The 57,671-nt window shown below is 35.7% G+C and carries 13 protein-coding genes and 1 pseudogene (2 of these 14 cut by a window edge); 11 read left to right on the forward strand and 3 right to left on the reverse strand.

Features of this window, described 5'->3' with window-relative positions:
* The 6 genes from AC3IS6_RS10630 to AC3IS6_RS10655 form a co-directional block, all read left to right on the forward strand.
* Positions 1–1,001, forward strand: partial view of a hypothetical protein gene (locus tag AC3IS6_RS10630; protein WP_489164844.1) — the 3' portion only. It extends 307 nt beyond the left edge of the window; the window shows 1,001 of its 1,308 coding nt (coding positions 308–1,308); its start codon lies beyond the left edge, outside the window; it ends in the stop codon at positions 999–1,001.
* Positions 1,002–1,065: 64 nt separating this feature from the next.
* On the forward strand, positions 1,066–1,929 hold the full coding sequence (locus AC3IS6_RS10635) for a T9SS type A sorting domain-containing protein (protein ID WP_489164846.1): 864 nt from the start codon (positions 1,066–1,068) through the stop codon (positions 1,927–1,929).
* A 58-nt stretch (positions 1,930–1,987) separates the two neighbouring features.
* Positions 1,988–2,776, forward strand: coding sequence for a hypothetical protein (locus AC3IS6_RS10640; protein ID WP_489164848.1), 789 nt, complete (start codon positions 1,988–1,990; stop codon positions 2,774–2,776).
* Between the two features lie 56 nt (positions 2,777–2,832).
* A complete protein-coding gene (locus AC3IS6_RS10645) occupies positions 2,833–4,188 on the forward strand; it encodes a S41 family peptidase (protein ID WP_489164850.1) in 1,356 nt (451 codons plus the stop codon).
* 36 nt (positions 4,189–4,224) lie between these two features.
* A complete protein-coding gene (locus tag AC3IS6_RS10650) occupies positions 4,225–4,500 on the forward strand; it encodes a hypothetical protein (protein WP_489164852.1) in 276 nt (91 codons plus the stop codon).
* A gap of 460 nt (positions 4,501–4,960) precedes the next feature.
* Positions 4,961–5,194 carry a hypothetical protein gene (locus tag AC3IS6_RS10655; RefSeq protein WP_489164854.1) on the forward strand — a complete coding sequence of 78 codons (234 nt, stop codon included), beginning with the start codon at positions 4,961–4,963 and terminating at the stop codon, positions 5,192–5,194.
* A 148-nt stretch (positions 5,195–5,342) separates the two neighbouring features.
* On the opposite strand, the gene AC3IS6_RS10660 is transcribed toward AC3IS6_RS10655, so the two are convergent.
* The 3 genes and pseudogenes from AC3IS6_RS10660 to AC3IS6_RS10670 form a co-directional block, all read right to left on the reverse strand.
* A complete protein-coding gene (locus AC3IS6_RS10660) occupies positions 5,343–6,086 on the reverse strand; it encodes a thioesterase II family protein (RefSeq protein ID WP_489164855.1) in 744 nt (247 codons plus the stop codon).
* A gap of 181 nt (positions 6,087–6,267) precedes the next feature.
* Positions 6,268–6,590 (reverse strand): annotated as a pseudogene (locus AC3IS6_RS10665) (transposase family protein); the annotation flags it as partial.
* On the reverse strand, positions 6,591–7,292 hold the full coding sequence (locus tag AC3IS6_RS10670) for a 4'-phosphopantetheinyl transferase family protein (RefSeq protein ID WP_489164856.1): 702 nt from the start codon (positions 7,290–7,292) through the stop codon (positions 6,591–6,593). It lies immediately after the preceding pseudogene.
* Between the two features lie 572 nt (positions 7,293–7,864).
* Between AC3IS6_RS10670 and AC3IS6_RS10675 the strand changes: the two genes are divergently transcribed.
* From AC3IS6_RS10675 to AC3IS6_RS10695, 5 genes are all read left to right on the forward strand, one after another.
* Positions 7,865–9,553 (forward strand): cyclic peptide export ABC transporter, encoded by a 1,689-nt coding sequence (locus AC3IS6_RS10675; RefSeq protein WP_489164858.1) that lies wholly within the window; start codon positions 7,865–7,867, stop codon positions 9,551–9,553.
* A gap of 132 nt (positions 9,554–9,685) precedes the next feature.
* The gene (locus AC3IS6_RS10680) at positions 9,686–11,137 is read left to right on the forward strand and encodes an aspartate aminotransferase family protein (protein WP_489164859.1); all 1,452 of its coding nucleotides are present in this window, start codon (positions 9,686–9,688) and stop codon (positions 11,135–11,137) included.
* Between the two features lie 17 nt (positions 11,138–11,154).
* The gene (locus AC3IS6_RS10685) at positions 11,155–30,171 is read left to right on the forward strand and encodes a non-ribosomal peptide synthetase (protein WP_489164860.1); all 19,017 of its coding nucleotides are present in this window, start codon (positions 11,155–11,157) and stop codon (positions 30,169–30,171) included.
* 15 nt (positions 30,172–30,186) lie between these two features.
* On the forward strand, positions 30,187–49,428 hold the full coding sequence (locus tag AC3IS6_RS10690; RefSeq protein WP_489164861.1) for a non-ribosomal peptide synthase/polyketide synthase: 19,242 nt from the start codon (positions 30,187–30,189) through the stop codon (positions 49,426–49,428).
* Positions 49,429–49,440: 12 nt separating this feature from the next.
* Positions 49,441–57,671: the 5' portion of a non-ribosomal peptide synthase/polyketide synthase gene (locus AC3IS6_RS10695; RefSeq protein ID WP_489164862.1), read on the forward strand. It continues 7,783 nt past the right edge of the window; the window shows 8,231 of its 16,014 coding nt (coding positions 1–8,231); its start codon is at positions 49,441–49,443; its stop codon lies beyond the right edge, outside the window.

Consider the following 57,671-nt stretch of genomic DNA (forward strand, 5'->3'; position numbering starts at 1 on the left):
AAACAGGTAAGATAGATGCTCAGGGAACTGAAACAGCGCCAATTATTTTTACAAGTTACAATTTATTAGATGGCAACGCAGCAACAGGAGCTACTCCGGGAGATTTTGCAGGAGTAGTTATTTTAGGTGATGCTCAGGTAAATAACGGTTCAGTTACTAACATAATCGAAGGATTAGGAGATCAGCCAACTGTTTCTGATTTTTATTATGGAGGTTCAAACAATGCTCATAACGGTGGAATCTTAAATTATGTTCGTATCGAATTTGCAGGACGTATTTTAGATGCTGCAAGTGGAGTTGAAATCAACGGATTAACTTTAGGTGGTGTAGGTTCTGGTACTGTGATCGATCACATTCAGGTATCTTACGGAAGAGACGATTCATTTGAATTTTTTGGAGGAACTGTAAATGCAGGACATTTAGTATCTTTTGCACCAGACGATGATAATTTTGACTTTGATCTTGGTTATACAGGAACAATCACAAAAGCTATTGCAATTGCGGATAGTAATTCTACACATAGTTTAAGCGGAGGAAATCCGGATTCTAATGGTATTGAGTTAGATAACAATGCTACAGGAACAGTTACAGCATTGATCACACGTCCGATAATCAACCAATTATCAATTATTGGTGTAAGCTCAACTACAGTAGCTGATTTATACGAAAATGCTATTCACGTGCGCAGAGCAGGTAACATAAGCCTTACTGATGTTACCGTTACAGGATACAACAGAGGAGTTAATTTTGAGTCTCCTTCATTGCCAGGTGGTTCAACTTACTCTAAAGTTTCTATTCACGGTTTTGATAATGTAGCATTACCTGTAGGAACAACTTTTACAGGAATTGGTACTGCAATTTCTACGGTGAACCCGGCTACAAAATGGGCCTTAACACAACCATTCTTTAATGATGGAGCGTTAAACCTTGGAGGAGCTACAGGAGCATTTAAAACAGAAGCTGCCTGGACTAATACATGGACTAAGTTTACAAATTTTTAATATCGGTTAATTAAAATTTTACATGGGCAGAATATTTCTGCCCATGTTTTTAATACATAAAAAAATGAAAAAAACTATACTTTTATTTATACTTGCTTTTATTTCTGCAGTTTCATCAGCACAGGTTACGGTTTGGGAAGATAATTTTGATGATGCAGATTTAGCTGGCTGGACATTATTGGACAGGGATGAAGATGGAATAAACTGGATTGCCAGAAAAAATATAAACCTTGATGAAAGCGGAAGCGCGATAGTAGATGGAGAACACAGTATTTTAGGAAATTACCTAATGAATCTGGATGATTTAAGCACAGTAGTTCGTTTAGTTGAGAACTGGGCTATTACACCAGCAATAAATTTATCACAACATTCCGGCAAAAAATTACAGCTTGTTCTAAATGCACAAACTAGTATTTATGATACTAATCAGGATCTGTTAGTATACGGATCGACTTCAAAAGATCCTGATACATTTACACTTTTGAGTACCGTTAAATTACAAAGACAAACAGAACTTGAAGCAGAATTTAAGGACTACAGTGTCGATATTTCTCAATTTGCCGGCGAAGCGGCAGTATACTTAGCAGTATCAAATGTAGCAGACGAAAATCTGAATTTCATAGGCTTTGAAATAGATAAAGTTTCAATTGTAGCAGGAGGAAATTTAGGAATAGGGGATCATATATTGGATAAAAACCGTTCGTTTCTTGTAGAAAACCCTGTTAAAGAAAATTTAGAATTGCAATTGGCAGAACAATTTAAAGACAATAAAACTGCATTGAAAATTTATAATGCAGCAGGCAATCTGGTTAGGGAAGTAAATTTTAATAATCAAAATATTTCTGTAGCCGATTTACCTCAGGGATTCTATTTTCTGTTAGTAACCAACGATACAAATTCGCAAACAATAAAATTTATTAAAAAGTAAAAAAGGGCAGTAGGTTTTATTCCTGTATTAAAATTACTGCCTTACTAAAAAATAGTATATGAAAAATAAGATTGCAAAAGCATTTTTTCTTTCTGTTGTACTCGCACTTTTAGGCGCCTGTGCTAATGATGAACTAACACCTTATTACGATCAGAGAAAAAGAGAAATTGGTAAAATCGTTATACACGGTTATAACGCTTTAAGCGATTCCATTCAAATGACCGTAAATGGTAAATTGATTGAGATAGGAAAGGAAAAAAACAATACAGCTTTCGTAAAAAAAATAGAAAAAGAGCATGATTTTGTTTTTTTCAATGATGAGGTAAAAACGTTGGTAATCACCAATAAAAAGACAAGCCAGATCTTGGGAACTTACTTTTTTACAAACGAGACTCCTGTAAGTTCTCTATATTTCTACGCTAAAGAAAATTTATGGATAGATGATGTTTCATTTTTAAAACCAGGCATATTAAGCCAAACCGGTTATGCGGGTTTTAAGTTTATATTTCCATCACTAAATAAATATTCAGGTAGTACCTATAAAGGCGCTTTGGATGGTATTATTACAAAAAGCAATGGTCAGGTTTTAGGGATTGTAAAAAATATCAGCAAAGATACACCAAGTGATTTTATCGAATTTCCATTCAGTACGCCGGCAGCCATAAAAATGGAACTTGTAAAACATGGTACAAAGGAATCTTATATCACAGGTCAAAAAGTTATTGTAACGATGACCATGACAAACAATAAATCAAAACTAATTATTCTTGAAGAAGAACAAGATGTAAATGGTAAGTTCTCCGGTGTGGGAGGCGTCATCAATTTAGCCGATTTCTTTACTTTTTAAGGATCGAACGGGCTGGATTTAAGAGTCAATATTTTTTTGGAATTAAAAATTAAAAAATGAAATACTTATATTATAGTAGAATATTTATTTTTCTTTTACTTTCTTTTTTAATCCTTTCCTGTGAAAGTGATGATGCACCAATAATTTACAATAAAGATTCTAATGAATATGTAAATGAATGGATGTACCTTCAAATGAAAAAGTATTATCGTTGGAGTACAACAATGCCGGCTGAGGGTAATTTATCCTTAAATCCTAAGGAGTATTTTAAAAAATTATTGCAAAAAGAGGATGCCTATTCTTATGCCATTCATCCTGCATTGCCCGACACTGCACCACAAAGTCTTAGACGGAGCTTTGGGTTTGATGTGTCTTTTGTCGAATTTGGAGGAAAATATTATGGCGTAATATTATATACATTGGCAGGTTCTCCCGCCAAAAACAATGGTTTGCAAAGGGGGCAGCTGATCACTAAAATCGATGGAACAGTTTTGAACGCAGGAAACTACGAGCAATTGTATAAAAATATGGTAAGTGCAGCAAAGTTAAATCTGGAGATGATTTCATTTTCTTCGAAATCCGGTTTTTCCAATCCAAAAGAAATTTCAGTATTGCAGGGATTTAGTTTTTCCCAGCCAATTCCATATCAAATTATTTCAGATAAAAATGCTAAGATTGGCTATATTGAAATTCCACATTTTGATGTCGGTCAGGCGCAGCAATTTTTACAAATCTTTCAGGAATTAAAAAACAAATCGATTACTGAACTTGTATTGGATTTAAGATATAATGGAGGAGGGGATATTGCATCTGCAACCGCGCTAAGTATTATCCTGGCTCCAAATATTAAAGCAACTGACCTTTTTATTAAGTTTGAAGGAAATGCTAACGGGGGGAATGTCGATCAATCATTTGAGCAAGCCTTAAAAAGTAATGAAGCAAAAATAAGTTTTGATGCTTTGCGCGGTGTTCATCTGTCAATAAACAGAGTACATATATTGTGTGGAAGCCGCACCGCATCTGCATCAGAGCTTATAATCAATAATCTTAAACCTTACATGAATGTAATTGCTTTGGGCGGGAAAACTTTTGGGAAAGATGTGGCAGGATTTCCAATAGAAGACGATCGAATTCCCGGAAGTAAAGGCTGGGTACTATATCCGTCTATTTATAAGCTGTTTAATTCCAGACATGAAGGTGGTTATTCTAAAGGAATAGATCCCAATATTTATACAGATGAACTTCAGGAATTAGAAGTTTTTCCTTTAGGGAATCGTTCAGAAATTCTGTTAAGTACAGCATTGAGAAGCATCTCAGGAAATACCGGTAAAATGAAAGCTACAGAATTACGATTATTGACGCTGTCTAAAGTCTATGCAGATTCGGATCCATTATTACGTTTTAACCCTTAATATTTTTTTAATTTTTAGTCAAATAGTAATGTTATTATGCAAGGAATAAATTCTAAAGAGCATCGGATCTTGCTGACAGCTTTTCATAAATTCGAACATCTTTCTACTGTTTATAAAAATAAAATTGAAGAGGCTGAAGATGCCAGAACGCGAAAAGCTATGGAAGAACTGGATGCTCTATATGATAAATTTCAGTTATTGTATACTGAGCTTGAAAAATGCACTAAAGCTTATGAGATTAAGAAAAAATCTACAAGAAGTATTCTTAATAGAAGCGTCCGGAAATTGATTCCCATTGCAGAAAAAAAATAAGAATTTCTCAAGTTAAATCATATTGTATTAGGGCAGAAAGGGCAACATAAGTAGTAAGAATATAAAAAAAAACCTTAGTTAAATCTGAGAAAAAAAGCCATTAAACTCTGATGTCTATAGGCTTTTGATTTTTAAAGCTTCTTTTTAAATTTCTACTGGCTTTGATCTAAAAGGAATTATCCCTTTCATTTTGCATCGTTGAGCTTATCATTTTGATAGGTATTAGCAAGTTAAAAAACAAATATAAGTTTATAACTTATTGGTTTTTAGTTTTTTATTTTGTGTTAAGTTGTTTTGGTACATCAATTGCATTTAAAGGGAAAATCAAAACAACCATTGTATTCCATAGGAAATCAATTCTTATTAACTATTATTTTATGCTCATTTTGGGAAGTAAACACAAAGGCAAAAAAACAAAAAAACAAAAAAACAAAACAACAAAACAACAAAAAATCAGTTATTGACACCGTTTAATTATGAAATAAAGAGAGACTTTACTCATGGGTTAGATTTGATAAAGATAAACGGAGAAGTATCATATGGATTTTCAGGAGGCATATCAACAGCTTTTAGAAAATTCACCAACAAAAAACTGACAATAATTCTTTTGGCAAACGGAATGTTTATTCCCACAGACAAGTTAAATGAAATAAATGAAGTAGTAAATAACGTTGCAAGTATTGCATTTGAATAATTAAAGTAGGGGAGGAAACAATTCGGATATATTTCTTAAAAGAATCTATCTTAGTTTTGAGACAGATTCTTTTAAGAAATATATTAGGTTATCATTATCTTAACTAAGTAAAATGAATAATAAAACTATTTAAAGATAATAAATTTAATTAAGCATAAGTAGATCCAATAGTAACAGCAGTTCGAGATATTTTTTTTGCAATTGCTTCAGCATGTTTAAAAATAAAAAAATGATCTCCCTCTAACAATTCAAACGTGCAAGGAAGTGACGTTTCATTCTGCCATGCTTTCATATCAGTTAATGATGTTTTTTCTTCACCTATTCCAATTTCATCTTTGCCCATGCAAACATGGATAGGAATTGAAAATGGCTTTTCCATGGCTAAAAATTCATAATCTTCAATAGCTTTAAAATCAGATTTCATTATCGGATAATATAGTTCCAAAAGTTCCTTGCATTGAAGTATTTCTTGTGGCAAACCACCTATTTTTTCAACTTCTTTCCAGAAAATAGTTTCAGGTAATAATGATTTTTTAGTGTCAAATCGACTAAAACCTGGAGCTCCCCTTCCTGTAAAAAAAAGAGATGTAGGTTGTTTTAGTTTTTTCTCAATAATTTTCTTTGTAAGCTCATATCCTAACAATGTCCCCATACTATGGCCATATATTACATAATTACTATTTTCGATAAGAGGAATGATTTGATTCAATAAGTCGTCAACTAATTCATTAACTGTAACTAAAAGATCTTCCCTGAATCGGTTTCCACGGCCTGGAGATTCTAATGTAACCCAATTTAAATTCTTTGGAACGTATTTCTCTATACTATTAAAACTGTATCTGTTACCTCCAGCAAAAGGAAGTGCGATAATTTTATTTCTATTGTCATTCATAATTTTTAGGTTCGAAATTTATTAAAATGAAACTTCAGATTTTATCATTTTACTTTTTCAAAATATAGTAAAAAAGATAAATTTAGATTGTATAAATTATAAGAATTAACCCATTGGGTGTACTTAAATAGTTTTGATTCTTAATATTGTTTATTGATCTGTCAAATATAAATTTATTGACTTATTGAACCAATGTTGATGTTGTAATTTTGGCCAAAATTCAGGTGCTAAAACTTTGAAAAGTTTGGATAATTTCTTCTGATTAGAAATTGATTGAACAAATGAGAAAATAGTGTTTCAATTCTTTTTCGTGATTTTCTAAAACTATAAACGTATAGTTTATAGTTTTTTATTAATCCTTTTTTGAATTTCTAAGGATATCCTAATGCTCTGAAATAATTATAATTGAATTGATTATGACAATTAGCCTTTGTCGCCAAGCAAAATGTAGGCAGACATTTGATGTTTAATGTTTTTTAAAAAATGTATCTCATGAACTTTTGCTTATGTAATATAATTTTTTATTATATTAACCTCCTTTTGCGCTACTTTAATTTCCTTAAGTCCAGAGGTAAAATCAGCTTCGAAAAAACTAAATGCTGGATTTTTTGCAGTAGTAGCAAGATACGCACATATATTTTCATGAAGAATTAATTCTGTTAAATACCATGTATTTTTATCGTAAATTACTTGATTATTGATTATCTCGATATCTAAAAAAGGAATAGATAAGCCTTTTCCTTCCGCCTTCATTACACTTTCTCTCATGGTCCAAAATCTATAGAATGCTATCTTTGGATTTGAAGAACTTACAATTTTTTGCCATTGTTTATCTGACATAATATTTTTATAATCAGTAAAATCAATATTTTTAATTGACTCAATATCAATGCCAAGCTTCATTTTTTGAGCAATAGCACAAACAACAAATTTACCAGAATGAGAGATAGTAAAATCTATCTCATCATTCAAAAAAGGTTTCCCGTATTCATTGTATTTAATGTTAGACACCATATTTTTTTTTAGACCAATTTTATCTAGTGATTCCATAAGTAGGAGTCTTCCCAGTAAGAATGCATGCTGATCTTGCCATCTGCGGTAATTCATGCATTTTTTTTTAATGTCTAATGGTAAATATTGGAATAGACTAGACCAACTATTCGATGATAGTGGTAAATCAAATTGACTATAAAAGACTTGTATCAAAAAAAAGCTTTTTAAACATTAGGCAAATCAAATAGCCATGATGTTTTTTGTTAAAAAATAGTTTGCGAATGTCTACAAATAAAGTATTAAATCCTAAATATTTTTGTAAAAGAACCATTTTATTTTTATTGGAACAAATTGTTTTAGATATTTTTTTTATATGTAAAAACCGATAATTTGTGATACAATTACAAGACTATTTTAAAGCATTTTATAATGTTTGAAAACAAAATGCAATAGTTGGTCAAGTTGATTTGTTAGTTAAGTCGGTAGATGATTAAATCCCAGCTAATATAGTTTTGTTTGTTTAAATCGTTGGTGGGGATACTTTTATGGTAAAAGAAGGAACTAGTGTATAGAAAAAGTCAATATTTATCAATGTTAAATAATTAAAAGTATTCCTTTTTTACGGTTTCCCGTAAGGAAAAGATTGTTTAAAAGTATACATTCGTTGCATCTTTGAGATAATATTATGAATCAATGTTTAAATCGGTATAATTTCCGAATTCTACCTTGTTTTATGATACCTTAAAATAATAAGCCCTAAATCTAATTTATTTAAATTTCTAAAGTTGGAAAAAATAACTTTTCTTAAAGTATTAAAATTAAAATTGAATGTAGCATTACCATTGCTGGGATTGTTTGCAGTAATTAATGGTTTGTGGAGCAGTAGCTTACTGATGTTGGTTAGTAATAAAGTAGCAGGTACACCATTACCTTTTTTTAGTGATTATGACTGGTTTATTTACTTAGTTTTAGTTATAACCTCTTTCGTACTTACCTATTATTTTAAAAGATATATGATAAAGGTAACGTTGAATTTTGGTAAAGAAATGACACTTCAGATTATTAATAAACTTCGATTATCAAATTATGAGGCTTATTTACGTATTGGAGAGGCAAGAGTTAGAACAGCAATGTCAGATATAGGAAGATTGGAATCATTACCAGAAGTTTTTATTGTTTTTTTTAATGCGTTGATAATGATCATCGCTGGTATAGGTTATATGTTTTGGCTTTATCCAAAAGGAGCAGTAATGATTATAATTCTAATAATAGTATTAGCCTTTATTTATGTATATCGAAATGAAGCTATTCAAAAAAGTATGAATAAAGAAAGAGATCTTGATGATAGCTTTATGGAAAATTACAATGATTTTTTACATGGCTTCAATAAGATCAAGATGAGTACTAAAAGAAGTGATTCTATTTTTTTTAATCACATTGTCAAAAACCGTGAGAGTGCCATAAAATTAAGTATTAAGGCTGAGCTGTCAGCATTTGGCAATGATTTAATAGGGCAATACTCTTTTTACATTATAATTGGCGCGATACTTTTTGTATTGCCTTTAATTTTTAAACTTGATCAAATTGTTATTTCGGGTTTTATGGTTGCTTTATTATTTTTAATGGGGCCAATAACGATTTTTATAAATCTCATGAAAAATGTTATAGCTTATAAAATTGCATTTGAAAGAGTTAATCAGTTCAATGAAATTGTTGCAGGTAATTTGAAAGATTCTGATTCTTTACAGAAATCGATAGCTACTAATTCTTTACCGGAGTTTAAAGACCTTTACATTAATAATATGAGTTATTACCATGTTGATGATAAAGAGTCAATTAGTTTTGAGTTAAAACCAATCAATTTAAAAATTACGAGAGGAGAAGTTATTTTTATTTCTGGAGGTAACGGCAGTGGAAAAAGTACTTTTATTAATTTATTATCAGGGCTTTATCTTCCTAAATCGGGTGAGATAATTTATAATGATGTAATTATTGACAAGGAAAACAGATCGGATTATAGAGACATGATATCTTGTATTTTTTCTGATGACTATCTGTTTTCAGAGAATTATGATGATTTTAATTTACTTCCTTCAAATGATGATTTAAGCAAACTTTTAGAAAGAATGAAACTTAATGGAATCATTCGACAGGACGTAGCTAATAACAGAATATTTCAAAGTTTATCCAGCGGGCAAAAGAAAAGATTAGCCTTAATATATTCTATATTGGAAGACAAAGATATTTTTATTTTTGATGAGTGGGCTGCAGAGCAAGATCCCGATTTCAGAAAATATTTTTACGAAAGTATAATTCCTGAATTAAAAAGTAAAGGAAAAACGGTAATTGCAATAACTCATGATGACGCCTACTATAAATTTTGTGATCGATTGATAAAATTTAATTATGGAAAGATGTTAGATACAGAAACTAGTTTCAATCCGTCAGTTCTGGTATCAGAAAACATAAAGTAATATTCCCTTTAAACATTACTTGAGAATGTATTTTTTATATTCTATTTAATATAAGATTTATGTTTTTTAAAACTCAAAGATTAACCCTTAATTATTTACAATTTAAAATTAGTTCAATAGCCCTTAAAGTTAATGAATTCAATTTTTAATGCTTTTAAATTAGTAACTAAAAAAACTATTCAATATATGGAATCGCTTAAAAAGTATCATTTGTCACAAGGTGCAAAAATTGTTTCATCTTCGTTACCTGGAGATAAATCAAAAGTTTTATTAGAATTACAGAAGAATATTGAAGGTAGTGTTGTCTCATATCCAAAGAAAATGCCTATTGCTTTAAAACGTGCAAAAGGTAGTATTGTAGAAGATGTTGATGGAAATCAATTTATTGATTTTTTTGGAGGTTGTGGAGTTCTAAATGTAGGACATAGTAATGATTTTGTATTAGAATATGTTAAGGAACAACAAGAGGAGTTGATTCATGCGTTGGATTTTCCTACCGAAAATAAAATTTTCTTAATTCAAAAAATATTAAATAGTCTGCCAGCAGAAATAAGGGAAGATTATAAAGTTAGTTTTGGAGGACCGACTGGTTCAGATGCAGTGGAAGCTGCAATAAAGCTGGCAAAAATTAAAACAGGACGTGATGGTATTATTGCTTTTTCTGGAGGATATCATGGAATGACTTCAGGGGCATTGGCAGTTACATCTGATACTTTTTTTCGAAAAAAAATAAGCTCTCTGATTCCGAATGTACATTTTGTTCCTTATAGTTATTGCTACAGATGCCCTTTTAGTAAAAATAGTAATAATTGTGATTATGATTGTGCAACACATTTTGAATGGATATTAGAAAACGGACATTCAGGGGTAACTCTTCCAGCGGCAATTATATTAGAACCAATACAAGGAGAAGGAGGAAATATTGTCCCTAGGTCCGGATTTTTAGAGCGTATAGTTAAAATAGCCAATAAGTATGGTGTTATTGTCATTTTTGATGAAATTCAAAGTGGTTTTTACAGAACAGGAAGTTTTCTGGAATTCATGAATACAAAAGCAATTCCTGATATTATAACATTTTCTAAAGGTTTTGGAGGAATTGGATTTCCAATTTCAGGGTTAATATATAAAAGAGAAATTGAAGCATGGGAGACAGCAGAGCACATAGGTACATTTAGAGGTAATCAGGTAAGTATAGCTGCTGCTAGAGGAGCATTTGATTTTATTGAAAAATATGAAATAGAAGAATATTCGAAAGTAATTGGGGCTTATCTAAAAAAGCAATTAAATAGTTTGGCATTGGATAATTCATTTATAGGAGAAGTTCGTGGAAGAGGTATGATGATAGGTGTCGAGTTTGTAAAAGATAAAGTCACTAAAGAACCTTTTTCAGAATATCTTGTAAAATTCAGAAATGAATGTTTTAAAAGAGGGTTATTGTTCGAAGTAGGTGGCCATTATAATAATGTACTTAGACTAGTTCCTCCATTAATTACGACTCATGATATAGTTGATGCAGCAATAATAATAATGAAGGATGCTTTTGTTGTTTGTAATAATGAATATCTAAAACAAACCCTGGTTTAATTCCAATAAATATTAAAATGAATATAAAATCAAAACTACATATAGCCCAGCAGGAAGTTTATTATGGGCAGTTGATGGATCCAAAAAATCCATTATACAATATTGGAGGTTATACGATCTTTAAGGGATCTTTCAATACCTCGCAGTTTAAGCATGTAATAGAAGGACTATCTAAGGTTTTTGATGTTTTTAATATTAGGTTTGATTTTACAGAAAATGAACCGTCATTTTATTTAAAGGATTTTCAAGAAAAAGTTACGATTGATGAATTGGATTTTTCGTCAGAAATTGAGCCGAGAGTAGCAGCTAAAGAATGGATGCAAGCTCAGTTCAATATTGCTTTTGATTTAAATCAGGAAAAATTATATATTTATACACTAATAAAAATAGCAGAAGATGAGTTTTGGTGGTTTGTTTGTTTTCATCACTTAATAACTGATGGATTTGGTTTTGCTGTAAAAGTAAATTATGTAATAGGTGAATATGAAAATTTAATAAGGGGAGGTGAAAAATCTGAAGTTGTGTATCCATCTTATTTGGATGCTACAAAAAAAAGTTTTGATTATCTTCTATCTGAGCAATATCACAAAGATGTAATTTATTGGAATGAAAAATATAGTTCAATCCCTAATTCTTTACTAAACAATAAAAGGCAAAAAAAAGAATTAGGCGGTAATAGGATCTCAATTCTTATTTCGAAGGAAGATCGAGAATTATTTAATCGTTTATCCCTAGACACAAAGGCAAATATTTCTCAATTTACAATTGCGGCATTACTATTATATTTAGGAAAAACAACAGATAAGGAAACTTTTAGTTTAGGAATCCCTGTTCACAATAGAAGCGGGAGAAATGAACGAAAGACATTAGGAATGTTTGCGGGAATACTTCCTTATAAAGGTAAATATGTTGGAGAGCAGATTCTGTCTGATGTAATTTCTGAAATACAACAAACACAACGCAATGATTATAAACATCGATTGTATCCTATTTCATATTTAAACAGATCTCTTAAATTATTGTCAGAAAGTAGATGGCAACTATTTGATATTGTTGTAAATTATGAACCTCTTCCTTTTCCAAAATCCTTATCTCCAAATCTTCACATTGAGATAAAACATTTGGCAAGTACTTTAGTAGAATATCCGTTGTCTATTAGATGGTCAGATTATGGAGAAGATTCTCCTTTGGAATTAAATGTTGATTATCAGAGAGGGTATTTTGAAAAAAATGAAGTAGAGATGTTAATAAAAAGATTGCTTTATATTATAAGGCAATTTGAATTTGGATTAAACAAACCAATTGAAGATATTTCGATTATTCCAATTGAGGAAGAAAAACAACTATTGCATCTATTCAATGATACGGCAGTTGCTTATTCAAAAGATAAGACTGTAGTTGATTTGTTTGAAGAGCAAGTGAAGAAGACCCCTGATGCTATAGCTGTTGTTTATGAAGGAGAGGCATTAAGTTATAAGGAGTTAGATGAGAAGTCGAATCAACTGGGTCATTATTTAATAGAACAGGGTGTTGAGCCGGATACTTTGATAGGTATTTGTTTGGAGCGTAGTCTGGAGATGCTTATAGGTATCTTGGGTATTTTAAAATCAGGGGGTGCTTATGTGCCTGTTGACCCTGATTATCCATCGGATCGTATCGGTTATATGCTAGGTGATGCCGGCATCAAACTGGTACTAAGCAGGGAAGATAACCATAAGATTCTGGCAGATTATACGAATGTTAAGGTCGTATTGTTAGACAAAGACTGGGAAAAGATCTCTGTTAATCCTACAACGGCTCTAAACGTTGCATTATCACCAAGTCATCTGGCTTATGTAATTTATACCTCGGGTAGTACAGGTAGACCTAAGGGAGTTATGAATGAACACGGAGGTATCGTAAATCGACTACTGTGGGGGCAATCTCATTATAAATTAAACTCTGAAGATACCATTCTTCAAAAGACATCTTTTAGTTTTGATGTTTCTGTGTGGGAATTATTGTGGTCTGTCACTTGCGGTGCTAAGTTAATTTTTGCAAAACCTGAAGGTCATAAGGATGTTATTTATCTGAAAAGAATAATTGAAGAGTATAGTATCACTACTATCCATTTTGTTCCTTCGATGTTAAGCATTTTCTTAGGGACTATAAACCAAGGGGACTGTAGTTCTTTAAAATTGGTTATATGTAGTGGAGAAGCCTTACAATTGGACCAGATTGATATGTTTAAGGAGAAATTCAATCGGGTACGTTTAGATAATTTATATGGTCCTACTGAGGCGGCTATTGAAGTAAGTTCGTGGGAAGTTCCATTGGAAGGTTTCTTGCCGGGTGTTTTAATTGGTCAGCCAGTTGCTAATACGAGTTTATATATTGTAGATGATAGTCATCAACTTTTACCCATTGGAGTTATTGGGGAGCTATGCATTGGAGGAATTCAGGTTGCTCGTGGTTATTTAAATCAGGAAGAGTTAACCCGAGAGAAGTTTATAGAGAATCCATTTAAAGAGGGCGATAGAATTTATAAGACGGGAGATTTAGCACGTTGGCTCCCTGATGGTAATCTGGAGTTTATTGGCAGAAAGGATAATCAGGTTAAAATCCGTGGTTATCGAATAGAGCTTGGTGAAATCGAGAATGTATTGTCATCGGTACGTGGAATCAGCCAGTGCTGTGTATTGGCTAAAGAGGATTCAAATGATACCAAACGTTTGGTTGGTTATGTTGTTGTTGAAGGTAAGCTGGACAGGGCTGCTTTACAGGAACAGTTGAAATTAAGTTTACCGGAGTATATGGTTCCTATGATCTGGGTTGAGTTGGCAGAGCTGCCGTTGACGTCAAACGGAAAACTGGACAGAAAAGCTTTACCGGATCCAGATAGTTCAGATTTGTCTACAAAAGAATATGTTGCTCCACGCACAGAGACAGAACACCAATTGGTTCAAATCTGGGAGAATTTGTTGGGAATAGAGAAGGTTGGAGTTCATGATAACTTTTTTGAGTTAGGAGGTCATAGTCTACTGGCTACCCGATTGGTATCGATTATTCGTAAAGAGCTTTCCATAGAAATATCTATCAGGGAAGTCTTTGAATATACGACGATCGCAACGTTAAGTTCGCATGTATCATCTCAATCAAAAGGAGTATTACTACCTGCTGTTGTCGTAGAAGACCGCTCAGGACGAATTCCTTTGTCTTTTAGTCAGGAGCGACTTTGGTTTTTGGATCAGTTACAGGGTAGTTTAGAATATCATATGCCTATTGCACTTCGTTTGGAAGGGGCCTTAGACGCATCGATATTAGAACAAACGCTTCAAAGTATTGTATCTCGTCATGAGGTTTTGCGTACTATTCTGTTATCAGAAGATGGTATAGGGTATCAGGAAGTCATAAGTGAAAAGGAGTGGATCCTTGATCAGGTCGTAATAAGTGATAAATCATTATTTGAAAATATCCTTCAGGATTATCTGATGGCTCCTTTTGATTTGTCAGCAGATTATAAGTTACGAGCATGTTTGTATGATTTAGGAGATCAAAAATATATATTGGCCTGTGTGTTGCATCATATTGCCAGTGATGGCTGGTCAGAGGGTATCTTGGTAAATGAGTTTATGGAGCTTTACAGCGCGCTTCAATCGGGAAGAGCGGCTGTTTTGCCTGAGCTTTCTTTGCAATATTCAGATTATGCGATCTGGCAGCGAAAATATTTGGAAGGAGCTGTTTTGGACTCTCAGTTATCGTATTGGGAAGAGAAGTTAGAGGGAGTAGGTACTTTATCATTGCCAACAGATTATGCTCGTCCATCGATTCAAAGCACAGCAGGATCGAATGTTTCTTTAACCCTTGATAAGAATCTTAGTGATTCTTTAAATGCCTTGTGTCAGGCAGAAGGTGTTACACTATTTATGTTGATGTTGTCAGCCTTTAAGGTATTATTGTCGCGTTATAGTGGTCAGGATGATATTTGTGTTGGAACGCCTATTGCGAATCGTACCCAATCAGAGTTAGAGGGCATGATAGGCTTTTTTGTCAATACACTGGCACTTCGCAGTGATCTGAGTGGTAATCCAGACTTCAGAGAACTTTTAAAAAGAGTAAAAGAAACTACACTTGGTAGTTATGATCATCAATTGGCTCCATTTGAGAAAGTAGTAGACCGTGTGGTCACTACCCGTGATATGAGCATGAGTCCATTGTTTCAGGTGATGTTTGTATTGCAGAACACATCTGAAGGATCTGAAGGTTTAGTTATACAGGATGTTGAGATTTCAAACTATGAGTTTGATATAGTCAACTCAAAGTTCGATCTGACATTGAATATTTCTGAAAATAATAGTGGTATTGGATTAGATATTGTGTATTGTGCAGACTTGTTTGATAAGTCCACGATTGATCGTATGCTTTTACATTACAAAGAGCTTTTGATTTCTATTTTGGGAGATATTACTCAGCCAGTAGGCAGTTTGTCGATGTTGACAAAAGAGGAAGAATACCAACTATTGCATTTATTCAATGATACAACAGTTGCTTATCCAAAAGATAAAACTATAGTTGATTTGTTCGAAGAACAGGTGAAGAAGACTCCTGATGCTATAGCTGTGGTTTATGAAGGAGAAACATTAAGTTATAGGGAATTAAACGAGAAGTCGAATCAACTGGGGCATTATTTAATAGAACAGGGTGTTGAGCCTGATACTTTGGTAGGTATTTGTCTGGAGCGTAGTCTGGAGATGCTTATAGGTATCTTGGGTATTTTAAAATCAGGGGGTGCTTATGTGCCTGTTGATCCTGATTACCCGTCGGATCGTATTGGTTATATGCTTGTTGATGCCGGTATTAAACTGGTATTAAGCAGGGAAGATAGCCATAAGATTCTGGCAGATTATAAGGATATTGCTGTTTTGTTATTGGATAAAGATTGGGCGAAGATCTCTGTTAATCCTACAACAGCACTAAACGTTGCATTATTACCAAGTCATCTGGCTTATGTAATTTATACCTCAGGTAGTACAGGCAAGCCAAAAGGAGTAATGATTGAGCATATAAATGTTATAAATCTAATTACTTCTCAGATTAACAAATTTAATATTGATTCAAGTGATATTGTTTTACAGTTTTCAAATTTCATATTTGATGCTTCAGTTGAACAGATTTTTATAGGATTATCTAGTGGTAGTAAATTGATTTTTATAAATAAAGAAAAAAATCTTTATACAGAAAATTTACTTGATTTTATTGATAATCAAAAAATAACACATTTTCATACTACTCCAAGTATGTTAAGTACTTTGAGTGTAAGGACAGATTTACACTCTTTGAAAAGGATTGTTGTCGGAGGAGAGATTTGTAATAAAGATTTAATAGTAAAGTGGAATAAGGGATATGAATTTTATAATGAGTACGGACCAACAGAAACAACAGTAACGTCTACCCTATCTTTTTATGATAGGTATATTATTGATATTAAAGAAATCGGTATTGGAACTCCTATAAACAATACTCAGATCTATATTTTAGATTCACAAATGAGCTTATTACCTATTGGTGTAGTTGGTGAGCTATGTATAAGTGGAGCAGGGGTTGCTCGTGGTTATCTGAATCAGGAAGAATTAACCCGAGAGAAGTTTATAGAGAATCCATTTAAAGAGGGCGATAGAATTTATAAGACGGGAGATTTAGCACGTTGGCTCCCTGATGGTAATCTGGAGTTTATTGGCAGAAAGGATAATCAGGTTAAAATCCGTGGTTATCGAATAGAGCTTGGTGAAATCGAGAATGTATTGTCATCGGTACGTGGAATCAGCCAGTGCTGTGTATTGGCTAAAGCGGATTCAAATGATACCAAACGTTTGGTTGGTTATGTTGTTGTTGAAGGTAAGCTGGACAGGGCTGCTTTGCAGGAACAGTTGAAATTAAGTTTACCGGAGTATATGGTTCCTATGATTTGGGTTGAGTTGGCAGAGCTGCCGTTAACGTCAAACGGAAAACTGGACAGAAAAGCTTTACCGGATCCTGATAGTTCAGATTTGTCTACAAAAGAATATGTAGCTCCACGCACAGAGACAGAACACCAATTGGCTCAAATTTGGGAGAATTTGTTGGGAGTAGAGAAGGTTGGAGTTCATGATAACTTTTTTGAATTGGGGGGGCATAGTCTACTGGCTACCCGATTGGTATCGATGATCCGAAAGGGATTATCCATAGAAATATCTATCAGGGAAGTCTTTGAATATACGACGATCGCAACGTTAAGTTCGCATGTATCATCTCAATCAGTTGGGATATTACTACCTGCAGTTATTGTAGAGAATCGTCCGCAGCAGATTCCTTTGTCTTTTAGTCAGGAGCGATTGTGGTTTTTGGATCAGTTACAGGGTAGTTTAGAATATCATATGCCTATTGCACTTCGTTTGGAAGGGGCCTTAGACGCATCGATATTAGAACAAACGCTTCAAAGTATTGTATCTCGTCATGAGGTTTTGCGTACTATTCTGTTATCAGAAGATGGTATAGGGTATCAGGAAGTCATAAGTGAAAAGGAGTGGATCCTTGATCAGGTTGAAATAAGAGATGTATTATTATTTGAAAATATCCTTCAGGATTATCTCAGAATTCCTTTTGATTTGTCAGCAGATTATAAGTTACGAGCTTGTTTGTATGATTTAGGAGATCAAAAATATATATTGGCCTGTGTGCTGCATCATATTGCCAGTGATGGCTGGTCAGAGGGTATCTTGGTAAATGAGTTTATGGAGCTTTACAGCGCGCTTCAATCGGGAAGAGCGGCTGTTTTGCCTGAGCTTTCTTTGCAATATTCAGATTATGCGATCTGGCAGCGAAAATATTTGGAAGGAGCTGTTTTGGACTCTCAGTTATCGTATTGGGAAGAGAAGTTAGAGGGAGTAGGTACTTTATCATTGCCAACAGATTATGCTCGTCCATCGATTCAAAGCACAGCAGGATCGAATGTTTCTTTAACCCTTGATAAGAATCTTAGTGATTCTTTAAATGCCTTGTGTCAGGCAGAAGGTGTTACATTATTTATGTTGATGTTGTCAGCCTTTAAGGTATTATTGTCACGTTATAGTGGTCAGGATGATATTTGTGTTGGAACGCCTATTGCGAATCGTACCCAATCAGAGTTAGAGGGCATGATAGGCTTTTTTGTCAATACACTGGCACTTCGCAGTGATCTGAGTGGTAATCCAGACTTCAGAGAACTTTTAAAAAGAGTAAAAGAAACTACACTTGGTAGTTATGATCATCAATTGGCTCCATTTGAGAAAGTAGTAGACCGTGTGGTTACTACCCGTGATATGAGCATGAGTCCATTGTTTCAGGTGATGTTTGTATTGCAGAACACATCTGAAGGATCTGAAGGTTTAGTTATACAGGATGTTGAGATTTCAAACTATGAGTTTGATATAGTCAACTCAAAGTTCGATCTGACATTGAATATTTCTGAAAATAATAGTGGTATTGGATTAGATATTGTGTATTGTGCAGACTTGTTTGATAAGTCCACGATTGATCGTATGCTTTTACATTACAAAGAGCTTTTGATTTCTATTTTGGGAGATATTACTCAGCCAGTAGGCAGTTTGTCGATGTTGACAAAAGAGGAAGAATACCAACTATTGCATTTATTCAATGATACAACAGTTGCTTATCCAAAAGATAAAACTATAGTTGATTTGTTCGAAGAACAGGTGAAGAAGACTCCTGATGCTATAGCTGTGGTTTATGAAGGAGAAACATTAAGTTATAGGGAATTAAACGAGAAGTCGAATCAACTGGGGCATTATTTAATAGAACAGGGTGTTGAGCCGGATACTTTGGTAGGTATTTGTCTGGAGCGTAGTCTGGAGATGCTTATAGGTATCTTGGGTATTTTAAAATCAGGGGGTGCTTATGTGCCTGTTGATCCTGATTACCCGTCGGATCGTATTAGTTATATGCTTGTTGATGCCGGTATTAAACTGGTATTAAGCAGGGAAGATAGCCATAAGATTCTGGCAGATTATAAGGATATTGCTGTTTTGTTATTGGATAAAGATTGGGCGAAGATCTCTGTTAATCCTACAACAGCACTAAACGTTGCATTATTACCAAGTCATCTGGCTTATGTAATTTATACCTCAGGTAGTACAGGCAAGCCAAAAGGAGTAATGATTGAGCATACAAATGTTATAAATCTAATTACTTCTCAGATTAACAAATTTAATATTGATTCAAGTGATATTGTTTTACAGTTTTCAAATTTCATATTTGATGCTTCAGTTGAACAGATTTTTATAGGATTATCTAGTGGTAGTAAATTGATTTTTATAAATAAAGAAAAAAATCTTTATACAGAAAATTTACTTGATTTTATTGATAATCAAAAAATAACACATTTTCATACTACTCCAAGTATGTTAAGTACTTTGAGTGTAAGGACAGATTTGCACTCTTTGAAAAGGATTGTTGTCGGAGGAGAGATTTGTAATAAAGATTTAATAGTAAAGTGGAATAAGGGATATGAATTTTATAATGAGTACGGACCAACAGAAACAACAGTAACGTCTACCCTATCTTTTTATGATAGGTATATTATTGATATTAAAGAAATCGGTATTGGAACTCCTATAAACAATACTCAGATCTATATTTTAGATTCACAAATGAGCTTATTACCTATTGGTGTAGTTGGTGAGCTATGTATAAGTGGAGCAGGGGTTGCTCGTGGTTATCTGAATCAGGAAGAGTTAACCCGAGAGAAGTTTATATCAAGTCCTTTTGTAGAAGGCGATAGAATTTATAAGACTGGAGATTTAGCACGTTGGCTCCCTGATGGTAATCTGGAGTTTATTGGCAGAAAGGATAATCAGGTTAAAATCCGTGGTTATCGAATAGAGCTTGGTGAAATCGAGAATGTATTGTCATCGGTACGTGGAATCAGCCAGTGCTGTGTATTGGCTAAAGCGGATTCAAATGATACCAAACGTTTGGTTGGTTATGTTGTTGTTGAAGGTAAGCTGGACAGGGCTGCTTTGCAGGAACAGTTGAAATTAAGTTTACCGGAGTATATGGTTCCTATGATTTGGGTTGAGTTGGCAGAGCTGCCGTTAACGTCAAACGGAAAACTGGACAGAAAAGCTTTACCGGATCCTGATAGTTCAGATTTGTCTACAAAAGAATATGTAGCTCCACGCACAGAGACAGAACACCAATTGGCTCAAATTTGGGAGAATTTGTTGGGAGTAGAGAAGGTTGGAGTTCATGATAACTTTTTTGAATTGGGGGGGCATAGTCTACTGGCTACCCGATTGGTATCGATGATCCGAAAGGAATTGTCTATAGAGGTATCTATCAGGGAAATATTTCAATACAATACTATCTCAGCTTTAGCGACACATGTATCAGTTCAATCAGAGGGAGTGTTACTACCTGCTGTTGTCGTAGAAGACCGCTCAGGACGAATTCCTTTGTCTTTCAGTCAGGAGCGACTTTGGTTTTTGGATCAGTTAGAAGGCAGTGTTGTTTATCATATTCCTATTGCACTTCGTTTGGAAGGAGCGTTAGACACATCGATATTAGAGCAAACGCTTCAAAGTATTGTATCACGTCATGAGGTTTTGCGTACTATTCTCTTATCAGAAGATGGTGTAGGGTATCAGGAAGTCATAAGTGAAAAGGAGTGGATCCTTGATCAGGTCGTAATAAGAGATGTATCATTATTTGAAAATATCCTTCAGGATTATCTCAGAATTCCTTTTGATTTGTCAGCAGATTATAAGTTACGAGCTTGTTTGTATGATTTAGGAGATCAAAAATATATATTGGCCTGTGTGCTGCATCATATTGCCAGTGATGGCTGGTCAGAGGGTATCTTGGTAAATGAGTTTATGGAGTTTTACAGCGCGCTTCAATCGGGAAGAGCGGCTGTTTTGCCTGAGCTTTCTTTGCAATATTCAGATTATGCGATCTGGCAGCGAAAATATTTGGAAGGAGCTGTTTTGGACTCTCAATTATCGTATTGGGAAGAGAAGTTAGAGGGAGTAGGTACTTTATCATTGCCAACAGATTATGCTCGTCCATCGATTCAAAGCACAGCAGGATCGAATGTTTCTTTAACCCTTGATAAGAATCTTAGTGATTCTTTAAATGCCTTGTGTCAGGCAGAAGGAGTTACATTATTTATGTTGATGTTGTCAGCCTTTAAGGTATTATTGTCGCGTTATAGTGGTCAGGATGATATTTGTGTTGGAACGCCTATTGCGAATCGTACCCAATCAGAGTTAGAGGGCATGATAGGCTTTTTTGTCAATACACTGGCACTTCGCAGTGATCTGAGTGGTAATCCAGACTTCAGAGAACTTTTAAAAAGAGTAAAAGAAACTACACTTGGTAGTTATGATCATCAATTGGCTCCATTTGAGAAAGTAGTAGACCGTGTGGTTACTACCCGTGATATGAGCATGAGTCCATTGTTTCAGGTGATGTTTGTATTGCAGAACACATCTGAAGGATCTGAAGGTTTAGTTATACAGGATGTTGAGATTTCAAACTATGAGTTTGATATAGTCAACTCAAAGTTCGATCTGACATTGAATATTTCTGAAAATAATAGTGGTATTGGATTAGATATTGTGTATTGTGCAGACTTGTTTGATAAGGCTACCATTGATCGTATGCTTTTGCACTATAAAGAATTACTACTTAGTATTGTAATTGATATCGACCAGCCAGTAGGCAGTTTGTCGATGTTGACAAAAGAGGAAGAATACCAACTATTGCATTTATTCAATGATACAACAGTTGCTTATCCAAAAGATAAAACTATAGTTGATTTGTTCGAAGAACAGGTGAAGAAGACTCCTGATGCTATAGCTGTGGTTTATGAAGGAGAAACATTAAGTTATAGGGAATTAAACGAGAAGTCGAATCAACTGGGGCATTATCTGAGGGATTTACATTATATAGATACAAATGATGTAGTGACTGTTAGGTTGGGTAGATCAGAGTGGATGATAATTGCCATACTAGGGATAATGAAGGCAGGAGGAGCTTATCTGCCTATTGATATTAATACTCCGAAAAATCGTGTAAATTACATTATAAAGGATAGTTGTTCTAAAGTTATTATTGATCAATTTGAAATAAATAAATTCATTAAAGATAGTTACGCATATGATAAGAATAATCTTTCAGAAATAAACAGATGCAATAATTTAGCCTATCTAATGTATACTTCAGGAACAACAGGTATGCCAAAAGGAGTAATGATTGAACACAAATCCTTAGTAGATTATTTCTTCGGAATTACTGATACAACTAACATATCAGATTGCAGTACTTTTGGGTTAATTTCTACTATTGCTGCTGACTTGGGAAATACCGTTATTTATGCTTCTCTTCTTACCGGAGGATCTCTTTATGTTTTTTCAGAAGAAGAAATTATAAATACGGATAAGTTAGCTAACTTAAATATAGATTGTTTAAAAATTGTACCTTCTCATTGGAAAGCTTTACAACAAAATAGAAAAATATTTGTGCCTAATAAATGTTTAATATTTGGTGGTGAGCAACTTACGATTGATATTGTAGCTATGATTGCTTCAAATAATGTTAGTTGTCAAGTTTACAATCATTATGGACCTACTGAGACAACAATTGGAAAACTAATTAAAAAAATCTCATTTCTTGAAGAATATGATAAGTCTATTCCATTAGGAATTCCATTTGGTAATACAAAAATTTTTGTATTGGATTCAAAAATGAACTTATTACCTATTGGAGTAGTTGGAGAGTTATGTATAGGAGGGCCAGGTGTCGCTCGTGGTTATTTGAATCAGGAAGAGTTAACCCGAGAGAAGTTTATAGAAAATCCATTTAAAGAGGGAGATAGAATTTATAAGACGGGAGATTTAGCGCGTTGGCTCCCGGATGGTACTATAGAATATATTGGCAGAAAAGATAATCAGGTTAAAATCCGTGGTTATCGAATAGAGCTTGGTGAAATCGAAAATGTATTGTCCTCGGTACGTGGAATCAGCCAGTGCTGTGTATTGGCCAAAGAGGATTCAAATGATACCAAACGTTTGGTTGGTTATGTGGTTTCAGAAGGCAAGTTAGATAAGTCTTACTTGGAGGATCAATTAAAATTAAGTTTACCCGAGTATATGGTTCCTATGATCTGGGTTGAGTTGACAGAGATGCCGTTGACTTCAAATGGAAAGCTGGACAGGAAAGCCTTACCGGATGTTGATAGTTCTGATTTGTCCAGAAAGGAATATGTTGCTCCGCGCAGTGATACCGAAAAGCAGCTGGCAGAGATCTGGCAGAGTTTGCTTGGCTTAGAGAAGGTGGGTGTTTATGATAATTTTTTTGAGTTAGGAGGCCATAGTTTATTGGCAGTTCAGTTAATTTCCCGTTTACAGAAACTAGGTTTTCATATTGGGGTAAAAGATATTTTTTCAGGGCCAACAATAGCTTTGATTAGTGATAAGTTATCTTCATTATCGTTGGTTTATAGTGTTCCTGTTAATGGTATTAGGGTTGATAGTGATTATATTACTCCATCGATGGTTCCTTTGATTGATTTTAATCAGAGTGATCTGGATGAATTAGTTGGAATGGTTGCTGGAGGAGTTTCCAATATAGCGGATATATATCCTTTATCACCATTACAGGAAGGTATTTATTTTCATCATCTGATGAGTGATCCTAAAGCGGGAGACCCTTATGTTCTACCTAGTTTACTATCATTTCCAGACAATGATAAGCGTAATTTTTTCATTGAGGCATTGCAATTTGTAGTGAACCGTCATGATGTTTTACGCACCTGTATATTAAGTTTTGGTTTACCTCAAGCAGTTCAGGTGGTATTGCGTGAAGCTCCTTTGTCATTAGAGCATTTGGTTTTGGATAATTCCCGTGCTATTTTATCACAATTAGAGGTTCTGATAGCTCCGGGTAGTCATTGGATGGATATTTCAAAGGCACCATTATTGGAGTTGAAATCGGCTGACGATTCTGAAAATGACTGTTATTATTTGATTGTATACCAACATCATTTGATAATGGACCATGTTGGTCTGGAGAAAATTGTATCGGAGGTTATGTTGTATTTATCGGGCAACCAAGAAAGTTTAGGTGTTCCTGTTTTGTACCGTGATTTTATAGGTCATACTTTACATGCGCAATCGGAGCATGACGCAGGTTCTTATTTTAGATCTTTGTTTGAAGGAATTGAAGAGCCTACCTATCCGTTTGATTTATCAAATATCCTTGGAGATGGTAAGGATATTGAAGAATCAGAAGTTTTGCTTTCAAAAGCTTTAAGTTCAGAATTGCGTGAAACGTGTTTGAGGCTGGGTATGACCCCTGCAGTATTGTTCCATGCTGCTTATGGCCTTGTAGTTGCCAGATGCAGTAATAAGGATTATGCTGTTTTTGGTTCTTTGTTTTCAGGAAGACTTCAGGGTTCTTTAGGTGCTGCAGATTCATTAGGATTGTTTATCAATACCCTTCCGGTGTTAGTTGAATTAAAAGGCAGTGTGTTGGATTATCTTGATCAGGTCAAGGTATTGTTACGGGATTTATTGTCTTATGAGCAAACTCCTTTGTCCCATATCCAGAATTGGAGTGGAATAAGCAATGATATGGCATTCTTCAGTGCATTGCTGAACTACCGTCATTCCTCACCTGTTTTATCACATGAAGATCATGCAAATGAATTTGATTCAGGGATTACAGTTCTGAGCAGTCATGAACGTACCAATTACCCTTTTACCTTAAGTGTAGATGATTATGGAGATGATTTTGGATTAAAGTCTCAGATTGATCAGAGTATTGGTTCTCAGAGGATAGTTGAGTATATGAAGGAGGCGCTTACGGAACTTCTGGAAGCAATAAAAAGCGGAGAATCAAGTGTAATGAGTCTGGTTATTTTACCAAAAGAAGAGCAGCACGAGTTATTGTATTCATTTAATGATACGGCAGTTGCTTATCCAAAAGATAAGACTGTAGTTGATTTGTTTGAAGAGCAAGTGAAGAAGACCCCTGATGCTATAGCTGTTGTTTATGAAGGAGAAGCATTAAGTTATAAGGAGTTAGATGAGAAGTCGAATCAACTGGGTCATTATTTAATAGAACAGGGTGTTGAGCCTGATACTTTGGTAGGTATTTGTTTGGAGCGTAGTCTGGAGATGCTTATAGGTATCTTGGGTATTTTAAAATCAGGGGGTGCTTATGTGCCTGTTGACCCTGATTATCCATCGGATCGTATCGGTTATATGCTAGGTGATGCCGGCATCAAACTGGTATTAAGTATGGAAGATAACCATAAGATTCTGGCAGATTATAAGGATATTGATGTTTTGTTATTGGATAAAGATTGGGAGAAGATCTCTGTTAATCCTACAACGGCTCTAAACGTTGCATTATCACCAAGTCATCTGGCTTATGTAATTTATACCTCAGGTAGTACAGGCAAGCCAAAAGGAGTAATGAATGAGCACGGTGGTATCGTAAATCGATTGTTATGGACCCAATCACATTATAAATTAAGATCTGAAGACACGATTCTTCAGAAGACATCTTTTAGTTTTGATGTTTCTGTATGGGAATTATTATGGTCTGTCACGTGTGGTTCCAGATTGGTTTTTGCCAAGGCTGAAGGTCATAGGGATGCTATTTATCTGAAAAGAATAATTGAAGAGTATAGTATCACTACAATTCATTTTGTTCCTTCGATGTTGAGTGTTTTTTTGAGTTTTATAGAACCGGGAGACTGTAGTTCTTTAGAACGTGTTTTATGTAGTGGCGAAGCTTTACAATTGGACCAGATTGTTATGTTTAAGGAGAAATTCAGTCAAGCACGTTTAGACAATTTATATGGTCCTACTGAGGCAGCGATCGATGTAAGTTCATGGGAAGTACCATTGAAAGATTCGCTTTCAGGTGTTTTAATTGGTCAGCCTGTAGACAATACGAGTTTATATGTTGTGGATGATAGTCATCAACTTTTACCAATTGGAGTAGCTGGAGAGTTATGCATTGGAGGAATTCAGGTCGCTCGTGGTTATTTGAATCAGGAAGAGTTAACCCGAGAGAAGTTTATAGAAAATCCATTTAAAGAGGGAGATAGAATTTATAAGACGGGAGATTTAGCGCGTTGGCTCCCGGATGGTACTATAGAATATATTGGCAGAAAAGATAATCAGGTTAAAATCCGTGGTTATCGAATAGAGCTTGGTGAAATCGAAAATGTATTGTCCTCGGTACGTGGAATCAGCCAGTGCTGTGTATTGGCCAAAGAGGATTCAAATGATACCAAACGTTTGGTTGGTTATGTGGTTTCAGAAGGCAAGTTAGATAAGTCTTACTTGGAGGATCAATTAAAATTAAGTTTACCCGAGTATATGGTTCCTATGATCTGGGTTGAGTTGACAGAGATGCCGTTGACTTCAAATGGAAAGCTGGACAGGAAAGCCTTACCGGATGTTGATAGTTCTGATTTGTCCAGAAAGGAATATGTTGCTCCGCGCAGTGATACCGAAAAGCAGCTGGCAGAGATCTGGCAGAGTTTGCTTGGCTTAGAGAAGGTGGGTGTTTATGATAATTTTTTTGAGTTAGGAGGCCATAGTTTATTGGCAGTTCAGTTAATTTCCCGTTTACAGAAACTAGGTTTTCATATTGGGGTAAAAGATATTTTTTCAGGGCCAACAATAGCTTTGATTAGTGATAAGTTATCTTCATTATCGTTGGTTTATAGTGTTCCTGTTAATGGTATTAGGGTTGATAGTGATTATATTACTCCATCGATGGTTCCTTTGATTGATTTTAATCAGAGTGATCTGGATGAATTAGTTGGAATGGTTGCTGGAGGAGTTTCCAATATAGCGGATATATATCCTTTATCACCATTACAGGAAGGTATTTATTTTCATCATTTGATGAGTGATCCTAAAGCGGGAGACCCTTATGTTCTACCTAGTTTACTATCATTTCCAGACAATGATAAGCGTAATTGTTTCATTGAGGCATTGCAATTTGTAGTGAACCGTCATGATGTTTTACGCACCTGTATATTAAGTTTTGGTTTACCTCAAGCAGTTCAGGTGGTATTGCGTGAAGCTCCTTTGTCATTAGAGCATTTGGTTTTGGATAATTCCCGTGCTATTTTATCACAATTAGAGGTTCTGATAGCTCCGGGTAGTCATTGGATGGATATTTCAAAGGCACCATTATTGGAGTTGAAATCGGCTGACGATTCTGAAAATGACTGTTATTATTTGATTGTATACCAGCATCATTTGATAATGGACCATGTTGGTCTGGAGAAAATTGTATCGGAGGTTATGTTGTATTTATCGGGCAACCAAGAAAGTTTAGGTGTTCCTGTTTTGTACCGTGATTTTATAGGTCATACTTTACATGCGCAATCGGAGCATGACGCAGGTTCTTATTTTAGATCTTTGTTTGAAGGAATTGAAGAGCCTACCTATCCGTTTGATTTATCAAATATCCTTGGAGATGGTAAGGATATTGAAGAATCAGAAGTTTTGCTTTCAAAAGCTTTAAGTTCAGAATTGCGTGAAACGTGTTTGAGGCTGGGTATGACCCCTGCAGTATTGTTCCATGCTGCTTATGGCCTTGTAGTTGCCAGATGCAGTAATAAGGATTATGCTGTTTTTGGTTCTTTGTTTTCAGGAAGACTTCAGGGTTCTTTAGGTGCTGCAGATTCATTAGGATTGTTTATCAATACCCTTCCGGTGTTAGTTGAATTAAAAGGCAGTGTGTTGGATTATCTTGATCAGGTCAAGGTATTGTTACGGGATTTATTGTCTTATGAGCAAACTCCTTTGTCCCATATCCAGAATTGGAGTGGAATAAGCAATGATATGGCATTCTTCAGTGCATTGCTGAACTACCGTCATTCCTCACCTGTTTTATCACATGAAGATCATGCAAATGAATTTGATTCAGGGATTACAGTTCTGAGCAGTCATGAACGTACCAATTACCCTTTTACCTTAAGTGTAGATGATTATGGAGATGATTTTGGATTAAAGTCTCAGATTGATCAGAGTATTGGTTCTCAGAGGATAGTTGAGTATATGAAGGAGGCGCTTACGGAACTTCTGGAAGCAATAAAAAACGGAGAATCAAGTGTAATGAGTCTGGTTATTTTACCAAAAGAAGAGCAGCACGAGTTATTGTATTCATTTAATGATACGGCAGTTGCTTATCCAAAAGATAAGACTGTAGTTGATTTGTTTGAAGAGCAAGTGAAGAAGACCCCTGATGCTATAGCTGTTGTTTATGAAGGAGAAGCATTAAGTTATAAGGAGTTAGATGAGAAGTCGAATCAACTGGGTCATTATTTAATAGAACAGGGTGTTGAGCCTGATACTTTGGTAGGTATTTGTTTGGAGCGTAGTCTGGAGATGCTTATAGGTATCTTGGGTATTTTAAAATCAGGGGGTGCTTATGTGCCTGTTGACCCTGATTATCCATCGGATCGTATCGGTTATATGCTAGGTGATGCCGGCATCAAACTGGTACTAAGCAGGGAAGATAACCATAAGATTCTGGCAGATTATACGAATGTTAAGGTCGTATTGTTAGACAAAGGCTGGGAAAAGATCTCTGTTAATCCTACAACGGGTCTAAACGTTGCATTATCACCAAGTCATCTGGCTTATGTAATTTATACCTCAGGTAGTACAGGCAAGCCAAAAGGAGTAATGATTGAGCATAGTAGTTTAGTGAATTATCTATTATATAGTATTGAATATTATGGAGTTGATGATAACTGTTTTAGTTTTCCGTTGTTCAGTTCATTATCATTTGATTTAACACAAACAAGTATCTATTTAACACTTTTGACAGGTGGTCAATTACATATTTATCAGGATAATAATGTTGAGGATGTATTAAATAATATAGTAGTAAATGACTCTATAACTTCAATTAAATTAACTCCGGCACATTTGTCATTTTTTAAGGGATTGGATGGTTCTAAATTAAAAAGGTTTATTATAGGAGGGGAGCAATTGACCCATTCCGATTTAAATAATTTAGATAAATTAAATCCTTTAGTGAAATTATTTAATGAGTATGGTCCAACTGAATCAACAATAGGTTGTAGTGTACTGGAAATCACAAATTATAGATTAATAAAAAATATAAATATAGGATCTCCTATATCCAATACAAGCATCTACATTATAAATGAAGAATTACAACTATTACCAATGGGTATAGTTGGCGAGCTATGTGTAAGTGGAGCAGGGGTTGCCCGTGGTTATTTGAATCAGGAAGAATTAACCCGAGAGAAGTTTATAGAGAATCCATTTAAAGAGGGCGATAGAATTTATAAGACCGGAGATTTAGCACGTTGGCTCCCTGATGGTAATCTGGAGTTTATTGGCAGAAAAGATAATCAGGTTAAAATCCGTGGTTATCGAATAGAGCTTGGTGAAATTGAGAAAGCTCTCTCATCAGTGTCAGGAATCATTCATTGTTGTGTATTGGCTAAAGAGGATTCAAATGATACCAAACGTTTGGTTGGTTATGTTGTTGTTGAAGGCAAGCTGGACAGGGCTGCTTTACAGGAACAGTTGAAATTAAGTTTACCGGAGTATATGATTCCTATGATCTGGGTTGAGTTGGAAGAGATGCCACTGACCTCAAACGGAAAGCTGGACAGAAAAGCTTTACCGGATCCTGATAGTTCAGATTTGTCTACAAAAGAATATGTGGCTCCACGCACAGATACAGAACACCAATTGGCTCAAATTTGGGAGAATTTGTTGGGAGTAGAGAAGGTTGGAGTTCATGATAACTTTTTTGAATTGGGGGGGCATAGTCTACTGGCTACCCGATTGGTATCGATGATTCGTAAGGAATTATTGATAGAGATTTCAATTCGAAATGTTTTTAAATTTAATACTGTGGAAGAATTGTCATCCTATGTAGATTATAAGCTACGCAATCTTGAAAGTAATGAGACAAGCAACTATAGCATAAATATTAATATATAGTTTAATAAATAAAATATGGAATTTTTAAGTTTTTTTAGGAAATTAGATAAAGAAAAAATAAAACTAGTATTAATAAATGGTTCATTAAGTATTAAAGCAAATACAGAAATAGACCCTCAACTAATTTCGGAAATAAAAGATAATAAAGATCTTATTATTAAATATTTAGAAGATCTCGGTAATGAGGATGCAACTACTGAAGTGTTAGCAAAAATAATTCCTTATGTAAAGGACCGCTCAGGACGAATTCCTTTGTCTTTCAGTCAGGAGCGACTTTGGTTTTTGGATCAGTTAGAAGGCAGTGTTGCTTATCATATTCCTATTGTACTTCGACTTGAAGGAGCGTTAGATGCATCGATATTAGAACAAACGCTTCAAAGTATTGTATCACGTCACGAGGTTTTGCGTACTATTCTCTTATCAGAAGATGGTATAGGGTATCAGGAAGTCATAAGTGAAAAGGAGTGGATCCTTGATCAGGTTGAAATAAGAGATGTATCATTATTTGAAAATATCCTTCAGGATTATCTAAGAATTCCTTTTGATTTGTCAGCAGATTATAAGTTACGAGCTTGTTTGTATGATTTAGGAGATCAAAAATATATATTGGCCTGCGTGTTTCACCACATTGCCAGTGATGGCTGGTCAGAGGGTATCTTGGTAAATGAGTTTATGGAGCTTTACAGCGCGCTTCAATCGGGAAGAGCGGCTGTTTTGCCTGAGCTTTCTTTGCAATATTCAGATTATGCGATCTGGCAGCGAAAATATTTGGAAGGAGCTGTTTTGGACTCTCAGTTATCGTATTGGGAAGAGAAGTTAGAGGGAGTAGGTACTTTATCATTGCCAACAGATTATGCTCGTCCATCGATTCAAAGCACAGCAGGATCGAATGTTTCTTTAACCCTTGATAAGAATCTTAGTGATTCTTTAAATGCCTTGTGTCAGGCAGAAGGTGTTACACTATTTATGTTGATGTTGTCAGCCTTTAAGGTATTATTGTCGCGTTATAGTGGTCAGGATGATATTTGTGTAGGTACTTCTATTGCGAATCGTACTCAATCAGAGTTAGAGGGTATGATTGGTTTTTTTGTAAACATCTTGGCACTTCGCAGTGATCTGAGTGGTGATCCAAGTTTCAGGGAACTCTTAGAAAGAGTAAAAGAAACTACACTTGGGGGCTATGACCATCAGTTGGCTCCATTTGAAAAGGTAGTGGATCGAATGATTACTGCCCGTGATATGAGCATGAGTCCATTATTTCAAGTTTTATTTGTACTGCATAATACACCTGAAGAGTCAGGGAAATCAGAAAAAGATTTAGAAGGGGTTAAACTTTCAGGTTATGAATTTGACTCTGTTACTTCTAAGTCAGATTTAACATTGAATGCATCTGAAGGAGATTCAGGCCTTATATTGACTATAGAGTATTGTACAGCTTTATTTGATAAGTCCACGATTGATCGTATGCTTTTACATTACAAAGAGCTTTTGATTTCTATTTTGGGAGATATTACTCAGCCAGTAGGCACTTTGTCGATGTTGAGTGCAGAGGAGGAGGAGCAGTTATTAAATATTTTTAATGATACTGAATTAATTTATCCTGAGGATAAAACGATAGTTGATTTGTTTGAAGAACAGGTTAAAAGCACACCGGAAGCTATAGCATTGGTTTATGAAGATCAGGTTATGACGTATAAGGAACTCGATGATCGTTCGAATCAATTGGTTCATTATTTCGAATCTGTAGGTATGGTTGAAGATTCGCGAATAGGAATCTTGTTTAACAGAAGTTTCGATATGATCATTAGTATCTTGGGGGTTCTGAAATCAGGATGTACTTATGTTCCTTTAGATCCTTCATTACCTTCAAAAAGATTATCCTATATTTTAGAGGATTCGAGTGTGAATTTCCTTCTTTACAAGGAGGAATCCTTATTGTCAAATTTATCTGTTTCAGAATTTATTTTTTTCTTAGATATAGCAGAATCATTAGCTTTAGAAACGTCTAAATTATCCTACACAATAAATCCGGTTTCCGTTGCTTATATTATGTACACTTCAGGAACTACAGGTAATCCAAAAGGAGTGATGATCACGCATAATAATATTGTTAGTTTGTGTAAAAGCTGTGATTATATTTCATTAAATTCAGATACAGTCTGGTTGTCCACAGGATCTATTTCTTTTGATGCTACGACCTTAGAATTTTTTGGTACTTTATTAAATGGAGGGCAATTAATATTAGCAGATACTAGCTCATTATTAAACATCGTTAGTCTGAGAGACCTTATTATAAAACATAGCGTTACCACTATGTGGATGACGGCTTCCTGGTTTCATCAAATAGTTGAAGATGATATATGTGTTTTTGAAAATTTGACTGATTTATTAGTAGGAGGAGACGTGGTTTTGTTTGCTTATACCAATAAATTAAAAGAACATTATCCAGAGCTACATATTGTCAATGGTTATGGACCTACAGAAAACACTACTTTTTCTACGACTTACAGTATTGATGAAGTTACTTATAAGAACCTTCCTATTGGTAAACCTATTAAAAATAGTCAGGCCTATATCTTAGATTCAAAATTGGAGCTTTTACCCATTGGAGTAGTTGGAGAATTATGTGTTGGAGGATCAGGATTAGGTCGAGGTTATTTGAATCAGGAAGAATTAACCCGAGAGAAGTTTATAGAGAATCCATTTAAAGAGGGGGATATAATTTATAAGACGGGAGATTTGGCTCGTTGGCTTTCTGATGGTACTATAGAATTTATTGGCAGGAAAGATGATCAGGTTAAGATTCGTGGTTATCGAATAGAGCTTGGAGAAATCGAGAATGTATTGTCATCGATAGCAGGAATCATTCATTGTTGTGTATTGGCTAAGGAAGATACAGTTAACAGTAAACGTCTGATTGGTTATGTTGTTGTTGAAGATAAGCTGGACAGGGCTGCTTTGCAGGAACAGTTGAAATTAAGTTTACCGGAGTATATGGTTCCTATGATTTGGGTTGAGTTGGCAGAGCTGCCGTTAACGTCAAACGGAAAGCTGGATAAGAAAGCTTTGCCGGATCCTGATGGTTTAGAATTATATGTAAAAGAATATGTTGCTCCAGTCACAGATACAGAACACCAATTGGTTCAAATTTGGGAGAATTTGTTGGGAGTAGAGAAGGTTGGAGTTCATGATAACTTTTTTGAGTTGGGAGGTCATAGTCTACTGGCTACCCGATTGGTATCGATGATCCGAAAGGAATTGTCTATAGAGGTTGAAATTGCAGATGTCTTTGAATATACGACGATCGCAATGTTAAGTTCACATGTATCGGTTCAATCAAAGGGAGTATTACTGCCGGCTATTGTTGTTCAGGAAAAAGAAGATCGTACGCCATTATCTTTCAGCCAGGAACGATTGTGGTTTTTGGATCAGTTGCAGGGAAGTAGTAGTGAATATCACATTCCTACTGTTCTTCATCTGGAAGGAGCATTAGATACATTGATATTAGAGCAAACGCTTCAAAGTATTGTATCTCGTCACGAGGTTTTGCGTACTATTCTATTATCAGAAGATGGTATAGGGTATCAGGAAGTCATAAGTGAAAAGGAGTGGATCCTTGATCAGGTTGTAATAAGTGATAGATCATTATTTGAAAATATCCTTCAGGATTATCTGATGGCTCCTTTTGATTTGTCAGCAGATTATAAGTTACGAGCATGTTTGTATGATTTAGGAGATCAAAAATATATATTGGCTTGTGTGCTGCATCATATTGCCAGTGATGGCTGGTCAGGTGGTATCTTGGTAAATGAGTTCATGGAGTTTTACAGCGCGCTTCAATCGGGAAGAGCGGCTGTTTTGCCTGAGCTTTCTTTGCAATATTCAGATTATGCGATCTGGCAGCGAAAATACTTGGAAGGAGCTGTTTTGGATTCTCAGTTATCGTATTGGGAAGAGAAGTTAGAGGGAGTAGGTACTTTATCATTGCCAACAGATTATGCTCGTCCATCGATTCAAAGCACAGCAGGATCGAATGTTTCTTTAACCCTTGATAAGAATCTTAGTGATTCTTTAAATGCCTTGTGTCAGGCAGAAGGTGTTACACTATTTATGTTGATGTTGTCAGCCTTTAAGGTATTATTGTCGCGTTATAGTGGTCAGGATGATATTTGTGTTGGAACGCCTATTGCGAATCGTACCCAATCAGAGTTAGAGGGCATGATAGGCTTTTTTGTCAATACACTGGCACTTCGCAGTGATCTGAGTGGTAATCCAGACTTCAGGGAACTTTTAAAAAGAGTAAAAGAAACTACACTTGGTAGTTATGATCATCAGTTGGCTCCATTTGAGAAAGTAGTAGACCGTGTGGTTACTACCCGTGATATGAGCATGAGTCCATTGTTTCAGGTGATGTTTGTATTGCAGAATACACCGAAAGAGTCAGAGGAAGTAGAAACAGGTTTAGAAGGAATTTTACTCTCAGGTTATGAATTTGAGAATGTTACATCTCAGTTTGATTTGATATTGAATGTCTCTGAAGGTAATAATGGAATTGGATTAGATATCGTGTATTGCACAGACTTGTTTGATAGGGCTACTATTGATCGTATGATGTTGCATTACAAAGAATTATTGGTTGGTATTGTGAGTGATATCACCAGACCAATAAGTATTTTTCCGATGTTAACAGTAAATGAAGAGCACCAGTTATTGTATTCATTTAATGATACGGCAGTTGCTTATCCAAAAGATAAGACTGTAGTTGATTTGTTTGAAGAACAGGTGAAGAAGACTCCTGATGCTATAGCTGTGGTTTATGAAGGAGAAACATTAAGTTATAAGGAGTTAGATGAGAAGTCAAATCAGCTTGCAAATTATTTATTAACTACTATCTCAATTAATTCGCAGTGTTTAATTGGGGTTGTTTTAGAACGCAGTGATTGGTTAATAATATCATTTTTAGCTATATTAAAAACGGGATCTGTGTATGTTCCTATAGATCTTAATTACCCTGAGGAAAGAAAAGAATATATAAAGAAAGACAGTGGTTGTAGTATAATTATAGATGATTTATATCTGAGTTTATTCAAAGATACTATTTCCGATTATGCAGTTGCTTTACCGCGTATTGTTATAAAGTCAGATGATCTGGCTTATGTTATTTATACTTCGGGAAGTACAGGGCAACCTAAAGGAGTGATGATTGAACATAAAAGTATAATCAATACAATCTTATCTCAAATTTCTGCTTTTAGTATCACAAATATTGATAGTTCTCTTCAATTTGCTAGTCCTTCATTTGACGCTTCAATTTCTGAGATTTGTATTTCACTTTTAAGCGGGTGCCGTTTATGTATTATAAAAGAAGAAGAAAAATCTAATATAGAATTTTTTAGAAACTTTATAGTAAATAATACTATTACCATTGCAACTTTGCCTCCTGCATTTTTACAATTATTATCCGTTGAAGATTTAAAGGGGATAAAAACTTTAGTTACTGCAGGTGAGTCAATACCTTTGGCATTAGCAAAGAGATTTTCTCAGGATTATAATTACATCAATGCCTATGGTCCTACAGAAGCTAGTATCTGTTCGACAATTTTTAGAGAAGATATAAAAGATCTTATATCTATTGGTAAGCCAATAGATAATACCAGCGCCTATATCATGAACGACAGTAACCAGCTTTTACCAATTGGAGTAGTTGGAGAGTTATGTATAGGAGGGTCAGGTGTCGCTCGTGGTTATCTGAACAAAGAAGAGTTAACCCTGGAGAAGTTTATAGAAAATCCATTTAAAGAGGGAGATAGAATTTATAAGACTGGAGATTTAGCACGTTGGCTCTCGGATGGTAATCTGGAGTTTATCGGCAGAAAAGATAATCAGGTTAAAATTCGTGGTTATCGAATAGAGCTTGGTGAAATCGAGAATGTATTGTCATCGGTACGTGGAATCAGCCAGTGCTGTGTATTGGCCAAAGAGGATTCAAATGATACCAAACGTTTGGTTGGTTATGTGGTTTCAGAAGGCAAGTTAGATAAGTCTTACTTGGAGGATCAATTAAAATTAAGTTTACCTGAGTATATGGTTCCTATGATCTGGGTTGAGTTGGCAGAGATGCCGTTGACTTCAAATGGAAAGCTGGACAGGAAAGCCTTACCGGATGTTGATAGTTCTGATTTGTCCAGAAAGGAATATGTTGCTCCGCGCAGTGATACCGAAAAGCAGCTGGCAGAGATCTGGCAGAGTTTGCTTGGCTTAGAGAAGGTGGGTGTTTATGATAATTTTTTTGAGTTAGGAGGCCATAGTTTATTGGCAGTTCAGTTAATTTCCCGTTTACAGAAACTAGGTTTTCATATTGGGGTAAAAGATATTTTTTCAGGGCCAACAATAGCTTTGATTAGTGATAAGTTATCTTCATTATCGTTGGTTTATAGTGTTCCTGTTAATGGTATTAGGGTTGATAGTGATTATATTACTCCATCGATGGTTCCTTTGATTGATTTTAATCAGAGTGATCTGGATGAATTAGTTGGAATGGTTGCTGGAGGAGTTTCCAATATAGCGGATATATATCCTTTATCACCATTACAGGAAGGTATTTATTTTCATCATTTGATGAGTGATCCTAAAGCGGGAGACCCTTATGTTCTACCTAGTTTACTATCATTTCCAGACAATGATAAGCGTAATTGTTTCATTGAGGCATTGCAATTTGTAGTGAACCGTCATGATGTTTTACGCACCTGTATATTAAGTTTTGGTTTACCTCAAGCAGTTCAGGTGGTATTGCGTGAAGCTCCTTTGTCATTAGAGCATTTGGTTTTGGATAATTCCCGTGCTATTTTATCACAATTAGAGGTTCTGATAGCTCCGGGTAGTCATTGGATGGATATTTCAAAGGCACCATTATTGGAGTTGAAATCGGCTGACGATTCTGAAAATGACTGTTATTATTTGATTGTATACCAACATCATTTGATAATGGACCATGTTGGTCTGGAGAAAATTGTATCGGAGGTTATGTTGTATTTATCGGGCAACCAAGAAAGTTTAGGTGTTCCTGTTTTGTACCGTGATTTTATAGGTCATACTTTACATGCGCAATCGGAGCATGACGCAGGTTCTTATTTTAGATCTTTGTTTGAAGGAATTGAAGAGCCTACCTATCCGTTTGATTTATCAAACATCCTTGGAGATGGAAAAGGTATTAATGAGTTTCGTATAGTACTCCCGAAAGTTTTAAGTTCAGAATTGCGTGAAACGTGTTTGAGGCTGGGTATGACCCCTGCAGTATTGTTCCATGCTGCTTATGGCCTTGTAGTTGCCAGATGCAGTAATAAGGATTATGCTGTTTTTGGTTCTTTGTTTTCAGGAAGACTTCAGGGTTCTTTAGGTGCTGCAGATTCATTAGGATTGTTTATCAATACCCTTCCGGTGTTAGTTGAATTAAAAGGCAGTGTGTTGGATTATCTTGATCAGGTCAAGGTATTGTTACGGGATTTATTGTCTTATGAGCAAACTCCTTTGTCCCATATCCAGAATTGGAGTGGAATAAGCAATGATATGGCATTCTTCAGTGCATTGCTGAACTACCGTCATTCCTCACCTGTTTTATCACATGAAGATCATGCAAATGAATTTGATTCAGGGATTACATTTTATGGAGGTAAAGAACGTACCAATTATCCTTTTACCTTAAGTGTAGATGATTATGGAGATGATTTTGAATTGAAAGCTCAGATTGATGGAAGTATAGATGCTTCCCGTATTGTTATTTATATAAAAAATGCTTTGGTTGAACTTTTGGAAGGCCTGAAGAGAGAAGATCTAATTATAAATGCTTTAAATATTTTATCAAAAGAAGAAGAATACCAATTGCAGGATGTTTTTAACGACACAGCAATTGCATATTCAAAAGATAAGACACTGGTTGACTTGTTCGAAGATCAGGTTAAAAGAACCCCAGATGCTACGGCTATAGTTTTTGAGGATCAGGTTATAACTTATAAGGAACTGGATGAGCGTTCGAATCAATTGGTTCATTATTTCGAATCTGTAGGTATGGTTGAAGATTCGCGAATAGGAATCTTGTTTAACAGAAGTTTTGATATGATCATTAGTATCTTAGGGGTTCTGAAATCAGGATGTACTTATGTTCCTTTAGATCCTTCGTTACCCTCAAAAAGATTATCCTATATCTTAGAGGATTCAAATGTTAATTTTATCCTTTATAAGGAGGAATCTTTATTATCAAGTTTCCCTGTTTTGAAATATAGTCTATTAAATATAGCAGAATCTTTAAATTATGAATCTTCAAAAGTTGAGAAAGAAAGGGGTTATGATTCAGTTGCTTATATTATGTATACTTCGGGGACTACAGGAGTTCCTAAAGGAATTTCTATTAATGACGAAAATATAATTACCCTTATTAATGATCCCTTAAGTAAGATTTCTGTTAATAACTTAGATCGGGTACTTCAATGGTCTAACTATGCTTTTGACGGATCAACATATGAGATTTTTGGAAGTCTTTTAAATGGTGCTTGTCTTTATTTAATAGATAAATCTACAGCTTCAGATGCAGGAGTTTTATCTCAAGTCATCAGTAAAAATGAGTTAAGTGTTGTTTTTATTACTACAGCATTGTTTAATTCTTTAGCAGAGTATGATTTGTCCTTATTATCTAGTTTAAGATTGTTGTTATTTGGAGGAGAAAAAGTTTCAGTTTCTCCTGTTAAAAAGATTTTATCAGCATTGGGTCCAGACAAGATACTTCATGTTTATGGTCCTACCGAAACAACAGTATACGCTACCTGCTATGAGATTTGTGAGATATCTGATGATGCAGAAACGATTCCAATAGGTAAGCCTTTATCGAATACAAGTTTATATATCTTAGATTCAAAATTGGAGCTTTTACCTATTGGAGTAGTTGGAGAATTATGTGTTGGAGGATCAGGAGTAGGTCGAGGTTATTTGAATCAGGAAGAATTAACCAGAGAGAAATTTATAGAGAATCCATTTAAAGAGGGGGATATAATTTATAAGACGGGAGATTTGGCTCGTTGGCTTGCTGATGGTACTGTAGAATTTATTGGCAGAAAAGATGATCAGGTTAAGATTCGTGGTTATCGAATAGAGCTTGGTGAAATTGAGAAAGCTCTCTCATCAGTGTCAGGAATCATTCATTGTTGTGTATTGGCTAAGGAAGATACAGTTAACAGTAAACGTCTGATTGGTTATGTTGTTGTTGAAGGCAAGCTGGACAGGGCTGCTTTACAGGAACAGTTGAAATTAAGTTTACCGGAGTATATGGTTCCTATGATCTGGGTTGAGTTGGCAGAGCTGCCGTTAACGTCAAACGGAAAGCTGGATAAGAAAGCTTTGCCGGATCCTGATAGTTCAGATTTGTCTACAAAAGAATATGTTGCTCCAGGCACAGAGACAGAGCACCAATTGGTTCAAATCTGGGAGAATTTGTTGGGAATAGAGAAGGTTGGAGTTCATGATAACTTTTTTGAGCTAGGAGGTCATAGTCTACTGGCTACCCGATTGGTATCGATTATTCGTAAAGAGCTTTCCATAGAAATATCTATCAGGGAAGTCTTTGAGTATACTACTATCTCAGCTTTAGCAGTACATGTATCGGTTCAATCAGAGGGAGTGTTACTACCGACTATTGCTGTTCAGGAAAAAGAAGATCGAATTCCTTTGTCTTTCAGTCAGGAGCGACTTTGGTTTTTGGATCAGTTAGAAGGCAGTGTTGCTTATCATATTCCTATTGTACTTCGACTTGAAGGAGCGTTAGATACATCGATATTAGAACAAACGCTTCAAAGTATTGTATCACGTCACGAGGTTTTGCGTACTATTCTGTTATCAGAAGATGGTATAGGGTATCAGGAAGTCATAAGTGAAAAGGAGTGGAGCCTTGATCAGGTCGTAATAAGTGATAGATCATTATTTGAAAATATCCTTCAGGATTATCTAAGAATTCCTTTTGATTTGTCAGCAGATTATAAGTTACGAGCATGTTTGTATGATTTAGGAGATCAAAAATATATATTGGCCTGCGTGTTTCACCACATTGCCAGTGATGGCTGGTCAGGTGGTATCTTGGTAAATGAGTTTATGGAGCTTTACAGCGCGCTTCAATCGGGAAGAGCGGCTGTTTTGCCTGAGCTTTCTTTGCAATATTCAGATTATGCGATCTGGCAGCGAAAATATTTGGAAGGAGCTGTTTTGGACTCTCAGTTATCGTATTGGGAAGAGAAGTTAGAGGGAGTAGGTACTTTATCATTGCCAACAGATTATGCTCGTCCATCGATTCAAAGCACAGCAGGATCGAATGTTTCTTTAACCCTTGATAAGAATCTTAGTGATTCTTTAAATGCCTTGTGTCAGGCAGAAGGTGTTACATTATTTATGTTGATGTTGTCAGCCTTTAAGGTATTATTGTCACGTTATAGTGGTCAGGATGATATTTGTGTTGGAACGCCTATTGCGAATCGTACCCAATCAGAGTTAGAGGGCATGATAGGCTTTTTTGTCAATACACTGGCACTTCGCAGTGATCTGAGTGGTAATCCAGACTTTAGAGAACTTTTAAAAAGAGTAAAAGAAACTACACTTGGTAGTTATGATCATCAATTGGCTCCATTTGAGAAAGTAGTAGACCGTGTGGTTACTACCCGTGATATGAGCATGAGTCCATTGTTTCAGGTGATGTTTGTATTGCAGAATACACCGAAAGAGTCAGAGGAAGTAGAAACAGGTTTAGAAGGAATTTTACTCTCAGGTTATGAATTTGAGCATGTTACATCTCAGTTTGATTTGATATTGAATGTCTCTGAAGGTAATAATGGTATTGGATTAGATATCGTGTATTGCACAGACTTGTTTGATAGGGCTACTATTGATCGTATGATGTTGCATTACAAAGAATTATTGGTTGGTATTGTGAGTGATATCACCAGACCAATAAGTATTCTTCCGATGTTAACAGTAAATGAAGAGCACGAGTTATTGTATTCATTTAATGATACGGCAGTTGCTTATCCAAAAGATAAGACTGTAGTTGATTTGTTTGAAGAGCAAGTGAAGAAGACCCCTGATGCTATAGCTGTTGTTTATGAAGGAGAAGCATTAAGTTATAAGGAGTTAGATGAGAAGTCGAATCAACTGGGTCATTATTTAATAGAACAGGGTGTTGAGCCTGATACTTTGGTAGGTATTTGTTTGGAGCGTAGTCTGGAGATGCTTATAGGTATCTTGGGTATTTTAAAATCAGGGGGTGCTTATGTGCCTGTTGACCCTGATTATCCATCGGATCGTATCGGTTATATGCTAGGTGATGCCAGCATCAAACTGGTATTAAGTATGGAAGATAACCATAAGATTCTGGCAGATTATAAGGATATTGATGTTTTGTTATTGGATAAAGATTGGGAGAAGATCTCTGTTAATCCTACAACGGGTCTAAACGTTGCATTATCACCAAGTCATCTGGCTTATGTAATTTATACCTCAGGTAGTACAGGCAAGCCAAAAGGAGTAATGAATGAGCACGGTGGTATCGTAAATCGATTGTTATGGACCCAATCACATTATAAATTAAGATCTGAAGACACGATTCTTCAGAAGACATCTTTTAGTTTTGATGTTTCTGTATGGGAATTATTATGGTCTGTCACGTGTGGTTCCAGATTGGTTTTTGCCAAGGCTGAAGGTCATAGGGATGCTATTTATCTGAAAAGAATAATTGAAGAGTATAGTATCACTACAATTCATTTTGTTCCTTCGATGTTGAGTGTTTTTTTGAGTTTTATAGAACCGGGAGACTGTAGTTCTTTAGAACGTGTTTTATGTAGTGGCGAAGCTTTACAATTGGACCAGATTGTTATGTTTAAGGAGAAATTCAGTCAAGCACGTTTAGACAATTTATATGGTCCTACTGAGGCAGCGATCGATGTAAGTTCATGGGAAGTACCATTGAAAGATTCGCTTTCAGGTGTTTTAATTGGTCAGCCTGTAGACAATACGAGTTTATATGTTGTGGATGATAGTCATCAACTTTTACCAATTGGAGTAGCTGGAGAGTTATGCATTGGAGGAATTCAGGTCGCTCGTGGTTATTTGAATCAGAAAGAGTTAACCCGAGAGAAGTTTATAGAAAATCCATTTAAAGAGGGAGATAGAATTTATAAGACGGGAGATTTAGCGCGTTGGCTCCCGGATGGTACTATAGAATATATTGGCAGAAAAGATAATCAGGTTAAAATCCGTGGTTATCGAATAGAGCTTGGTGAAATCGAAAATGTATTGTCCTCGGTACGTGGAATCAGCCAGTGCTGTGTATTGGCCAAAGAGGATTCAAATGATACCAAACGTTTGGTTGGTTATGTGGTTTCAGAAGGCAAGTTAGATAAGTCTTACTTGGAGGATCAATTAAAATTAAGTTTACCCGAGTATATGGTTCCTATGATCTGGGTTGAGTTGACAGAGATGCCGTTGACTTCAAATGGAAAGCTGGACAGGAAAGCCTTACCGGATGTTGATAGTTCTGATTTGTCCAGAAAGGAATATGTTGCTCCGCGCAGTGATACCGAAAAGCAGCTGGCAGAGATCTGGCAGAGTTTGCTTGGCTTAGAGAAGGTGGGTGTTTATGATAATTTTTTTGAGTTAGGAGGCCATAGTTTATTGGCAGTTCAGTTAATTTCCCGTTTACAGAAACTAGGTTTTCATATTGGGGTAAAAGATATTTTTTCAGGGCCAACAATAGCTTTGATTAGTGATAAGTTATCTTCATTATCGTTGGTTTATAGTGTTCCTGTTAATGGTATTAGGGTTGATAGTGATTATATTACTCCATCGATGGTTCCTTTGATTGATTTTAATCAGAGTGATCTGGATGAATTAGTTGGAATGGTTGCTGGAGGAGTTTCCAATATAGCGGATATATATCCTTTATCACCATTACAGGAAGGTATTTATTTTCATCATCTGATGAGTGATCCTAAAGCGGGAGACCCTTATGTTCTACCTAGTTTACTATCATTTCCAGACAATGATAAGCGTAATTTTTTCATTGAGGCATTGCAATTTGTAGTGAACCGTCATGATGTTTTACGCACCTGTATATTAAGTTTTGGTTTACCTCAAGCAGTTCAGGTGGTATTGCGTGAAGCTCCTTTGTCATTAGAGCATTTGGTTTTGGATAATTCCCGTGCTATTTTATCACAATTAGAGGTTCTGATAGCTCCGGGTAGTCATTGGATGGATATTTCAAAGGCACCATTATTGGAGTTGAAATCGGCTGACGATTCTGAAAATGACTGTTATTATTTGATTGTATACCAACATCATTTGATAATGGACCATGTTGGTCTGGAGAAAATTGTATCGGAGGTTATGTTGTATTTATCGGGCAACCAAGAAAGTTTAGGTGTTCCTGTTTTGTACCGTGATTTTATAGGTCATACTTTACATGCGCAATCGGAGCATGACGCAGGTTCTTATTTTAGATCTTTGTTTGAAGGAATTGAAGAGCCTACCTATCCGTTTGATTTATCAAATATCCTTGGAGATGGTAAGGATATTGAAGAATCAGAAGTTTTGCTTTCAAAAGCTTTAAGTTCAGAATTGCGTGAAACGTGTTTGAGGCTGGGTATGACCCCTGCAGTATTGTTCCATGCTGCTTATGGCCTTGTAGTTGCCAGATGCAGTAATAAGGATTATGCTGTTTTTGGTTCTTTGTTTTCAGGAAGACTTCAGGGTTCTTTAGGTGCTGCAGATTCATTAGGATTGTTTATCAATACCCTTCCGGTGTTAGTTGAATTAAAAGGCAGTGTGTTGGATTATCTTGATCAGGTCAAGGTATTGTTACGGGATTTATTGTCTTATGAGCAAACTCCTTTGTCCCATATCCAGAATTGGAGTGGAATAAGCAATGATATGGCATTCTTCAGTGCATTGCTGAACTACCGTCATTCCTCACCTGTTTTATCACATGAAGATCATGCAAATGAATTTGATTCAGGGATTACAGTTCTGAGCAGTCATGAACGTACCAATTACCCTTTTACCTTAAGTGTAGATGATTATGGAGATGATTTTGGATTAAAGTCTCAGATTGATCAGAGTATTGGTTCTCAGAGGATAGTTGAGTATATGAAGGAGGCGCTTACGGAACTTCTGGAAGCAATAAAAAGCGGAGAATCAAGTGTAATGAGTCTGGTTATTTTACCAAAAGAAGAGCAGCACGAGTTATTGTATTCATTTAATGATACGGCAGTTGCTTATCCAAAAGATAAGACTGTAGTTGATTTGTTTGAAGAGCAAGTGAAGAAGACCCCTGATGCTATAGCTGTTGTTTATGAAGGAGAAGCATTAAGTTATAAGGAGTTAGATGAGAAGTCGAATCAACTGGGTCATTATTTAATAGAACAGGGTGTTGAGCCTGATACTTTGGTAGGTATTTGTTTGGAGCGTAGTCTGGAGATGCTTATAGGTATCTTGGGTATTTTAAAATCAGGGGGTGCTTATGTGCCTGTTGACCCTGATTATCCATCGGATCGTATCGGTTATATGCTAGGTGATGCCGGCATCAAACTGGTATTAAGTATGGAAGATAACCATAAGATTCTGGCAGATTATAAGGATATTGATGTTTTGTTATTGGATAAAGATTGGGAGAAGATCTCTGTTAATCCTACAACGGCTCTAAACGTTGCATTATCACCAAGTCATCTGGCTTATGTAATTTATACCTCAGGTAGTACAGGCAAGCCAAAAGGAGTAATGATTGAGCATAGTAGTTTAGTGAATTTTTTGCTAAGTATGATCAATCGTTTGGAAATGCAAGACTTAAAGAGTTTTCTTTCAGTAACAACCAATACTTTTGATATTTTTTATTTAGAGTTTTTCGCTCCTCTATTATTAGGAGCTAAAGTTATCGTTTTAAATAGCATTTCTATAAGAGATGGAGATCAGCTTCAGTCTGCTATAGCTAATCATAGCCCTGATTTTATGCAGGCAACCCCATCAACTTGGCAAATGCTTATTGATAATGGTTGGGATAATAGAGAAAATGTTACACTTTTAAGTGGAGGAGAGACAATTAAGGAATCATTAAAGGACAGTCTAACTTCTATAAGTAATAATGTTTGGAATTTGTATGGGCCTACAGAGGCTACTATTTGGATTACTGCACAAAAGTTAAATATTTTAGAAAGGGTTATTATCGGTAAAGAAATTGATAATGTACAGCTCTATATATTGGATAATTATGATAATATATTACCTTTAGGCTTAGTAGGTGAATTATGCATTGGAGGAATTCAGGTTGCTCGTGGTTATTTAAATCAGGAAGAATTAACCCGAGAGAAGTTTATAGAGAATCCATTTAAAGAGGGCGATAGAATTTATAAGACGGGAGATTTAGCACGTTGGCTCCCTGATGGTAATCTGGAGTTTATTGGCAGAAAAGATAATCAGGTTAAAATCCGTGGTTATCGAATAGAGCTTGGTGAAATCGAGAATGTATTGTCATCGGTACGTGGAATCAGCCAGTGCTGTGTATTGGCTAAAGAGGATTCAAATGATACCAAACGTTTGGTTGGTTATGTTGTTGTTGAAGGTAAGCTGGATAGGGCTGCTTTACAGGAACAGTTGAAATTAAGTCTACCGGAGTATATGGTTCCTATGATCTGGGTTGAGTTGGAAGAGATGCCACTGACCTCAAACGGAAAGCTGGACAGAAAAGCTTTACCGGATCCAAATAGTTCAGATTTGTCTACAAAAGAATATGTGGCTCCACGCACAGAGACAGAACAACAATTGGTTCAAATCTGGGAGAATTTGTTGGGAGTAGAGAAGGTTGGAGTTCATGATAACTTTTTTGAGTTAGGAGGTCATAGTCTACTGGCTACCCGATTGGTATCGATTATTCGTAAAGAGCTTTCTATAGAAATATCTATCAGGGAAGTCTTTGAATATACGACGATCGCAACGTTAAGTTCGCATGTATCATCTCAATCAGCTGGGATATTACTACCTGCAGTTATTGTAGAGAATCGTCCGCAGCAGATTCCTTTGTCTTTCAGTCAGGAGCGACTTTGGTTTTTGGATCAGTTACAGGGTAGTTTAGAATATCACATGCCTATTGCACTTCGTTTGGAAGGGGCCTTAGACGCATCGATATTAGAACAAACGCTTCAAAGTATTGTATCTCGTCATGAGGTTTTGCGTACTATTCTGTTATCAGAAGATGGTATAGGGTATCAGGAAGTCATAAGTGAAAAGGAGTGGATCCTTGATCAGGTCGTAATAAGTGATAAATCATTATTTGAAAATATCCTTCAGGATTATCTGATGACTCCTTTTGATCTGTCAGCAGATTATAAGTTACGAGCTTGTTTGTATGATTTAGGAGATCAAAAATATATATTGGCTTGTGTGATGCATCATATTGCCAGTGATGGCTGGTCAGGTGGTATCTTGGTAAATGAGTTTATGGAGCTTTACAGCGCGCTTCAATCGGGAAGAGCGGCTGTTTTGCCTGAGCTTTCTTTGCAATATTCAGATTATGCGATCTGGCAGCGAAAATATTTGGAAGGAGCTGTTTTGGACTCTCAGTTATCGTATTGGGAAGAGAAGTTAGAGGGAGTAGGTACTTTATCATTGCCAACAGATTATGCTCGTCCATCGATTCAAAGCACAGCAGGATCGAATGTTTCTTTAACCCTTGATAAGAATCTTAGTGATTCTTTAAATGCCTTGTGTCAGGCAGAAGGTGTTACACTATTTATGTTGATGTTGTCAGCCTTTAAGGTATTATTGTCGCGTTATAGTGGTCAGGATGATATTTGTGTTGGAACGCCTATTGCGAATCGTACCCAATCAGAGTTAGAGGGCATGATAGGCTTTTTTGTCAATACACTGGCACTTCGCAGTGATCTGAGTGGTAATCCAGATTTCAGAGAACTTTTAAAAAGAGTAAAAGAAACTACCCTTGGTAGTTATGATCATCAATTGGCTCCATTTGAGAAAGTAGTAGACCGTGTGGTTACTACCCGTGATATGAGCATGAGTCCATTGTTTCAGGTGATGTTCGTACTGCAGAATGCGTTAGAAAATTCGGGTAAAACAGGAAAAGGTTTGGAAGGAGTTACACTTTCAGGTTATGAGTTTGATACTTTTAATTCGAAAGTTGACCTAACGTTGACTGTTTCTGAAAATAATGACGGTATTATAGTAGGTATAGTGTATTGTACCGCTTTATTTGATAGGGCTACCATTGATCGTATGCTTTTGCACTATAAAGAATTACTACTTAGTATTGTAATTGATATCGACCAGCCAGTAGGCAGTTTGTCGATGTTGACAAAAGAGGAAGAATACCAACTATTGCATTTATTCAATGATACAACAGTTGCTTATCCAAAAGATAAAACTATAGTTGATTTGTTCGAAGAACAGGTGAAGAAGACTCCTGATGCTATAGCTGTGGTTTATGAAGGAGAAACATTAAGTTATAGGGAGTTAAACGAGAAGTCGAATCAACTGGGGCATTATCTAAGAGAACAGGGTGTTGAACCGGATACTTTGGTAGGTATTTGTCTGGAGCGTAGTCTGGAGATGCTTATAGGTATCTTGGGTATTTTAAAATCAGGGGGTGCTTATGTGCCTGTTGATCCTGATTACCCGTCGGATCGTATTGGTTATATGCTTGTTGATGCCGGTATTAAACTGGTATTAAGCAGGGAAGATAGCCATAAGATTCTGGCAGATTATAAGGATATTGCTGTTTTGTTATTGGATAAAGATTGGGCGAAGATCTCTGTTAATCCTACAACAGCACTAAACGTTGCATTATCACCAAGTCATCTGGCTTATGTAATTTATACCTCAGGAAGTACGGGTAATCCTAAAGGTGTCTTGATAAGCCATAGTAATGTTGTTCGTTTGTTTAAGAATGAATCCTATTTATTTGATTTTGGGACTAATGATGTGTGGACATTGTTTCATTCATTTTGTTTTGATTTCTCGGTATGGGAGATGTATGGTGCCCTGCTTCACGGAGGTCGATTGGTAGTTGTACCAAAAGCAGTAACAAAAGATGCTATTTCGTTTAAGGAATTATTGATAAGTGAAGGGGTAACGGTTTTAAATCAAACCCCCGGATCGTTTTATGCACTTCAACAGGAATTTCTCACGGGAGGTTTTAATCATTCGCTTCGTTATGTAATATTTGGAGGAGAAGCCTTGAATCCTATTTATTTAAAAGACTGGAAAGCGTCTTATGTTGATTGTAAAATGATTAACATGTATGGAATAACGGAGACCACGGTGCATGTTACTTATAAAGAGCTTAATGCAGAAGATATGTTAAATCCTGTTAGTATGATAGGTTCCGCTATTCCTACTTTAGGCTGTTATATTTTAGATGACAATTTAAATTTGGTACCGGTGGGAGTTATCGGAGAACTATGTGTAGGGGGAGCTGGAGTAGCCAGAGGTTATCTAAACAGGGAAGAATTAACCAGAGAAAAGTTTATAGAAAATCCTTTTGTAGCAACAGACCGATTATACCGATCAGGGGATTTAGGGCGTTGGCTTGCTGATGGAAATATAGAGTATATTGGCAGGAAAGATAACCAGGTTAAAATTCGTGGTTACCGAATAGAATTGGGAGAGATTGAGAATGTACTATCATCAATACCCGGAATCAACCAGTGTTGCGTATTGGCCAAAGCAGATGCAGGCGGTAATAAACGTCTTGTTGGCTATGTGGTTTCGGAGGGCAAGCTGGATAAGGGTGATTTGCAGCAGCAGTTAAAATTAAGTTTGCCTGAGTATATGGTCCCTATGATTTGGGTTGAATTGGAAGAGATACCGTTAACCTCAAATGGAAAGCTGGACAGAAAAGCTTTACCAGATCCTGATAGTTCAGATTTGTCTACAAAAGAATATGTTGGTCCGCGCACTGATACTGAAAAGCAACTGACAGAGATTTGGCAGAATTTGCTTGGAGTAGAGAAAGTAGGTATTTATGATAATTTCTTTGAGCTGGGAGGTCATAGTTTACTGGTAACCCGTCTGGTATCAATAATTCGCGACGAGTTGTCCGTAGAAATATCTATTAGAGAGATATTTAAATTTAGTACTGTGGATGAATTATCTTCTTATTTACATTATAAGATAATTAATTTTAATGATTCCATAGATGAGTATAGTATGAATATTGAATTGTAATTTTAGTAATATATGGAGTTTTTAAGTTTTTTTCAGAGAATAAACAGAGAAGGTATAAAGCTGGTATTAAATAATGGATCGTTAAGCATTAAGTCAAATGGGGAAATTGATTCAGAATTACTTTTGGAAATAAGAAATAATAAAGAACAGATTATTGAATATTTAAAAAAATATCAGAGTGAAAATGTAGCACCAGATTTACTCGAAAAATATCAGAGTAAAAATATCAAAAAAAAATTGCTCGAAAAAATTACTCCCTATATAGATAATCGTCCAACTCGTGTTCCTTTGTCTTTCAGCCAGGAACGTTTATGGTTTTTGGATCAATTACAGGGTAGTAAAGAGTACCATATTCCAATAGTGCTTCGTTTGGAAGGTGAATTAGATGGATCTATATTGGAACAGACTCTTGAAAGTATCGTATCTCGTCATGAAATATTGCGTACGATTCTACTATCAGAGGATGGCGTCGGATATCAGGAGGTAATAAGCCCAAAGGATTGGATCCTTGATCAGGTTGAAATAATAGATGCATCATTATTTGAAAATATTCTTCAGGATTATTTGATAATCCCTTTTGATTTATCAAAAGATTATAAGTTACGAGCTTGTTTGTATGATTTAGGAGATCAAAAATATATATTGGCCTGTGTACTGCATCACATTGCCAGTGATGGCTGGTCAGGTGGTATCTTGGTAAATGAGTTTATGGAGCTTTACAGCGCGCTTCAATCCAGAAGAAATGCTGTTTTGCCAGAACTCATTTTGCAATATTCGGATTATGCGATCTGGCAGCGAAAATACCTGGAAGGAGTTGTTTTGGAATCGCAGCTATCGTATTGGGAAGAGAAACTTAAGGGAGTTGATACCTTATTGTTACCAACAGATTATCCTCGCAATTCTGTTCAGAGTACAGCAGGGTCAGTTATTTCTTTTGTGTTGGATAAAGAACTTAGCAAATCGCTGAATATCTTATGTCAGAGAGAAGGCGTTACACTTTTTATGGTGATGCTGTCAGCTTTTAAGGTTTTGTTATCTCGTTATAGCGGTCAGGATGATATTTGCGTCGGAACGCCTATTGCGAATCGTACCCAATCAGAGTTAGAGGGCATGATAGGCTTTTTTGTCAATACACTGGCACTTCGCAGTGATTTGAGTGGTAATCCAGACTTCAGGGAACTTTTAAAAAGAGTAAAAGAAACTACACTTGGTAGTTATGATCATCAGCTGGTCCCATTTGAGAAGGTAGTAGATCGTGTCGTCACTACCCGTGACATGAGCATAACGCCATTGTTTCAGGTATTCTTTGCATTACAGAGTAATTCAGGTATATCGGGTGCAAGGGAAGGTCTCGACGGTATAACAATTTCAGAATATGAATTTGATATGGTCACATCACAATTTGACCTAATGCTTAATATTTCTGAAGAAAGCGGTGGTATCTCATTGAATATGATGTACTGTACAACTCTTTTTAAGAAATCAAGTATTGAAAGAATTATTCAGCATTATAAGGAACTACTTCTAAGTATTGTAAATGATATTAACCAGCCCATAGGCAGTCTGTCTATGCTTACGATAGGGGAGAAACATCAGTTACTGAATGTTTTCAATGACACTATAATAGATTATCCTTTGGATAAGACAGTGGTTGACTTATTTAGAGAGCAAGTAAGTCGTACTCCAAACGCTATAGCGGTCGTTTTTGAGGGAGAGCAATTAACATACAGTGAATTAGATCAAAAGTCGACTAATTTGGCATTTTATCTAAAACATAATTATCATTTGAAAACTAATGATATAGTAGGTTTGATGATTGATCGTGGAATCTGGTCGATTATTTCGATATTAGGGATTCTAAAATCAGGAGCATGTTATCTGCCTATAGATAAAGATTATCCAGATGCACGAAAATCATTCCTTATAAGGGATTCTAATATGAAATTATTAATCATAGGTTCAGATAGCTTATTCGAGGTAATGGATTATGATATAAGTATTTTTTCAATAGATATAGAATTTGACACACTATCAAAAGAATTCATAACACCAGATTTTGCAGATATTATTCTTAGCGTATCAGATTTAGCCTATGTTATTTATACATCAGGCAGTACAGGAAATCCAAAAGGTGTTATGGTGAGCCATAGTAACCTGGTTAACTATTTATATCATAGTATTGATTGCTATGGGGTAAATGGAGGTTCGTATAATTTTCCATTGTTCAGCTCGCTATCTTTTGATTTGACGCAAACTAGTATTTATTTAACATTGTTAACAGGTGGAGAATTGCATATTTATAGCGGTAATAATATTAGTGGAGTATTCAAGGATATAGTTTTAAATGATTCAATAAACTCAATCAAGTTGACGCCAGCACATCTATCCTTTTTTGAAGGGCTACAGATTGTAAATTTGAAAAGGTTTATTATAGGAGGTGAACAGTTAATACTATCAGATTTGAAACATCTTGGAGAATTGGATCTTTCAGTAAGACTGTTTAACGAATATGGGCCAACTGAGGCAACAATTGGCTGTAGCGTTCTGGAGGTTACTAATTACAGATCAATGGGAAGTATAAATATAGGTAAGCCGATAGCTAATACTCAAATTTATATTATGGATGAAACTCAAAATATTATTCCTATTGGAGTAGTAGGGGAGTTATGCATTGGAGGTGTTCAAGTAGCTCAAGGTTATCTGAATCAGGAAGAGTTAACCCGAGAGAAGTTTATATCAAGTCCTTTTGCAGAAGGCGATAGAATTTATAAGACTGGAGATTTAGCACGTTGGCTCCCTGATGGTAATCTGGAGTTTATTGGCAGAAAGGATAATCAGGTTAAAATCCGTGGTTATCGAATAGAGCTTGGTGAAATTGAGAATGTATTATCTTTTATACCAGAAATTAGTCAGTGTTGTGTACTGGCCAGGGAAGATGAAGGTGGAATCAAACGTTTGGTCGCTTATGTAGTTTCGCAGGGTAAGTTGGATAAGATTTATTTGCAACAGCAGTTGAAATTAAGTTTACCGGAGTATATGATTCCTATGATCTGGGTTGAGTTGGCAGAGCTGCCGTTAACGTCAAACGGAAAGGTGGATAGGAAAGCTTTACCGGATCCTGATAGTTCAGATTTGTCTACGAAAGAATATGTGGCTCCACGGACAGAGACAGAACAACAATTGGCTCAAATCTGGGAGAACTTGTTGGGAGTAGAGAAGGTTGGAGTTCATGATAACTTTTTTGAATTGGGAGGTCATAGTTTACTGGCTACCCGATTGGTATCGATGATCCGTAAAGAATTGTCTATTGAGATTGAAATAGCAGATGTTTTTGAATATACTACTATTTCAACTTTAGGAGTACATGTATCAATTCAATCAGAAGGAGTATTATTACCTGCTGTTGTCTTAGAAGACCGCTCTGGACGGATTCCTTTGTCTTTTAGTCAGGAACGATTGTGGTTTTTGGATCAGTTAGAAGGCAGTGTTGTTTATCATATTCCTATTGTACTTCGACTCGAAGGAGCGTTAGACGCATCGATATTAGAACAAACGCTTCAAAGTATTGTATCTCGTCATGAGGTTTTGCGTACCATTCTGTTATCAGAAGATGGTATAGGGTATCAGGAAGTCATAAGTGAAAAGGAGTGGATCCTTGATCAGGTTGTAATAAGTGATAGATCATTATTTGAAAATATCCTTCAGGATTATCTGATAGCTCCTTTTGATTTGTCAGCAGATTATAAGTTACGAGCTTGTTTGTATGATTTAGGAGATCAAAAATATATATTGGCCTGTGTGTTGCATCATATTGCCAGTGATGGCTGGTCAGAGGGTATCTTGGTAAATGAGTTTATGGAGCTTTACAGCGCGCTTCAATCGGGAAGAGCGGCTGTTTTGCCTGAGCTTTCTTTGCAATATTCAGATTATGCGATCTGGCAGCGAAAATATTTGGAAGGAGCTGTTTTGGACTCTCAGTTATCGTATTGGGAAGAGAAGTTAGAGGGAGTAGGTACTTTATCATTGCCAACAGATTATGCTCGTCCATCGATTCAAAGCACAGCAGGATCGAATGTTTCTTTAACCCTTGATAAGAATCTTAGTGATTCTTTAAATGCCTTGTGTCAGGCAGAAGGTGTTACATTATTTATGTTGATGTTGTCAGCCTTTAAGGTATTATTGTCACGTTATAGTGGTCAGGATGATATTTGTGTTGGAACGCCTATTGCGAATCGTACCCAATCAGAGTTAGAGGGCATGATAGGCTTTTTTGTCAATACACTGGCACTTCGCAGTGATCTGAGTGGTGATCCAAGTTTCAGGGAGCTTTTAAAAAGAGTAAAAGAAACTACACTTGGTAGTTATGATCATCAATTGGCTCCATTTGAGAAAGTAGTAGACCGTGTGGTTACTACCCGTGATATGAGCATGAGTCCATTGTTTCAGGTGATGTTTGTATTGCAGAACACATCTGAAGGATCTGAAGGTTTAGTTATACAGGATGTTGAGATTTCAAACTATGAGTTTGATATAGTCAACTCAAAGTTCGATCTGACATTGAATATTTCTGAAAATAATAGTGGTATTGGATTAGATATTGTGTATTGTGCAGACTTGTTTGATAAGTCCACGATTGATCGTATGCTTTTACATTACAAAGAGCTTTTGATTTCTATTTTGGGAGATATTACTCAGCCAGTAGGCACTTTGTCGATGTTGAGTGCAGAGGAGGAGGAGCAGTTATTAAATATTTTTAATGATACTGAATTAATTTATCCTGAGGATAAAACGATAGTTGATTTGTTTGAAGAACAGGTTAAAAGCACACCGGAAGCTATAGCATTGGTTTATGAAGATCAGGTTATGACGTATAAGGAACTCGATGATCGTTCGAATCAATTGGTTCATTATTTCGAATCTGTAGGTATGGTTGAAGATTCGCGAATAGGAATCTTGTTTAACAGAAGTTTCGATATGATCATTAGTATCTTGGGGGTTCTGAAATCAGGATGTACTTATGTTCCTTTAGATCCTTCATTACCTTCAAAAAGATTATCCTATATTTTAGAGGATTCGGGTGTGAATTTCCTTCTTTACAAGGAGGAATCCTTATTGTCAAATTTATCTGTTTCAGAATTTATTTTTTTCTTAGATATAGCAGAATCATTAGCTTTAGAAACATCTAAATTATCCTACACAATAAATCCGGTTTCCGTTGCTTATATTATGTACACTTCAGGAACTACAGGTAATCCAAAAGGAGTGATGATCACACATAATAATATTGTTAGTTTGTGTAAAAGCTGTGATTATATTTCATTAAATTCAGATACAGTCTGGTTGTCCACAGGATCTATTTCTTTTGATGCTACGACCTTAGAATTTTTTGGTACTTTATTAAATGGAGGGCAATTAATATTAGCAGATACTAGCTCATTATTAAACATCGTTAGTCTGAGAGACCTTATTATAAAACATAGCGTTACCACTATGTGGATGACGGCTTCCTGGTTTCATCAAATAGTTGAAGATGATATATGTGTTTTTGAAAATTTGACTGATTTATTAGTAGGAGGAGACGTGGTTTTGTTTGCTTATACCAATAAATTAAAAGAACATTATCCAGAGCTACATATTGTCAATGGTTATGGACCTACAGAAAACACTACTTTTTCTACGACTTACAGTATTGATGAAGTTACTTATAAGAACCTTCCTATTGGTAAACCTATTAAAAATAGTCAGGCCTATATCTTAGATTCAAAATTGGAGCTTTTACCCATTGGAGTAGTTGGAGAATTATGTGTTGGAGGATCAGGATTAGGTCGAGGTTATTTGAATCAGGAAGAATTAACCCGAGAGAAGTTTATAGAGAATCCATTTAAAGAGGGGGATATAATTTATAAGACGGGAGATTTGGCTCGTTGGCTTTCTGATGGTACTATAGAATTTATTGGCAGGAAAGATGATCAGGTTAAGATTCGTGGTTATCGAATAGAGCTTGGAGAAATCGAGAATGTATTGTCATCGATAGCAGGAATCATTCATTGTTGTGTATTGGCTAAGGAAGATACAGTTAACAGTAAACGTCTGATTGGTTATGTTGTTGTTGAAGGTAAGCTGGACAGGGCTGCTTTACAGGAACAGTTGAAATTAAGTTTACCAGAGTATATGGTTCCTATGATCTGGGTTGAGTTGGCAGAGCTGCCGTTAACGTCAAACGGAAAGCTGGATAAGAAAGCTTTGCCGGATCCTGATGGTTTAGAATTATATGTAAAAGAATATGTTGCTCCAGTCACAGATACAGAGCACCAATTGGTTCAAATTTGGGAGAATTTGTTGGGAATAGAGAAGGTTGGAGTTCATGATAACTTTTTTGAGTTGGGAGGTCATAGTCTACTGGCTACCCGATTGGTATCGATGATCCGAAAGGAATTGTCTATAGAGGTATCTATCAGGGAAATATTTCAATACAATACTATCTCAGCTTTAGCGACACATGTATCAGTTCAATCAGAGGGAGTGTTACTACCTGCTGTTGTCGTAGAAGACCGCTCAGGACGAATTCCTTTGTCTTTCAGTCAGGAGCGACTTTGGTTTTTGGATCAGTTAGAAGGCAGTGTTGCTTATCATATTCCTATTGTACTTCGACTTGAAGGAGCGTTAGATGCATCGATATTAGAACAAACGCTTCAAAGTATTGTATCTCGTCATGAGGTTTTGCGTACTATTCTGTTATCAGAAGATGGTATAGGGTATCAGGAAGTCATAAGTGAAAAGGAGTGGATCCTTGATCAGGTCGTAATAAGTGATAAATCATTATTTGAAAATATCCTTCAGGATTATCTGATGACTCCTTTTGATCTGTCAGCAGATTATAAGTTACGAGCTTGTTTGTATGATTTAGGAGATCAAAAATATATATTGGCTTGTGTGATGCATCATATTGCCAGTGATGGCTGGTCAGGTGGTATCTTGGTAAATGAGTTTATGGAGCTTTACAGCGCGCTTCAATCGGGAAGAGCGGCTGTTTTGCCTGAGCTTTCTTTGCAATATTCAGATTATGCGATCTGGCAGCGAAAATATTTGGAAGGAGCTGTTTTGGACTCTCAGTTATCGTATTGGGAAGAGAAGTTAGAGGGAGTAGGTACTTTATCATTGCCAACAGATTATGCTCGTCCATCGATTCAAAGCACAGCAGGATCGAATGTTTCTTTAACCCTTGATAAGAATCTTAGTGATTCTTTAAATGCCTTGTGTCAGGCAGAAGGTGTTACACTATTTATGTTGATGTTGTCAGCCTTTAAGGTATTATTGTCGCGTTATAGTGGTCAGGATGATATTTGTGTTGGAACGCCTATTGCGAATCGTACCCAATCAGAGTTAGAGGGCATGATAGGCTTTTTTGTCAATACACTGGCACTTCGCAGTGATCTGAGTGGTAATCCAGATTTCAGAGAACTTTTAAAAAGAGTAAAAGAAACTACCCTTGGTAGTTATGATCATCAATTGGCTCCATTTGAGAAAGTAGTAGACCGTGTGGTTACTACCCGTGATATGAGCATGAGTCCATTGTTTCAGGTGATGTTTGTATTGCATAATACATCTGAATCCTCAGTAGAAACGGAAAAAAAATTAAAAGATATTACGCTCTCTGGTTATGAATTTGAGGCCTTCAATTCGAAATTTGATTTGATATTGAATGTTTCGGAAGGTAATAACGGTATTACTTTAAATATAGGATATTGCACAGACTTGTTTGATAGGGCTACTATTGATCGCATGATGTTACATTACAAGGAATTATTGGCCAGTATTGTGAGTGATATTACCATACCAATAAGCATTCTTCCGATGTTAACAGTAAATGAAGAATACCAATTATTGGATGTTTTCAATGATACGACAGTTGCTTATCCAAAAAACAAGACACTGATTGATTTGTTCGAAGAACAGGTGAAGAAGACTCCTGATGCCATAGCTGTGGTTTACGGAGGAGAAGAATTAAGTTATAAGGAGTTAAATGAGAAGTCGAATCAACTGGGGCATTATTTAATAGAACAGGGCGTTAAGCCGGATACTTTGGTAGGTATTTGTCTGGAGCGTAGTCTGGAGATGCTTATAGGTATCTTGGGTATTTTAAAATCAGGGGGTGCTTATGTGCCTGTTGATCCTGATTATCCATCGGATCGTATTGCTTATATGTTTGATGATACAGAATTGAGACTGGTATTAACTAGTAG

It is taken from the genome of Flavobacterium sp. KH_035 (assembly GCF_057839565.1).

Coding starts and splice junctions, on each gene's coding strand:
- AC3IS6_RS10635 (WP_489164846.1), top strand. CDS start 1,066: ATGAAAAAAACTATACTTTTATTTATACTTGCTTTTATTTCTGCAGTT.
- AC3IS6_RS10640 (WP_489164848.1), top strand. CDS start 1,988: ATGAAAAATAAGATTGCAAAAGCATTTTTTCTTTCTGTTGTACTCGCA.
- AC3IS6_RS10645 (WP_489164850.1), top strand. CDS start 2,833: ATGAAATACTTATATTATAGTAGAATATTTATTTTTCTTTTACTTTCT.
- AC3IS6_RS10650 (WP_489164852.1), top strand. CDS start 4,225: ATGCAAGGAATAAATTCTAAAGAGCATCGGATCTTGCTGACAGCTTTT.
- AC3IS6_RS10660 (WP_489164855.1), bottom strand. CDS start 6,086: ATGAATGACAATAGAAATAAAATTATCGCACTTCCTTTTGCTGGAGGT.
- AC3IS6_RS10680 (WP_489164859.1), top strand. CDS start 9,686: ATGAATTCAATTTTTAATGCTTTTAAATTAGTAACTAAAAAAACTATT.
- AC3IS6_RS10685 (WP_489164860.1), top strand. CDS start 11,155: ATGAATATAAAATCAAAACTACATATAGCCCAGCAGGAAGTTTATTAT.
- AC3IS6_RS10690 (WP_489164861.1), top strand. CDS start 30,187: ATGGAATTTTTAAGTTTTTTTAGGAAATTAGATAAAGAAAAAATAAAA.